This window comes from Blautia sp. Marseille-P2398 (assembly GCF_964240315.1).
GTDB classification, from domain to species: Bacteria; Bacillota; Clostridia; order Lachnospirales; family Lachnospiraceae; genus Blautia_A; species Blautia_A wexlerae.
In genome coordinates this window covers 288,357-346,027 of the sequence record NZ_CAXSTD010000001.1, presented here as the reverse complement: position 1 = coordinate 346,027, position 57,671 = coordinate 288,357, and the positions used below count along the sequence as shown (strand labels likewise).

Below are 57,671 nucleotides of genomic sequence, written 5' to 3'. Positions count from 1 at the left end.
TCATGAACTTGGCGGTGTTCTTGTTTACGGTATTCCGGAGTTCCGTCTTCCGAAACAGAAAGTTGTTAAGAAAGAAATTGAAAAAGTTAAAGAATTAGGTGTTAAATTCGAGACTAATGTTGTTATCGGTAAATCCACAACAATCGATCAGCTGATCGAGGACGAAGGATTTGAAGCTGTATTTATCGGATCAGGTGCCGGACTTCCAATGTTCATGGGTATCCCGGGTGAGAATGCAAGCGGTGTATTCTCTGCCAACGAATATCTTACAAGAAGCAACCTGATGAAAGCTTTTGATGATTCTTATGATACACCGATCGCGGCAGGAAAGAAAGTAGCAGTTGTAGGCGGTGGTAATGTTGCTATGGATGCTGCCAGAACAGCTTTAAGACTTGGTGCTGAAGTACATATCGTATACAGAAGAAGTGAAGCAGAGCTTCCTGCACGAGCAGAGGAAGTTCATCACGCAAAAGAAGAGGGAATCATCTTTGATCTTCTTACTAACCCGAAGGAAATCCTTGTAGATGAGAACGGTCATGTAAAAGGTATGAAGGTTGTCAAGATGGAACTTGGTGAGCCGGATGCTTCCGGAAGACGTCGTCCGGTTGAAATTCCGGGATCTGAATATGACATGGATGTAGATACAGTTATCATGTCTCTTGGTACTTCCCCGAACCCTCTTATCTCTTCTACAACAAAAGGTCTTGAAGTCAATAAGAGAAGATGTATCATTGCTGAAGAAGAAACAGGTAAGACATCTAAAGATGGTGTATATGCCGGCGGTGATGCTGTTACAGGTGCAGCTACTGTTATCCTTGCCATGGGTGCAGGTAAAGCTGGTGCCAAAGGTATCGATGAATATCTTAAAAATAAATAATGTAAATGGTACTTGACAGATTTTGACGTCTGTGGCATGATTACTAGTGTTGATAATCATGAAAAGCTTAGAAGGTGTTTACAGGGATTTATTTTCCGTCAGAGAGAGGAAGCCATCGGCTGGAAGCTGCCTCAGGTTCAGATATTTCCTGAATTTCCCACCGGAGCCGCGTTTCTGAATGACAGTATTTACTGAGTAGGAAATGACGTTACTGCGCGTTAAGCAGACCGAGAGCCTGTAGAAAATGCAGGAAGCAGGGTGGTACCGCGGATATTTTACTCCGTCCCTTTAGTGGGACGGAGTTTTTTGTTTGCCAATTCTGCTATTATAACATGAATTGCGAGAACTGCTTTTGCAACGGAGCGATTTGTGGCTATCAAGTCAGAGTCAGATTTTACGTTACTGTTCATTCTGTTCTCAGTAACGATTTTTCTTCTCTGACATTATGACATAAAGGAGAAAGAGAACATGGATATGAAAGAAAGACTTCAGGAACTGGCTGAAGCAGCCGGAAAACGGATCAGTGAATCCGAAGGTCTGGAAAAACTGAACGAAGTACGTGTGGCATACCTTGGTAAAAAAGGTGAATTGACTGCAATTTTAAAGAGTATGAAAGATGTTGCACCGGAAGAGCGCCCGAAGGTTGGACAGCTTGTAAACGAAACAAGAAGCAAGATAGAAGCACTTCTTGATGAATCTAAACAGAAACTGGAAGAAGCAGCACGTGAAGAGAAGATAAAACAGGAAGTGATTGATGTGACTTTACCTGCAAAGAAAGCTAAAATCGGTCACCGTCACCCGAACACCATCGCCCTGGAAGAAGTAGAACGTATCTTTATTGGTATGGGTTATGAAGTAGTAGAGGGACCGGAGGTAGAGTATGCGGATTACAACTTTACTAAACTGAATATTCCGGAAAATCATCCGGCACGTGATGAACAGGATACTTTCTTTATCAACGATTCTATCCTTCTTCGTTCCCAGACTTCACCGGTTCAGGCACGTACTATGGAGAAAGGAAAGCTGCCGATCCGTATGATCGCACCTGGTCGTGTATTCCGTTCAGATGAAGTAGATGCAACACATTCTCCTTCTTTCCATCAGATCGAAGGTCTTGTTATTGACAAGAACATCACTTTTGCAGATCTTAAGGGAACTTTGCAGGAGTTTGCACAGGAATTATTCGGACCTGAGACAAAAACTAAGTTCAGACCACATCACTTCCCGTTCACAGAGCCAAGCGCAGAGGTGGATGTATCCTGCTTCAAGTGTGGTGGTAAAGGCTGCCGTTTCTGTAAAGGTTCCGGCTGGATTGAAATCCTTGGCTGCGGTATGGTTCATCCGAATGTATTGAGCATGTGCGGAATTGATCCGGAAGAATACACAGGATTCGCATTTGGCGTAGGTCTTGAACGTATTGCACTTCTGAAATATGAGATTGATGACATGAGACTGCTCTATGAGAATGATATCCGTTTCCTGAAACAGTTCTGATGAAATGACTGTCTGAAACAACAGAGCTATGCAGCCAAGAGGAAATTTCTGTCCGGGAAAGCTGCTATAAGTCTGAGCTATAATATAGAAAGAGGATTAACAAAATGAATACTTCATTATCTTGGATTAAAATGTATGTGCCGGATCTTGATGTGACAGCACAGGAATATACAGATGCCATGACACTGACAGGAACAAAAGTGGAAGGCTTTGAAAAACTGGACGCAGATCTGGATAAGATCGTGATCGGTCAGATTGAAAAAATTGAGAAACATCCGGATGCAGATAAACTGATCATCTGCCAGGTGAATATCGGAACAGAGACTGTACAGATCGTTACAGGCGCTCCTAATGTAAAAGAGGGAGATAAGGTTCCTGTTGTTCTTGACGGCGGACGTGTTGCCGGTGGACATGACGGAAAGAAAACACCGGGTGGAATTGAAATCAAAAAAGGAAAACTTCGCGGAATCGATTCCTATGGTATGATGTGTTCCATCGAAGAGCTGGGAAGCACAAGAGAAATGTATCCGGAAGCACCGGAATACGGAATCTATATTTTCCCTGAAGACGCTGTTGTAGGCGAGAGTGCGATCAAGGCACTGGGCCTGGATGATGTTGTCTTTGAATATGAAATCACATCCAATCGTGTTGACTGCTACGGCGTACTGGGAATTGCAAGAGAAGCGGCAGCTACGTTTAATGAGAAATTCTGTCCTCCTGTTGTAGAGTGTAAGGGAAATGATGAAAAAGCTTCTGACTATGTAAAAGTAACGGTAGAAGATTCGAAACTTTGTCCACGTTACTGCGCAAGAGTCGTAAAGAATGTTAAGATCGGACCATCTCCGAAATGGATGCAGAGATGTCTGGCTTCCAATGGAATCCGTCCGATCAATAATCTGGTAGATATTACAAACTATGTAATGGAAGAATTTGGTCAGCCAATGCACGCATATGATCTGGACAGGATTGCAGGAAAAGAAATCGTTGTACGTCGTGCAGAGAATGATGAGAAATTTGTAACGCTGGATGGACAGGAACGTACCATGGATGATCAGGTACTGATGATTTGTGACGGTGAGAAAGCAGTTGGTATTGCCGGTATCATGGGTGGAGAGAATTCTATGATCACAGACGATGTAAAAACTGTTCTTTTCGAGGCTGCATGTTTTGATGGAACAAATATCCGCCTTTCTTCCAAGAGAATCGGTCTGAGAACAGATGCTTCCGGTAAATTCGAAAAAGGTCTTGACCCGAACAATGCGCAGGCAGCTATCGACAGAGCATGCCAGCTGATGGAGGAACTTGGGGCAGGTGAAGTCGTAGGTGGAATGGTAGATATCTGCAATGAAGTAAGAGAACCATCCAGAGTTCCTTTCAAACCGGAGAAGATTAATGCTCTTCTTGGAACTGACCTGACACCGGAAGAAATGCTTGCTTATCTGGCAAAAGTAGAACTGACCTATGACGAAAAAACAAATGAGATCGTAGCTCCTACTTTCCGTCAGGATATCCATTATGTAGCTGATGTTGCAGAAGAAGTTGCAAGATTTTTCGGATATGATAAGATTCCTACTACTCTGCCTACAGGTGAAGCTACAACAGGTAAGCTTCCGTTTAAACTTCGTATTGAAGCAGTGGCACGTGATATTGCGGAATATTGTGGTTTCTCTGAAGGAATGACCTATTCTTTCGAAAGTCCGAAGGTATTTGACAAATTAAGACTTCCGGCTGACAGTAAGCTCCGTCAGGGAATCGTGATCAGCAATCCTCTGGGAGAAGACTACAGTGTCATGAGAACAACTACTTTAAACGGTATGCTCAGTTCTCTGGCTACGAACTATAACAGAAGAAATAAAGATGTACGTCTTTATGAACTTGGTAATGTATATCGTCCGAAAGCACTTCCTCTTACAGAACTTCCGGATGAGCGTATGCACTTTACACTTGGTATGTATGGAAACGGCGATTTCTTTGACATGAAAGGTGTATGTGAAGAGTTCTTTGAGAAAGTAGGAATGAGAGATAAAGTAGATTATGATCCAAACAGCGGAAAAACTTACCTTCATCCCGGAAGACAGGCAAATATGGTTTATGATGGTAAGGTTGTGGGCTATCTGGGAGAGGTTCATCCTCTGGTTGCAGATACTTATGGAATCGGTGATAAGGCATATGTGGCAGTGATTGATATCCTTACGGTTCTTGAATTTGCAAGTTTCAACCATAAATACACAGGAATTGCAAAATATCCTGCAGTAACCCGCGATTTAAGTATGGTCGTTCCGAAAACCGTTCTTGCAGGACAGATTGAACATATTCTGACTCAGAGAGGCGGAAAGATTCTGGAGAGTTATCAGTTATTTGACATTTATGAAGGAAACCAGATTAAAGGAGGATATAAATCCATGGCTTATTCTCTGGTATTCCGTCACCATGACAAGACTCTGGAAGAGAGCGAGATTACAGCTGCAATGAAGAAAATCCTGAATGGCCTGACAGATCTTGGAATCGAGTTGAGAAGTTAATGCTGATTTATGTATTAAGACATGGGATAACTCAGTGGAATAAACTGAAAAAAGTGCAGGGGGCAATGGATATTCCCCTTGCACCGGAAGGAATTGAACTGGCGAAAAGAACAGGAGAAGCATTAAAAGATGTTCCGTTTGATATCTGTTTTACCAGTCCTCTGGCAAGAGCGAGACAGACAGCACATTATGTGCTGGGAAACAGGCAGATTCCTGTTATTGAGGATAAAAGAATCCAGGAAATTGATTTCGGAGTTCTTGAAGGAAGCCGGTTTAAGGATGAACAAGGGAAGATCATCAGCCATGAAATGGAAATTTTCTTTGAAGAGCCACAGAAATTTGAACGTCCTCAAAACGGCGAAAACATTTCTGATATCCTGAAACGCACCAGAGAATTCTGGTTGGAGAAAACGACAGATCCTGCTCTGGCAGACAAAACAATTCTTGTTTCTTCTCATGGATGTGCAGTTCGTGCACTGCTTCAGAATGTCTATCAGGATCCGGAACATTTCTGGCATGGATGTGTGCCTCCAAACTGCAGTATCAATCTGCTTGAAGTAAAAGATGGAAAAGCCAGATTTCTGGAAGAAGATAAAGTTTATTCTGAAATATAACAATTCTGTAAAATAATCCGGTGGAAAACTGTGCTTTGAGTACAGCTTTTCTGCCGGACTTTTAATATATTTTGTTACTGTTTATACACCACTATCCCGAGACATACAAGCCAAAATTCCATTGCCGCAGGCAATCTGGAATGAATTTTGGCTGTTACTGTTCACTGGTAATATCCCGCGAGGTGTTTTTTGTGAGCGAAGGTCACAGAAAACCCGAGATATACCGCGCGAATTTATGCGATTAGCATAAATTCTGTGCATCGCGAAGCGTGTTACTGAGAACGGAGTGAACAGTAACTTTTGGCTACGTTACTGTGAACAGTAACTATATTTTTACTTGTGACAGATATGACGTTGTGATATGATATACGAAAAAGGAAATTGTCTGTAATTTTGTGCAGAATCTGCAAATAATCACAGGAGGTGTATTATGGGCAAAAAAATTATGAATACGGTTCTTTTTCTGGTGGTGCTTGGCGGATGTGTTGCCATGACGCTGCTGACCGGGAATGGTTCATCAGGCACGATGATTTATAACTTTGCATTCCTCGCTGTTATGGCTGTGATCTATCTGGCCGGACTGTTTGGCGGTATGTTTCGGGTAGACAGCATTGGAGAGGCTCTTGCAAGAGGAACGCAGGAGCTTTCCAGTATATTCAAAATACCCGGAAAAGCCAAAAGCGAAGATCTTTCCTGCCTGAAGGGGATGTTTGAACATAAATATCTGGATGACAGAATGGACAGCTTTGTAGATGCCATGGAGAAAAACCAGGAAGGAATCGGAGATGTTGAAGATTACATAAATGAGGACGAGATTGATCTTCATGTACATAAGAAGATTCTGGAAATGGCACCGGATATTTTTACCAGCCTTGGTATTCTTGGTACTTTTATTGGTCTGGTATGGGGGCTTAAGAGTTTTGAGCCATCCAGCTATGAGACAATGACTACCTCTGTATCTGCCCTGGTAGATGGTATCAAAGTAGCATTCCTTACTTCTATCTATGGAATTGCATTTGCACTGATCTACAGTTCCGGAATGAAAAGCGTTTATTCCGGAATGGATGCGAAGCTTCAGGGATTTCTGGAGAGATTTCATCTTTATGTACTTCCGGCGGCTGAGAGCGAGTCAAGAAACCTGATGCTTGCAAGTCAGAAGGTTCAGACAAAAGCCATGAAACAGATGGCAGAGCAGCTTACCTCACAGATGGCAGAGAGTTTTGAGAAAGCAATCAATCCTACTTTCCAGAAGATGACAGAATCTCTGGAGATTCTGACAGAATCTGTAACAAAATGTCAGGAGGATGTGGTTCAGGATATCCTGCGTACTTTTTTGCGGGAGATGAACGGTTCATTTAAAATGCAGTTCACAGATTTCAATGAAGCTCTTGTACAGCTGAAGGAAGCGCAGAAAGAAAATATTGATTATACTACAAGGCTCTATCAGACGATGAGTAATCAGCTGAATACCTCATATGCAAAACAGAGCGAAGCTATGAAAGACCTTGTAAATGAACTGGGACAGGTTCAGGGCCGTTATATGTCTACGGCAACAAGAATCACACAGGATAATCAGGAAATCCAGAAGCTTCAGCAGCAGGATTATCAGCGCATTGCGGATTATCTGCATGAATCCGAGAAATCTTCTGCCAAATTCTGGGTTGCCTGCAATCAGACAATGCAGAAATATGTGGAAGCTGCCGCGCAGGGAATGGAAAAGGTTTCGGCTGCAAATCAGGCAGGAAAAGATGTGCTTGAGGCTAACCGTAAACTGGTAGAACAGTTGGATGTAAAGATGAAAGACTTTGTATCTTATCAGAAGATGACTTACGAGACAATGGAAGAGGTACGCAGACTCTTTGCAGATATTTCTGTTCAGAAAGAAGACAACAATATTTATCTCTCAGGCGGAAAATCAGCTCAGAGTGCGGCACAGAAAGAATCTGTGGAGGAAGTACGCAAACTTCTGGAGGAACAGAGCGAGCGTCAGGAAGCACTTCTGGAGGAGATGAACAAAAATATGAAGAATATTTCCAAAAACCAGAAAGGTAAATTCAGCTTATTCAAATAAGAAAAGGAGAGAAATATGCGCAAAAGAAAGAAATCAGAAGAGGGCGGATTTAATGTCTGGCGGTCTTATTCTGATATGATGGCCGGTGTGCTGCTCCTTTTTATACTGATTATGTGTGTGACTCTTTTTCAGGCTCAGAAAAGTTATAATGAGAGTATTAAGGAGAGAGATGACAAGATAGCTCTTCAGGAGCAGTATACAGCGGAAATTCTGGCACAGCAGAGTGAGCTGGACGAGAAAAACAGCAAGCTGAGTTCCCAGGATGAACAGCTTGACAAGCAGAAAAAGCTTCTTGCAGAACTGGCAGCACAGTTAAAGGAACAGCAGGCCAGCCTTGATGAAAAAACATCTCTTCTTGCCACACAGCAGAAGAAAATTGATAATATTATCGGTGTCAAGGCAGATGTCATTGAAGCATTGCAGAAGGAGTTTTCCAAAAACAATGTAAGTGTTGATATTGATGCTCAGACAGGTGCTCTTACCCTCAATGCAAATGTATTATTTGACTATGATAAGTCAGAACTGACAGATGAGGGCAAACAGGAACTTGCAGATATCCTTCCGATTTACTGTAAGGTGCTTCTTCAGAAAGATTATAAGAAGTATCTGGCTGAGATCATCATTGACGGTTATACAGACACAGACGGAGACTATGATTACAATCTGGAGCTTTCTCAGAAACGTTCTCTCGCAGTTGCACAGTATTTGACGGAAATCAGGGAGAACTTCCTGAGTTCTGATGAGATTTCAGAACTTCAGAATTATCTGACCGTAAATGGTCATGGTTCAGCCAATCCGGTTCTGGATTCCGATGGGAATGTAGATAAGGATGCATCCAGACGAGTGGAAGTAAAGTTTCGTCTGAAAGATGATGAGATGATAAATGAACTTAATCAGATTATGAATACAGATAAGACTTCTGATTCTGAAAAATCCGGCAGCAATTAAACTGCCGGATTTTTCAATTCCGGAGTGTGTTTGAAAAATGCTTTGATGCAGATGCTTTATCTTACAATTCACGAAAGATAACGAGTAATTTTACCAATAACAGTTCACATTTCCGAGAGAAAATGTGGTATGATAAAACAGTACACAGTTTCCTGTAATGGTGATGATGCGCTGTACCCTACATAAGAAAAAAGAAAGAGGAATTATCATGTCTTTGAAAATTGGAAGAAACGATCCATGCTGGTGTGGAAGCGGAAAAAAATATAAAAAATGCCATGAGGCATTTGATGAAAAAATGGAAATAATGAAGCAGAAAGGATATGCAGTGATCGATCATGATCTGATCAAAACACCCGAACAGATCGCGAAAATAAAAGAAAGCTGCAAAATCAATATCGCAGTTCTTGATTATGTGGAAGAGCATATTAAACCAGGTGTATCCACTGAAGAGATTGACAGATGGGTACATGAAGAGACTGTACGGCATGGGGGAATCCCAGCACCGTTAAATTACGAAGGATTTCCAAAGAGCGTGTGTACTTCTGTAAATGAAGTGGTATGCCATGGAATCCCGGATGAAGAGCAGATTCTGAAAGAGGGAGATATTATCAATGTTGATGTATCTACAATATATAATGGTTATTATTCTGACTCGTCCAGAATGTTCTGCATCGGTAAAGTGAGTCCGGAGAAAGAAAAACTTGTCAAGGTCACAAAAGAATGTGTTGAGATTGGTATTTCCCAGGTGAAACCATGGACTCCGATCGGAAATATGGGAAGTGCAGTTCATAAACATGCAGTAGAAAACGGATATTCTGTAGTCAGAGAAATCGGTGGACATGGTGTGGGAGTTGAGTTCCATGAAGACCCATGGGTAAGCTTTGTTTCTGAAGAGAATACAGGTGTCCTGATGGTTCCGGGTATGATGTTTACCATAGAGCCGATGGTAAATATGGGAAGCGATGAAATTTATACGGATGAGATTGACGAGTGGACAGTCCGTACAGAGGACGGACTTCCTTCAGCCCAGTGGGAAGTAACTGTTCTGGTTACGGAAACAGGATGTGAAGTAATCTGCTGGTAAAAAATTTGCAAAAAGTATTGCAATACATCAGGCTATATAGTATAATCACAACTGTTGTGAAAAAAGATGGTCCTCTGTTACAGGATATGTATTAAGAACATCCATATAAGAATAGGAGAAAATACAATGAACGAAATTATCAAAAACATCGAAGCAGCTCAGTTAAAAGCTGAAGTACCGGCATTCAACACAGGTGATACTGTAAGAGTACACGCACTGATCAAAGAAGGAAACCGTGAACGTGTTCAGGTTTTTGAAGGAACAGTTCTCAAGAAACAGGGCGGAAGCAACAGAGCTACATTTACTGTAAGAAAGAGCTCTAACGGAGTAGGCGTTGAGAAAACATGGCCGCTTCATTCCCCACATGTAGTAAAAGTAGAAGTTATCCGTCGTGGTAAAGTACGTCGTGCGAAACTGAACTACTTAAGAGATCGTGTAGGTAAAGCAGCTAAGGTTAAAGAGCTTGTTAAATAATTTCATGAATTAGCAGAAGAAGGGACAATAACTTGTGTATTGTCCCTCTTTTTCCATCTGTCAGGAGATTTGGATGAATATCAGAAAATGGAAAGATAGTCCGGCACTGAAAGAGACCAGAGATATGCTGGAAATAAAACTTGAAGATAAAAAAGTCCGGGGAATCCTTAACTGGATATTTCAGATAGCGGTAGTGCTCATTTTTGGCATTCTGGCGGGAATTGCGCTGTTTCAATCAGTGACTGTACAGGAGAGTACCATGGAGCCCACACTGCAGGTTGGAGAACGCTTTTTTGTAAACAGGGCTGTTTATAAAGTATCCTCACCTGAACGGGGAGATATCATTGTATATAAAACCAGTGGAAGTGATGATGCGGCTCTGCATATCGGCCGCGTGATCGGTCTGCCCGGTGAGACTGTACAGATATCCAACGGAGCAGTATTGATCAACGGAGAAGTATATAATGAAAATAAGAATTTTCCTGAAATCAGTAATGCGGGATTGGCATCCGACGGAGTGTCTTTGGAAAGCGGTGAGTATTTTGTACTTGGCGATAACAGAAATAACAGTGAGGACAGCCGGTATGGTGATATCGGAAATATCAATAAGAAATATATTGTGGGAAAGGTATGGTTTGTCATTTCCCCGAAAGATAAATTTGGATTTTTGAAAGGTTAGGTGTATATGAACGTACAGTGGTACCCTGGTCATATGACCAAGGCAAAGAGACAGATGCAGGAGGACATTAAGCTGATCGATCTGATCATTGAACTTGTGGATGCCCGCGTACCTCTTTCGAGCAGAAACCCGGATATCGATGAACTGGGAAAAAATAAATCCAGACTGATTCTTCTTAATAAATCAGATCTGGCTGACGAGCGCCAGAATGAAGCCTGGAAAACTTATTTTCAGGCAAAGGGATTTTATGTTGTAAAAGTAGATTCCAGAAATGGTTCCGGAATGAAAGCAATCAATAATGTGATCCAGGAAGCATGTAAGGAAAAGATAGAAAGAGACAGACGCCGCGGTATTAAAAACCGTCCGATCCGCGCTATGGTAGTGGGAATCCCGAATGTAGGAAAATCTACATTTATCAATACCTTTGCAGGACGGGCCTGTGCAAAGACCGGAAACAAGCCGGGAGTTACGAAAGGAAAACAGTGGATCCGTCTGAATAAGGGAGTAGAACTTTTGGACACTCCTGGTATTTTGTGGCCGAAATTTGAAGACCAGCAGGTGGGAATCCGTCTGGCATGTGTAGGTTCTATCAAAGATGACATTCTGAATATGGAGGAACTGGCACTCTGGCTGATCGATTATCTGCGCGAAAATTATAAAGGGATTCTGGCAGAGAGATATCAGATCACAGAGGAGGGAACTTCTGTGGAAGTTCTGGAGGCGATTGCCAGAGCCAGAGGGTGTCTGAAAAAGCAGGAAGAGCTGGACTATGCCAAAGCTTCGCTGATACTGTTTGATGATTTCCGTTCTGGAAAAATGGGGCGGATCACATTGGAGTGGGCGCCATTATGAAAACAATAGCTGAGATTAAAGCCGAGTTTGCTGCAGCAGATATGAGCAGCTACCCGGCTTTATATGAAATTTATAAAGAAGATACAAGAAGTGGTGTGCAAAAACTGATCGCACAGTGCCGCAAAAAGGAAGCAGCTCTGGAAGCGGAGAAGCAGCGTATTGAAAATATGAAGGTATATGAGCATAAATATGAACATCTTGGTTATTTATGCGGAATTGATGAAGTGGGAAGAGGCCCTCTTGCAGGCCCGGTTGTGGCATGTGCAGTAATTCTGCCACAGGACAGCCGGATCCTTTATCTGAACGATTCCAAGAAACTCAGTGCTTCCAAAAGAGAAGAACTGTATGATGTGATTATGAGGGAAGCGGTTTCAGTAGGAATCGGTATGCGCAGCCCGGAGCGTATTGATGAGATCAATATCCTTCAGGCTACTTATGAGGCAATGCGGGAGGCGGTAAGTAAACTGGAAGTGGTTCCTCAGCTTCTTCTCAATGATGCAGTCACGATTCCTCAGATCACCATTCCGCAGGTTCCCATTATTAAGGGAGATGCAAAGAGTGTTTCCATTGCAGCAGCAAGTATTGTTGCAAAAGTGACAAGGGACAGAATGATGGAAGAATATGATAAAGTGTTTCCGGAATATGGTTTTGCATCAAATAAGGGATATGGTTCTGCCGATCATATTGCGGCACTGAAAAAATATGGAGAAACCCCGATCCACAGAAAGACCTTTATTACACATTTCATATAAACAGTCGCAAAAGGGTTACTATCCTTCAGTACACAGCAATACACTGAGTGATGCACAGTAACAACAAAAGATGCCTACATATAAATAATATAAAAAGAAATGGATGGAAGAATTTGCATAAAAATACCCGGTCTACCGGAAGTTGTTACGAACGAAAAGCTGCTGATTATCTGAAACAGCAGGGATTATTTATTCTGAGATATAATTACAGATGCAGATTTGGAGAAATCGATCTGATTGCCAGAGATGGAGAATATCTTGTTTTTGTTGAGGTAAAATACAGGAAAGACAATAGTTCCGGTTATTCGCTGGCTGCAGTAAATCCTGCTAAACAGAAAACCATATGTAAGGTGGCAAGGTATTTTCTTACAGTGGAATATCACAATGTGGATATCCCATGCCGTTTCGATGTGGCAGGAATTGACGGGGATGAAATACACTGGGTTAAGAATGCGTTTGAATATATTGCAATCCGCTAATAATTATAGAAACTGCTTTGATGAATAATCTGCCATACAGCAGGAAGGGAATAATGAAATATGAAGATAAAATGGAACAGTGAACAGATTCCAAAGATGAATGTAAAAAACAATAAAGATGTTACATTTCTTACATATCCCGCATATGAAGAAATGAACTGGCTTGTTCATGGATTCAGCACCCGCTTTGGCGGAGTGAGCAGAGGAATCTACAGTTCTATGAACCTGAGTTTTACAAGAGGTGATGAGGAGTCCTGCGTGAAAGAAAATTACAGAAGGATTTCTGATGCTATGGGATTTGATATGAACAGCATCGTTACATCTGATCAGACTCATACCAACAATGTGCGGAAAGTAACAGAGAAAGACCGCGGAAAGGGAATTGTGATCCCGCGTGATTATACAGATACAGATGGAATGATTACAAATGTTCCGGGGCTGGTTCTCGCAACCTTTTATGCGGATTGCGTTCCACTGTATTTTGCTGATCCGGCGAATCATGCGATCGGACTGTCTCATTCGGGATGGAGAGGTACGGTTCAGAAAATCGGTGCAGTTACCATAGAAAAGATGTCTGAAGAGTATGGAAGTAATCCGAAAGATCTGAAAGTGGCCATCGGACCGTCTATCTGTCAGGAGTGTTATGAAGTCAGCGAAGATGTGATTGAAGAATTTGAAAAGGTTTTTGATAAGAAATACCGGAACAAGCTGTTTTACAGAAAAGAAAACGGAAAATATCAGTTAAATCTGTGGATGGCAAACAAGATTATTTTTCTGGAAGCGGGAATCCCGGAAGAAAACATTTCCATGCCAAATCTCTGTACCTGCTGTAATCCTGAGTTTCTCTTTTCTCACAGGGCTTCCCATGGAAAAAGGGGAAATCTTGGGGCTTTTCTTGGCATACGTTCATAAAACCTGAAATTGTTATAAGCACAACAGTGCGAAGTGAGTAATCCTGAATTTGCAGATTAACTGTACAATACGAAAAAGGGGGGAGCTGGTTAACAGCTCCCCCCTTTTCGTATTCATCTGCCGGAAAAACTATCTGGAATTTACTTTTTCCATAAGAGACATGATCTTTTCGTTGCTGGAACGAACCTTCTCAACGGAAACATCATGATTGATGATATCAATGATGCTCGCAAGATATTTGCTCATATTTGCTTCTACATAATATGGTCTTTCGAGAAGTTCCGGAATGCGATAATTCAGGTTGGTTGTGATCACTCTGTCAAGCCAGCCTTTCTCGTAATATTCATCAAATTTATCCAGACCGTCTGTGAACAGACCGTAGGTAGTGCATACAAATACTCTCTTTGCGTTGCGTTCCTTTAACTGTTTGGCAACATCCAGCATACTTCCGCCGGAGGAAATCATGTCATCGATAACTACAACATCTTTGCCTTCTACGGAATCTCCGAGGAATTCATGTGCAACAATAGGATTCTTTCCATTGACGATTGTAGAGTAATCACGACGTTTGTAGAACATACCCATATCTACTCCAAGGATGTTGGAGAAATATACAGCTCTTGACATGGCACCTTCATCAGGGCTGATGATCATCAGATGGTCATTGTCAACACGAAGATCCGGCACACTCTTGATCAGAGCTTTTAAAAACTGATAAGTAGGGAAAAAGTTATCAAAACCATTCAGCGGAATAGAGTTCTGGACACGTGGATCATGGGCATCAAAGGTAATGATATTGGAAACTCCCATATCGCTTAATTCCTTCAGTGCCAGTGCACAGTCCAGAGATTCTCTTTTAGTACGTCTGTGCTGGCGGCCTTCATAAAGGAACGGCATAATTACATTGATACGGTGTGCCTTGCCTGTTGCAGCGGAAATAATTCGTTTAAGATCCTGGAAATGGTTGTCAGGAGACATATGGTTCTCGTGTCCGCATACAGTATAAGATTCGCTGTAATTGGTCACATCAACCATAATATAAAGGTCAGTGCCACGAACGGATTCTTTAATATAACCTTTACCTTCACCGGTTCCGAAACGGGGGCATTCACATTCTACAATAAATGATTCTTCGCTGTATCCCTGAGGAATAACACTAAGCTGTTTGCGTTCAACCAGCTCTTTACGGAATTTAACAAGTTTTCTGTCAACTTCTTCTGCAAGTTCTCTGCATCCAAGAGCTGCAATACGGATAGGTGCAACCGGCATGGATTTTTCCAACAATTCTATGTTTGGCATAATACTCCTCCTAAGTAGTGATTTTATACTCAAAAAATAGATTTCAATATAATATATAACATTTGCCCTAAAATACGTCAAGGAATTTATTGATTTTTTCTTTTACAATTGTTATGATATAAAAGATAGCGGATTCTGGGCGCAGGTATATTTTGTCCGGAATTACTGTCATATGATATCAGGAGTAAATGTCAGAAAGTAACTGTGCCTGCACAGTAAATAAATCAGCGGCTCCTGAATGATCGAGAAACAAAATGTGCCGGAAAAGTTTATCCCACACACAATTTCCGGTTACATTCCAATGGAGTAAAATTCATGAAAAAAAATTTACACATAATATCCAGGGTTCTTCCGGACAGTATCGGAGAAGAACTGGAACTGGAACCGGGAGATGCGCTGCTTTCCATTAACGGCCAGCCGGTAGAGGATGTGTTTGATTATCGTTATCTGATGAATGACGAATTTGTTACGCTCCTTATCCGAAAGAAGAATGGCGAGGAATGGGAACTGGAAGTAGAAAAGGAATATGAAGATGATCTTGGCGTGGAGTTTGAGAACAGTCTTATGGATGAGTACCGCTCCTGTTCCAATCACTGTATTTTCTGTTTTATAGACCAGATGCCGCCCGGTATGAGAGAAACTTTATATTTTAAAGATGACGATTCCAGACTGTCATTCCTGCAGGGAAACTATGTTACCCTTACCAATATGAGTGACTATGATCTGGATCGTATTATCAAGTTTCATCTTTCCCCGATCAATGTATCGTTTCAGACTATGAATCCTAAGCTTCGCTGTAAAATGCTCCATAATCGATTTGCCGGAGATGCCCTTGCAAAAGTTGACAGGCTTTATAAAGGTGATGTGACCATGAACGGGCAGATTGTGCTCTGCAAGGGGATTAATGACAGGGATGAACTGGAATACAGTCTGGAAAAACTGTCGGAATATGCGCCTGTACTGCAGAGTGTTTCAATCGTACCTGTAGGCCTTTCCAGGTATCGAAAAGGTCTGTATCCACTGGAATCTTTTGATAAAGAGGATGCAAGGTATCTGATCAGTCAAGTAGAGCGGTGGCAGAAGATCATGGTGAAGAAGCATGGTATTCATTTTGTACATGCTTCGGATGAATGGTATATTCTTGCAGGATATGAACTTCCTGAGGAGGGCAGATATGACGGATACCTTCAGCTGGAGAATGGTGTTGGTATGATGCGTCTGCTTGAAACAGAGGTAAAAGAGAGACTTGAGCAGCTTGAAGGCGATGACAGAGAGGTAAATGCCACTGTTGCAACAGGACGGCTGGCAGCGCCTTATATAGGTAAAATGATAAAACTGGTACAGAAGAAATTTCCGAATGTCCAGGCTGAAGTATATGCAGTAAAGAATAATTTCTTTGGAGAGAAGATCACAGTTTCCGGTCTGATCACAGCTACTGATCTTATGGATCAGCTTGCACAGAGAAATCTGGGAGAAAAAGTACTGATCCCATGCAATATGCTCAGAAGCGGCGAGGATGTTTTTCTGGATGACCTGACGGTGGAAGATGTCAGACAGGCTCTTAAGACGGAAATTGTAGTGGTAGATGAACCGGGTGCTGACCTGGTAAACTGTCTGATCGAAGCACCAGACCATAAAAAGATAAGAAGGAGACAGATATATGAGCAAACCGGTAGTAGCGATAGTGGGCAGGCCTAATGTAGGTAAATCCACATTGTTTAATGCGCTGGCAGGTGAGAAGATTTCTATTGTAAAAGATACACCCGGCGTTACAAGAGACAGAATTTATGCAGATGTGACATGGCTGGACAAGACATTTACCATGATCGATACAGGCGGTATTGAGCCGGACAGCAGTGACATCATCCTTTCTCAGATGAGAGAGCAGGCACAGATTGCCATTGATACGGCAGATGTTATCATCTTTATCACAGACGTTCATCAGGGACTGGTGGATTCCGATGCGAAGGTGGCAGATATGCTCCGACGCAGCGGCAAACCGGTTGTCCTTGTTGTGAATAAGGTAGACAGTATCCAGAAATTTATGATGGATGTTTATGAGTTCTATAACCTTGGTATCGGTGAACCGATTCCGATTTCTGCGGCAAACCGTATGGGGTTGGGTGATATGCTGGATGAAGTGGCAAAACATTTCCCTGAGGATGCAGATACAGAAGAAGATGATGAAATCCCGAGAATTGCCATTGTGGGAAAACCAAACGTAGGAAAATCGTCACTGGTAAACAAACTTCTGGGAGAAGACCGTGTGATTGTTTCTGATATTGCCGGAACTACAAGAGATGCGGTAGATACCAGAGTAAAATGGCAGGGAAAGGATTATATCTTTATTGATACTGCCGGACTTCGCCGTAAGGGAAAAGTTAAAGAGGAGATTGAGAGATACAGTGTGATCCGTACAGTGACTGCAGTAGAACGTGCAGATATTGTCATTGTAATGATTGATGCATCAGAGGGTGTTACAGAACAGGATGCCAAGATCGCAGGGATTGCCCACGAAAGAGGAAAGGGTGTTATCATTGCAGTAAATAAGTGGGATGCCATTGAAAAGAATGATAAGACTATTTATAAGCACACAAACAGAATCCGCGAGGTTCTGGCATATATGCCATATGCGGAGCTGGTATTTATTTCTGCAAAAACAGGACTCAGGATTTCCAGAATGTTTGAAACGATCGATGCGGTTATCGAAAACCAGACACTGCGAATCCAGACAGGTGTCCTGAATGAAATCCTTTCTGAGGCAGTGGCAATGCAGCAGCCTCCGTCTGACAAGGGAAAACGTTTGAAGATTTACTATATGACGCAGGTGGCTGTCAAACCGCCTACATTTGTTATCTTTGTAAATGACAAAGAACTGATGCATTTCTCTTATACCAGATATCTGGAGAACAAGATCAGGGATGCCTTTGGATTTGCGGGAACATCACTGAAATTCATTATTCGTGAACGAGGTGAAAAAGAATAATCATGGAACGCCTGATTTGTATTGCAATTGGATATGCATGCGGACTTTTTCAGACCGCATACATTTTAGGAAAGATTTATCATATTGATATACGCAAACAGGGAAGCGGAAATCTGGGTTCTACAAATGTACTGCGTACACTTGGCAAAAAGGCCGGGGCATTGAATCTGTTGTGTGACTGTCTGAAGTGTATTGCGGCCATCCTGATCGTAAGGGCAATATTCGGAAATTCTTATGGAGATATTCTGCCGCTGCTGAGCCTTTATGCAGCAGCTGGGTGTATTCTGGGGCATAATTTTCCGTTTTATCTTAATTTTAAGGGCGGGAAGGGCGTAGCTGCATCTGTAGGACTTGTGATTGCTTTTGACTGGCGGATTTTTGTGATCTGTGCAATTGTATTTTTCGGACTGTTTTTCCTGACACACTATGTTTCTCTGTGTTCGGTAAGTGCATATCTGGCTGCATTTATCAGTATGATCGTATTTGGACAGATGGGGTCTTATCATATGGATTCTTATCATATGATCGAGCTTTATATTGTTATGGGACTCTTGACAGTACTGGCATTTTACAGACATAAAAAGAACATAAAACGGCTTCTTGACGGGACAGAAAGTAAAATTTATTTAAGCAAAAAAAATAAATAAAAAGAGGTATTTATATGGCAAAGATAAGTGTGCTTGGTGCGGGAAGCTGGGGAACTGCCCTGTCTATCCTTCTTTACAATAATGGACACGAGGTGATTCTCTGGTCGGCGCTTGGGGAGGAGATAACAACATTAAGAGAAAAGCGGGAACACGTGAGCAAACTTCCGGGAGTAAAGATTCCTGAACCGATTGATATCACAATAGATCTTGAGAGAAGCCTGCGGGATACAGATGTGGCAATTCTGGCAGTTCCTTCGCCTTATACCAGAAGTACCTGCAAGCGTATGGCGCCTTTTGTAAAAAACGGACAGAAAATTGTAAATGTTGCCAAAGGTGTGGAGGAAAAAACTCTTCTTACTTTAAGCGAGATCATTGAACAGGAACTTCCACAGGCAAATGTGTCTGTGCTTTCCGGACCAAGCCATGCAGAAGAGGTTGGAAAAGGACTTCCGACTACCTGTGTGGTAAGTTCTCACCAGAGAGAGACAGCAGAATATCTGCAGGGAATCTTTATGAGCCCTGTTTTCAGAGTTTATACCACGCCGGATATGCTGGGAGTGGAGCTTGGCGCAGCGTTAAAGAATGTGATCGCACTGGCGGCCGGAACCGCAGATGGTCTGGGATACGGCGATAATACCAAAGCAGCCCTGATCACAAGAGGAATTGCAGAAATTTCACGTCTGGGTGTTAAAATGGGAGCACGTATGGAAACCTTTTATGGTCTGTCCGGAATCGGAGATCTGATCGTTACCTGTGCCAGTGTCCACAGCCGTAACCGGAAAGCCGGATATCTGATGGGAAAAGGATATACCATGGAGCAGGCGATGGCTGAAGTGAAAATGATCGTGGAAGGCGTCTATTCCGCAAAAGCAGCAAAAGAACTGGCTGAGAAATATGATGTGGAAATGCCGATCATCACAGAAATAAACAAAGTCCTGTTCGAAGGAAAAAGTGCAGCGGAAGCGGTGATCGATCTTATGGTAAGAGATAAGAAAGTGGAGACGCCGATGCTTCCATGGGAAGACGGACAGAAAACTAACTGAGATGTTATAGAAAAACTGTAACTGTTCAGTACCTCGCGGGATAGCTGACTGCTGAATGGTTACGAAAAACTTTCGAATGCATCATTTACGGAAAATTCTATAGACAGAGATGATAAATATGCAAAAAGCAGATGTTATATAAATACATCTGCTTTTTACATTTGAATGATAAAATATTTTTTAACTACTCTTTATCAGAATGCAATGTCCCTTAAATCCTCGGGAATATGTGAACTGTGGAAATTTTCGTTCAGAGTATCGATCAGATCCATATCCTCCTGTTCGATTGTGAAATCAAAAATATTGCCGTTACTTCTGATGCGGTCAGGATGTACGGATTTCGGGATTACTGATATTCCCTTCTGGGTAGCCCAGCGCAGGCCAATCTGAGCGGGAGTATGGGCATATTTGGTTCCGAGTACACACATAACATCATTATCAAGATATGCACCTCTTGCAAGCGGGGCATATGCCTGTACCTGGATTCCTTTATTCTGGCAATAATCAATCAGCTCTTTCGGATAGCAGAGAGGATGGCATTCAATCTGATTTACAGCAGGTATGATTCCGGAATTGGCTTCCAGTTCTTCCAGATGACGGATTTCAAAATTACTGACACCAATAGAAAGAGCCCGCCCGGATTTCTGGATTTCCTCCAGTACTTTCCAGGTGCTGAGATAACATCCCGGAACCGGCCAGTGGATCAGATACAAATCCACATAATCCAGTTTGAGCCGGTCCAGGCTTCTTTCAAAAGCACCCTGAATGTCTCCCAGACGCTGTGCGGTATTCCATACTTTTGTAGTAATAAAAAGTTCATTTCGCGGTATTCCACAGCTGGCGATTCCCCGTCCTACATTTTCTTCGTTTTTATATACGGAGGCTGTATCAATCAGACGGTATCCTGATTCAACAGCAGAAATAATAGCATTTTCGGCCTCATTTTCCCCGGTGGCTTTGTATACTCCCAGTCCGAGTAAAGGCATCTCTCTGTTTGTATTCAGAAAAACAGTATTATCCAAAACAATTCCTCCAATTCCTATATACACTTTGGGCAAGCTGCTTTGCCCGATAATCTTGTCCAAGTATAACATAAAAATGTGTCAGAAGTACATAAAAATTATTAAGTTTTTGCAAGAACACATTGTTAACAATATAACATAAGGGTTAAAGTATTAACAGTTCTTGTGAAAAAAGCTATTTCAAAGCATATATTTCAAAATTTTTTTAGTGATTATTTATGCTAAATGGCTTGCGGAAACGAAAAAAAAGATGTATAATATCAGTAAATTGATAATTTATTGTCATAAAAAAAGACTGAATTTTATAAATTCAGTGTATTTTTCAATAGAAGGGAGCATTTAACCATGCATTTAATCAAAGATGAAAATGGGAATCTTGTCCAGCACGGACATGGGCACACTCATGAACATACCCATGAAGATGGTATGACTCATACTCATGAGCATACTCATGGCGAAGGTCATGATCATGGACATTCTCATACAGATCATGCCTGTGATACTGCTCATTGCGGATCCTGCAGTGAAGGTGACTGTAAGAATGAGACACTGGCTCTTCTGACATATATGCTTCAGCACAATGAGCATCATGCTCAGGAACTGGATCAGATGGCTGATAACCTTGCCAAGATGGGAATGGATGCAGCATGTAAGACTATTAAGGAAGCTGTTGCAGATTTTCAGAAAGGCAATATGAGACTTGGACTTGCCTTAACACTTGTTAAAGAAGAGATGAAATAGGAGGCGACATCACATGTGTCTGGCAACTGTATATAAAGAAAGTGACGATTCTGTTATTTTTAAAAATGTTTCCCGTATAGATGTGGATGGGAATAAATTGATTCTCCGTGATATTATGGGAGATGAGAGAGTGGTCGAGGGAACTATTTTAATGGTTGACCTTGCCAACAGTATTGTGAAACTGAAATGTGACTGATATTAAGATAGGGACAAAACACCTTTTGACCTTAACATCATTTTTTATTTATAGAAAGAATACTAAGACAGATTTAGGAGGCACCTGGTTTTATGGCACACGTAATTGCTGTCGCAGGAAAAGGCGGCGTGGGAAAAACAACATTATGCGGAATGCTGATCCAGTACCTGTGTGAAAAGGGTAAAGGGCCGATTCTTGCAGTAGATGCTGATGCAAACTCAAACCTCAATGAGGTTCTTGGCGTAAAGGTAGAGACAACTCTTGGCGATGTGCGCGAAGAAATTGCACGTGCAGAGCTTGCAAAAGAGAATCCAATTCCTACCGGAATGTCTAAGGCTGATTACGCGGAAATGCGTTTTGAAGATGCGCTTGTAGAAGATGATGATTTTGATCTTCTTGTCATGGGCAGAACTCAGGGAAAAGGCTGTTACTGTTATGTTAATGGTCTTCTTCAGACTCAGCTTGCAAAATACCAGAATAATTATCCGTATATTGTTGTAGATAATGAAGCCGGAATGGAACATATCAGCAGAGGTGTTCTTCCGAGCATGCAGACTGCCATTCTGGTCAGCGACTGCTCCAGAAGAGGCGTACAGGCAGTAGGCAGGATTGCAGAACTCATTAAAGAATGTGATATGCATCCTGATACAGTCGGTCTGATCATTAACCGAGCTCCGAAAGGAGAATTGAATAAGGGAATTCAGGAAGAGATTGCAAATCAGGGACTGACACTTCTTGGTGTTGTTCCACAGGATGAAACAGTTTATGAATATGACTGTGAGGGACGTCCTACAAGCACACTTCCGGAAGACAACCCTGTCAAGACTGCACTTCGTGCAATCGTTGATAATTTAAAATTATAAGATACACCCCTTGTCGGATGAGAATCCGATGAGGGATGTTTGTGCGCATAGGAAATCTATATATGCAGAGATAAATACAAGTTTACATCTTTATTTTTTAAGTTAAATAACCCATGGGAGGGGATGGGATGGGTTATCACAGTTATCTTTAACGGAGCCAATTCTTCAGATATAGATAACCGGGATTTCCTGCCTGTGGGATTATTAATAAAATAAAAATGTGTATCTTAAAGGAATACACAAACCAGAATTAAAGGAGGTCTATAATGAGTGAATTCAAATTAACTACAGTGGAAGAGTTTGAAGAGGCTACTGCCAGACTTTTGGAGACAGGTGCAAAGGTTGGAGCTGACGCATGGCAGTTCCGTGTAAAAAACCAGACTCCACATTGTAAATTCGGTGAGCAGGGTGTCTGCTGTCGTATCTGTGCTATGGGACCATGTCGTATTACCCCTAAAGCGCCAAGAGGTATCTGTGGATGTGACGTCCATGGTATCGTAGGAAGAAACTTCCTGAAATTTACAGCAGGTGGTGCAGCTACTCACTCTGATCACGGTCGTGAAATCTGCCACACATTATATTGTGCAAAAGACGGCGGAAACTATCAGGTAAAAGATCCTGAGAAACTGATCCGTATCGCAAAAGAATGGGGCGTAGAGACAGAAGGAAAAGATATCTATGATCTGGCTCATGAAATGGCTGAGACAGGATTGATGGAATATGGTAAACCATTTGGATATCAGAGATTCCTTGACAGAATGCCTGCAGGACAGAAAGAGAAACTGATTGAAAATGAAATTGCACCACGTGCGATCGACCGTGAAGTTTCCACTTCTTTACATATGGCTCATATGGGATGTTCTTCTCTTCCGGAAGCTCTTGTAAAACAGTCTATCCGCTGCGGTATGGCTGATGGATGGGGCGGTTCCATGATGGGAACAGAGTTCTCTGATGTTTTATTCGGAACTCCGAAGCCAATTGACACGGAAGCTAACCTTGGTGTAATGGTTGAAGAGAATGTAAACATCGTTGTACACGGACATGATCCGAGTCTTTCCGAGATGATTTGTGAATATGCAGACAGCAAAGAAATGATCGATTATGCAAAATCTGTAGGAGCAAAAGGAATCACTGTTTCCGGTGTATGCTGTACTTCAAACGAAGTAGCTATGCGTCGCGGTGTTCCGATGGCCGGTAACTTCCTGCAGCAGGAGAATGTAGTACTGACAGGTGCCTGCGAAGCAATCGTAGTAGACGTTCAGTGTATCTTCCCTGCATTAGGACCTTTAAGCAAATGCTTCCATACTAAATTTATCACAACTTCTCCGATCGCTCAGATGCCTGATGCTGAATTTATCAGATTCAATGCTGAGACAGCAGGAGAGAATGCAAAAGCAATCGTTAAGATGGCTATTGATAACTTCAAGAACAGAAAACCTGAACTTGTACATATCCCACAGCTGAAACAGAAAGCTACAGTTGGTTATTCCGTAGAAGCAATCGTTAAGGTTCTTGACGGTGTTACAAACTCTCAGGTTGATGAGACAGGAACAACAAAACCATTACTTGAGTGCATCACTTCCGGTGTTATCCGTGGTGCTGTTGCTATGGTTGGATGTAACAATCCTAAGATCCGTCCTGACTATGCACATATTGAACTGATGAAGAAATGTATCGCTAATGATATCGTTGTCATTGCTTCCGGATGTTCTGCACAGGCAGCTGCAAAAGCAGGTCTTATGGACAAATCTGCAAAAGATCTTTGCGGTGCAGGTCTGAAACGTGTCTGTGAACTGGCTGATATCCCACCGGTACTCCACATGGGATCATGCGTAGATATTTCCCGTATGATGATCCTTGCTGCTGAACTTGCAAAAGATGCAGGTCTTCAGATTAATCAGCTTCCTGTAGTTGGATGTGCTCCTGAGTGGATGTCTGAAAAAGCTGTATCCATCGGTAACTATGTAGTAGGTACCGGTATTGATACATTCCTTGGTGTTGATCCATATGTTTCCGGTTCTTCAGAAATGGGAGAGCTTCTTACAGAGGGAACAAGAAAATGGACAGGAGCTGCTTATACAGTAGAAACAGATATTGAGAAATTAGTTGATCTGATGATCGAAAGAATCGAAGAGAAGAGAACAGCATTAGGAATCTAATCTGCTGTGATCTTAAAAATGTAATAAAAGGTGGATGACGTAAAATGAAAATAGCAGTTACAGGAAAAGGCGGCGTAGGCAAAACTACTTTTGCAGCAACGCTGGCCAGGTTGTATGCAGCAGAGGGAAGACCGGTACTTGCAGCAGATGTGGATCCGGATGCGAATCTTGGTCTTGCATTAGGCTTTGATGAAGAAACACTGGATTCTATTGTACCAATTTCCAAAATGCGTAAGCTTGTGGAAGAACGTACAGGTGCGACTGCGGGAAATCAGTTCTATCATCTGAATCCGAAAGTAGACGATATCCCGGAGAAATATGGTAAGGTCTGTAATGGCGTGCGTCTCCTTGTCCTGGGAACTGTCGAGACAGGCGGTGGCGGATGTGTATGTCCGGAGCATGTAATGCTGAAACGTATTATTAACAATCTGGTACTGAGAAGAGAAGATGTAGTAATTCTTGATATGGAAGCCGGCCTGGAACATCTCGGCAGAGGAACCACAGAAGGAGTTGACGCATTTGTCGTAGTGATCGAACCGGGTGCAAGAAGCGTTCAGACATACAAGAATGTGAAGCGTCTGGCAAAGGATCTGGGAGTATCTCAGGTAAAGGTTGTTGCAAACAAAGTACGCAACGAGGATGACGAAAACTTTATCAGAGAGCGGATTCCACAGGAAGATCTTTTAGGAATGATCCATTACAACACAGAGGTAATTGATGCGGACAGACAGGGCAAGTCCCCTTATGATTTCAGCAAAACAGTTACTGATGAGATCATTAAGATAAAAGAAAAAATAGATCGTCAATAATCTCATATATTAGGAGGTAAACAAAAGTGACTTTATTTGAAAGTGTTTTCGCGGGAAACGATGCGGTTTATGGACTGACAGAGGGTGCCATTAACCAGGCAATTGAAAAATACGGCGCTGACAAAGCAGTCAGCTTCCCTGATACAGCATATTCTTTACCATGCTACTATGCAGTAACAGGAACAAAGGTTGGAACTCTTGCAGAGTTAAAAGATGCTCTTGCAGTAGTAAAAACTCTTATGACAAGAGAGAAGAGAACAAATGACGTATTTATGTCAGGTGTTGCTACAGCTCTCTGCGCAGAATTTATCGAAGTTCTGAAATATATCGATGGAGCAGTTCCTTACGAAGCTCCTTGCTACGGACATCTTGCAGATGCAGTGATCCGTGAACTTGGTGTACCGCTTGTAACAGGCGATATCCCTGGTGTAGCAGTTATCCTTGGAAAAGCTCCTTCCGCTCAGGAAGCAGCAGACCTTGTTAAATCCTATCAGTCTCAGGGTATCCTGATCACTCTGGTTGGTGACGTTATTGACCAGTTAGAGGAAGTTGGATACAAGACAGGTGCTAACGTACGTGTTATCCCGCTTGGAAAAGACGTTACAGCAGTTATCCATGTAGTATCTGTAGCACTTCGTGCAGCTCTTATCTTCGGTAACGTAAAACCAGGTGATGCTGCAACTCTGATGGATTACACAATGAAACGTGTACCTGCATTTGTTAATGCATTTGCACCGTTAAATGATGTGATCGTAGCTTGTGGTGCAGGCGCTATCGCTCTTGGATTCCCGGTTATCACAAACCAGGAAGATGTTGCAAGAGTACCGAAGAGCCTGATCTGCCAGAAAGACATCTCCAAATGGAATGCAACTTCTCTGGAAGCACGTGACATCAAAATCAAAATTACAAACATCGATATCCCGGTTGCTTTCGCATCTGCATTCGAAGGTGAGATTATCCGTCGTAAAGACATGCAGGTTGAATTCGATGGTTCCCGTGTAGACTGTGCAGAGCTTGTACATACATGTGATGCAAGTGAAGTAGAAGACCATAAGATTACAGTTGTTGGTCCGGAAGTAGACGACATGGAACTTGGCAGCAAGAACAGCATTGCATATGTTGTTAAAGTTGCAGGTAAAAACATGCAGCCTGACTTTGAACCTGTTATCGAGCGTAAGTTCCATAACTACATCAACTGTATCGAAGGTGTATACCATACAGGACAGAGAGATATGCAGAGAATCCGTATCAGCAAAGATGCATTTGCTGCAGGCTTCAAGATCAAACATATCGGTGAAGTTCTCTATACACAGGTTAAGAATGAATTTGACGCAGTTGTTGATAAATGTGAAGTTACTATTTATACAGATCCTGCTGAGTGTACAAGAATCCGTCATGAAGTTGCTATCCCGATCTTCGAGAAACGTGATGACCGTCTGAATACTCTGACAGACGAATCTGTAGATGTATATTACAGCTGTATCCTCTGCCAGGCATTCTCCCCGTCTCACGTATGTGTTGTTACACCTGAGAGACTTGGACTTTGCGGTGCCGTTTCATGGCTGGATGCAAAAGCTACCCACGAGCTGGATCCAAACGGACCTTGCCAGGTAATTACAAAAGAAAGACCTATTGATGAGAACCTTGGTTCTTATGAAGATGTAGATGAAGCTGTTAAGAAATTATCCCAGGGTGCATTAGAGCACGTTACACTGTACTCTATCATGCAGGATCCTATGACATCATGCGGATGCTTCGAGTGTATCTGCGGTATCGAGCCATTCTCCAATGGTGTTGTTATCGCTAACCGTGAGTATGCAGGCATGACACCTCTTGGAATGACATTCTCAGAAATGGCATCCATGACAGGTGGTGGTGTTCAGACACCTGGTTTCATGGGACATGGTAAACATTTCATCAGCTCCAAGAAGTTCATGAAGGCAGAAGGCGGTATTGAACGTATCGTATGGATGCCAAAAGAACTGAAAGAGTTTGTTGCTGAGCGTCTTAACAACACAGCAAAAGAACTCTACGGAATTGAAAACTTTACAGATATGATCGGTGATGAAACAATCGCTACTGATCCGGAAACACTGGTTGGATTCCTTACAGAAAAAGGCCATCCGGCATTAGCCCTTGATCCGATGATGTAAAGATGGTGGTTTTCCCGGAGGTATTATGTGAGTCATGCGGAGGCTTTTAATAAGCCTCCGGGTTTAAACGCTCAAAAGCGTATAGATAAAAACCATAGTATATTATATTTCAAGGACATACAGAATGTGATCGTGTGAAAGTACAATCGTTCTGTTTCGTAAGGACGGAATGTGGCTGCCGTAATGATTTGCTGATAAAAATATATGCGGAGTGTATGAAGAATCAGCAAAGTTTAGATATGGCAATTTGCCGAATTTTTTTCACTTTGTTATGGAAAATAAAGGAAAGCTGTGAAATTGTTGTTTTTTTAACAAAATATGACAGACTGTACTTGTCAACGGGCAGGATAATGTTGTATACTACACATGACATAGTGTGTAAGTCTGCGAAAAGATACATACACATAGTAATTTTTTTAAGGAGGCCAAAAAAATGCCGTTTAATCAGAAACTTCAGAAATTCAATGCAAAGATTAATACAGTCACCATTGGCAGCGGAGATAAGACTGTAACAATCGGCGGAGACTCTACTTATCCATTTTATTCTTTTGATGCACCATCAGAAAACACACCTAAGATCGGTGTGGAGATCTCTGATATGGGTCTTGAGAATGTTGTATCCGAAGGTATCAAAGCATACTACGACGGAGCTTCCACAATCGGAGAAATGGCTAAAAAAGCAGCAGCTATGGAAGGTGCTGATTTTGTAGCGCTTATCCTTGAAGGCGGAGATCCGAACGGTGTAAACAAATCTGTTGATGAACTTATTGCAGTTGTAAAAGACGTTGCAGATTCCATTGATGCACCATTAGTAGTAGAAGGATGCAAGAACGTAGAAAAAGACGCTGAACTTCTTCCGAAAGTAGCTGAAGCTCTTCAGGGAAGAAATGTATTGATCCTTTCTGAAAAAGAAGAAAACTACAAAGCAATCGGTGCTGCAGCAGGACTTGCTTACGATCAGATCGTAGGTGCAGAATCTGCCGTAGATATCAACCTTGCTAAACAGCTTAACGTTGTAACTACTCAGTTAGGCGTTAACGCACAGAAGATCGTTATGAATATCGGCAGTGCTGCTGCCGGATATGGATATGAGTACGTTGTATCTACAATGGATCGTATCAAAGGTGCAGCTTTATCTCAGAATGATAACATGCTGCAGATGCCTATCATTACACCGGTATCCGCTGAGACATGGGGCGTAAAGGAAGCTACAGCTTCTGAAGCTGACATGCCTGAATGGGGACCGGAAGAAGAGCGTGGAATCGATATGGAAGTTATGACAGCTGCTGCTGACCTTGCAGCCGGATCTGATGCAGTCATCTTAAGACATCCGGAAGCTGTTGCAACTATTTCCAGAATGATCAAAGCACTTGCGTAATTGAATAGGAGGAACAAATAAAATGGCACTGAATGGTATTCAGATCTTTAAATTAACACCAAAGAAAAACTGTAAGGAATGCGGATGCCCAACATGTATGGCTTTCTCTATGAAAGTTGCTCAGGGCGCTATGAAAATCGAACAATGTCCGCATATGTCTGATGAAGCTTTAGCATCTCTTTCCGAGGCAACTGCTCCGCCAATGAAGACAATCAAAATTGGTACTGGTGCAGAAGAGCACACTCTGGGTGGAGAAACAGTATTATTCAGACATGAAAAAACATTTGTAAGCAAGCCAAGATATGCAGTAGCTCTGTGCACATGTATGGATGATGCTACAGTAGAGGCGAAACTTGCAGAAATCCCGAAGGTAGATTATGACCGTATCGGTGAAAGAATGTATGCTGAACTTGTATATGTAAACTGTGGCGAAGGTGCAGATGCAGCTAAATATACTGCACTTGTAGAAAAAGCTGCAGGTCTTGGCAGAACTTTAGTTCTTGAATGTAAAGATCCTGAAATCGCAAAAGCAGCTCTTGCAGTATGCAAAGACAGCAAACCGGTCTTAAACGGTGCAGATGCTTCCAACTATGAAGCAATGAACGCAGTTGCTACAGAAGCAGGTGTTGTTCTCGGTGTATCCGGTAAAGACTTAAATGAATTATATGATACAACAGCAGCTCTTGAAAAACTCGGAAACAAGAACCTTGTTCTTGATACAACAGGCGCTGACATCAAAGAAACCTTTGCAAACACTGTACAGGTTCGTCGTGCAGCTCTGAAAGATCAGGACAGAACATTTGGTTATCCATCTATCGTAAACCTTGTTAAGATCGCAAAAGGTGACCTTCACTTACAGGCAGCTTTAGCATCTATGTTTACAATGAAATATGGTTCCATCATCGTTATGGAGCAGATGACATATGCAGAAGCTCTTCCATTATATGGTCTGCGTCAGAACGTTTTCACTGATCCGCAGAAACCAATGAAAGTTGAGCCAGGCATCTATCCATTAAATGGTGCTGATGAGAATGCAGTAGTAGTTACTACTGTAGACTTCGCTCTTACATATTTCGTAGTATCCGGCGAGCTGGAGCGTTCCGGTGTTCCGCTTAACCTGGTAATCAATGATGCAGGCGGACTTTCCGTACTGACATCCTGGGCAGCTGGTAAATTCTCCGGCAACAGCATTTCCGCTTACATCAAAGAAAATGTTGAGCCTAAGGTAAAATCCAGAAAGCTTATTATCCCAGGTAAGGTAGCAGTTCTTAAGGGTGACCTTGAAGCAAAACTTCCTGGATGGGAAATCATCGTTGGACCAAGAGAAGCTGTACAGCTTGTTAAATTCTTAAAAGATATGCAGGCTGACGGTCAGATCTGATCGGAATGACATGCCGGACCGGTCATCTGACCGGTCTGGCTCTTAATAAGAAGCATACAGGTTTTATTCCTGTGTAAATAAATAAAAAGGAGAACACGGTTATGGCAAAATTTGTAACAATCGGAGAAAGACTTTCCACTACTGCACCTGCAGTAAACAAAGCATTTACAGAAAGAGATCCAGAGCCGATCATCAAAAGAGCAAAACAGCAGCTTGACGCTGGTGCTACTTACCTTGATGTAAACATCGGACCTGCTGAGAACGATGGAGAAGATCTGATGAAATGGGCAGTACAGCTCCTTCAGTCAGAGTTTGACAATGTTCCGCTTGCACTGGATACAACAAACAAGAAAGCTATTGAAGCTGGTATCTCTGTATATAACAGAGCAAAAGGAAAACCGATCGTTAACTCTGCTGATGCTGGTGACAGAATCACAAACATCGACCTTGCAGCAGCAAACGATGCCATCTGTATCGCACTTTGCTCTTCCGGTATGGTAGCAGCAGACAATGATGAACGTATGATGCACTGCCAGAACATGCTTGAAAGAGGTATGTCTCTTGGTATGGAAGCTGAAGATCTGTGGTTTGACCCGTTATTCCTGGTTGTAAAAGGAATGCAGGACAAACAGATGGAAGTTCTTGAAGCAATCAAAATGTTCTCTGATATGGGACTGAACTCCACAGGTGGTCTTTCCAATAACAGTAACGGTATGCCGAAACATATCCGTCCGATCATGGACTCTGCTCTTGTAGCAATGGCTATGATGAACGGTCTTACATCTGCAATCGTTAATCCTAACGACCTTCGTCTGATGGAAACTATTAAATCCTGTGATGTATTCAAAGGCAATACACTGTATGCAGATTCCTACCTGGAAATCTAATCAGTATAGCTGAGAAATCTAATAAAATATTCGACCGACATAAATGAATACATAATTATGGGGGCTGAAGGCTTCGGTCTTCGGTCCCTGTTTTATTACAGGCTATTACGACTATGAGAAAGGTGGTTGCCGAATGTTTAAGGTAACATTTTCATTCGAAGATGGCAGTATGGTAGAAACTTTTGCCAATGCGGGGGATAATTTACTGGAGGTTGCACGAAGTGCCAATGTGGCTATTGATGCACCATGTTCCGGAAACGGAGCCTGCGGAAAATGTCGTGTCCAGTTAAAGAGCGGAGAACTGGAAAGCAAAAAGACATTACATATTTCTGACGAAGAATATCAGGCGGGATGGCGTCTGTCTTGCTGCAGCAAGATCAGTGCGGACGTCAATGTGCTGGTACCTGATATTGCATCTGCCTATAAGAGCAGAATGAAAGTAGCTGATTTAAGTTCGAAAGAGGAAATAGCCATTTTTGAAAATGCCAAGAGTGATATACAGCTGGCAGGCATTGAACTGAAAAATAGTCTGGAGGTTGTGGATGTGCTGATGGACGTTCCCTCTCTGGATGATACTATGCCGGACAATGAGAGACTGACACGTGCATTGCGGAAATATTTAAATATCAACAGAGTACGGATACCATATGTAGTCCTGAAAAAACTCCCTGATGTACTGAGAGAGAACAATTTTGCAGTGAAATGTGTGATCCGCGCTACTTCTGACGATATGTATGTCTATGATATATTTGGCAAAGACGAGGATGTGGTCATCGGAGGTCTGGCAATTGATATCGGTACAACTACAGTTTCTGCTGTACTGATTAATATGGAAAATGGAGAAATTCTGGCAAAAAGTTCTGCCGGAAACGGACAGATCCGTTTTGGTGCAGATGTAATAAACCGAATCGTGGAATCACAGAAACCCGGAGGTCAGAAAAAATTGCAGGATGCGGTGATCAAGGAGACTATCAATCCAATGATCCACGAAATGTGCAAGAGTGCAAAATTTCCCAAAGACCATATCTACAGGATGTGTGTGGCATCCAATACAACTATGAATCATCTGTTTGCAGGAATCAATGCGGATCCGTTGCGTACAGAGCCTTATATCCCTGCATTCTTTAAGACCAATTCCCTTTTTGCTTCCGATGTGGGAGTTGATATCAATAAAGATGCTCATATTATTATGGCGCCGAATATCGGAAGCTATGTAGGCGGCGATATCACAGCCGGAACTCTGGTCAGCCAGATTTGGAACAGGCCCGAATTCTCACTGTTTATCGACCTTGGTACAAATGGAGAGCTTGTATTTGGAAACTCAGACTTTATGATGAGCTGTGCATGTTCAGCAGGTCCTGCCTTTGAGGGTGGTGACATCAGCTGTGGTATGCGTGCCACAGACGGAGCCATCGAAGCATGTACCATTGACAAAGAGACTATGGAGCCTACCTACAAGATCGTAGGTGATCCGGGAACGAAACCTGTAGGTTTATGTGGATCCGGTATCATCGATGTGATCAGTGAACTTTATATCTGCGGAATCATCAACCCCAAGGGTAAATTTATCCGTGAAGGAAAGAGAATCAAACATGACAAATACGGTATGGGCAGCTATATCCTTGCATTTGAGGAAGAGGCAGGTTCTGTAAAGGATGTTGAGATTACAGAAGTTGATATTGACAACTTCATCCGTGCCAAAGGTGCCATCTTCTCAGCAATCCGTACAATGCTTACTTCTCTGGACTTCGATGTGAGCATGATCGATGATGTGTATGTTGCAGGCGGTATCGGAAGCGGTATCAACATGCAGAATGCAGTCAACATCGGTATGTTCCCGGATATCCCGATCGAGAAATTCCACTACATTGGTAACTCTTCTCTGACAGGTGCGTATCTGATGCTTCTGTCAACACCGGCAGAGAAGAAGACTTATGAACTTGCTGCAAATATGACATATATGGAACTTTCTACAGTACCGATCTATATGGATGAATTTGTAGGTGCATGTTTTATTCCTCATACAGATACAAGTATGTTCCCGACTGTAATGGAAGAGGTTCAGAACCGCTGATGAATTTCAGTAATTTCTATATGAGAAATTATGAATATCTAGAGAAATAAAATAACAGGACAGATCTTTGGATCCCTTTGATCTGTCTTGTTTATGGAGATTTATATGGCATTTAGTTTAAATGACTTAAATTATGAAAAAGACAGTAAGGAAAGAATGCCGTGGGAGCATTACACTCAGGAGTTTGCAGCTGCAGACCCGAAGGAGATCGCTTCCAGATTGTCTATTCCTTACGATGAAGAAACCCAAAAACTGACTTTAACTTTTCTTGGAACACAGTATCAGATTACATGGCCGGATTTTGAAGTAACACATACTCCGGATGATAAAGGTTTTTATCCACTGGAGAACATGATCTATGCAAGGATCCTGACGATTCGTTTTCTTTTAAACGGTGTGAAGTCTGAGAGTTCCGGAAAATTTAAGACATACCGGGAGATGCCATGGGGAGAAGTATATTTAAGACAGTTTGACGGCAGATGTATCAAACGTCTGGCATTTTCCTATGGTAACCGTCCGGGAGATTTCAGGGCGATCATGGAGCATATCAGTGCCATACCTGTAAAGCATGGAGATATTGCCTATGAAGTAGAAATTTTTCCGGAATATAAAATACAGATGATCCTCTGGGAGGGCGATGAGGAATTTCCGCCGTCTTCACAGATTCTCTTTTCTGACAACTTCCCTGTTTCTTTCCAGGCAGAGGATATGGCAGTTATGGGAGATGTGATTATTGGTTCTCTGAAAGCATACCTGAAATGCGTTCAGAAATGACAAATGATATCAGGATTATAGAGATTGCAGAATAATCTGCGGATATCAGAGTCAGATAAGTAAATATAAACAGAAAGAAAGAGGGAGAAAAAATGGGATTTTCAACAAGTACATGTACAGAATTCGTTGAAGTTCTGGCATCTAAGGCTCCGGTTCCGGGCGGCGGCGGTGCGTCTGCATTAGTTGGTGCAGTAGGAACTGCTCTTGGAAATATGGTAGGAAGCCTTACTGTAGGAAAAAAGAAATATGCGGATGTTGAAGACGAAATGTACGAATTAAAAGCAAAATGCGATCAGTTACAGAAGGATTTCCTCCGTCTGATCGAGCGTGATGCAGAAGTATTCGAGCCATTATCAAAGGCATATGGAATGCCAAAGGAAACAGAAGAAGAGAAAGCTGAGAAAGCCAGAGTCATGGAGATCGTATTAAAAGATGCCTGCTCTGTACCAATGGAGATCATGGAGAAATGCTGTGAAGCAATTGAACTGATCGTAGAATTCGGTGCAAAAGGCTCTAAGCTTGCCATCAGTGATGCAGGCGTTGGTGCAGCTTTCTGTAAAGCAGCATTACAGGGTGCCAGCCTGAACGTATACATCAACACAAAATCCATGGCTGACAGAGAGTATGCAGAAGAATTAAACAGAAAAGCAGATGCCATGCTTGAGAAATATACAAAGATCGCAGATGACACATTCAACAGCGTACTTGGCAGACTGAAATAATAGTAAATAAAATAGAAATTTCTGTATTGTTTTCCGTCTCTTTTAATAAAGTGTAACATTATTTATTGAGATGTATTTTTTTACAGAGTGCATATGATTTATGAGGCGGTTATGCTGAAATCATTCAGATACAGTATAGAATAATAACGTATAATTTCGGAGGGAACGACAAATGGCTAAGCAGTTATTAGGTAAAGAAGTAACAGCAGCATTAAACGAGAAAATCAAAGCAAACGTAGCAGAGCTTCAGGGAAAAGGAGTAAATCCTACCCTCTGCATCATCCGTGTTGGTGAAAACCCAAGCGATATCTCCTATGAAAGAGGAGCAACAAAACGCTGTGAAACTTTAGGCGTTGCATGTGAGAAAATTTTACTTCCGGAAGATGTTTCCCAGGAAGAACTTCTTGCAACAATCGATAAAGTAAACAAAGATGACAGCATTCACGGCGTATTATTATTCCGTCCGCTTCCAAAACATCTGGATCAGGCAGTGATCGAGAATGCACTTGCTCCTGAAAAAGACGTTGACTGTATGACAGACCTTTCCATGTCCGGTGTATTCACAGGCAAGAAGATTGGTTTCCCGCCATGTACACCACAGGCTTGTATGGAAATCCTTGATCATTACGGAATCGACTGCACAGGCAAAAAGGCAGTAGTAATCGGAAGAAGCCTTGTTGTTGGTAAACCTGCAGCAATGATGCTGGTTAAAAAGAACGCAACTGTTACGATCTGCCACACAAGAACTGTAGATATGCCGTCTGTAGCACGTGAAGCAGATATCATTATTGTAGCAGCAGGCCGCGCCGGTGTTGTTGGTGCCGAATATGTAAAAGAAGGCCAGACAATCATCGATGTAGGTATCAACGTAAATGCAGAAGGCAAACTCTGCGGTGATGTTGATTACGCAGCAGTAGAGCCTATCGTAGATGCTATTACACCTGTACCTGGCGGTGTTGGAAGTGTAACAACTTCTGTACTGGTTGGTCATGTGGTAGAAGCTGCAATGAGAAAGGTAAACGCATAAGATGAAAAAAGTGCCGGGAAAATATTTCTGGCTGCTTATGACAATAACAGGTGCCCTGATGTTCGGGGCACCTGCTTTGGTAAGTGCCAGTGAAGGGATAGCGTCCACTGATACAGAAAACAGCGCAGCAGACAATGCTGCAGATACCCCAGATGACGACACGATAGCTAAAACAACTGATAGTGCAGAAAAAAACAGTCAGGAAACTGATCATTCAGGAGAGGGACAGATCTCCAAACCTAAATATCTCGAAAATGCAGAAAATAACGGAGAAGAAATTATCTCCGATGAAGACCCGACAGATAATACTTATGGATACTACACGATTATGGGTGGAACAACTGTTTCCGTCGATGAAATGTGTTCATTATACAACAGTCAGGGATGCACTTACCCATCTGAAGAACTCAGTGGCGGCGGAGCATCTGATATAGATACCTTTTGCAATATTATTGTAGAGGAGGCAAATGCCGAGAATGTACGTGGTGAAGTAGTTTTTGCGCAGGCAATGCTGGAAACCGGATGGCTGAGTTTCGGTGGTGATGCGGGAATCGACCAGTTCAATTTCGCAGGTCTTGGAACAACCGGAGGTGGAGTCAAAGGAATCGCATTTCCGGATGTAAGAACAGGAATACGTGCTCAGGTTCAGCATCTCAAAGCCTACGCCTCCACAGATTCCCTGAATCAGGAATGTGTAGATGAACGCTTCGATTACGTGACAAGAGAGACGGCGCCTTACGTGGAATGGCTGGGAATCCAGGAAAATCCTTATGGCGGCGGCTGGGCAGCAGGAAAAGATTATGGAAGTAAATTAAGAAAAATACTGGCAGATTTGAAATCAGGGACATAAAGACAGAGTTTTGCGCCTTATTTGTATTATTTTTCTGAACTGCTGTAAATGATTTTTAAATTCTTAAATAAAGAAAGGATGTTGAGTAAAATGAAAAGAAAATTGATGATTTGTGCAATGGCTTTGTGTATCTGTGCAGGATTGACCGGTAACACTGGAGAGGTCAGCGTATGGGCATCCGAAGGATCATCTTCGGATGCTGTCCGGATAGGCGCTCTGAAAGGTCCGACAGCAATGGGAATGGCGCAGCTTCTTGATGAAGACGGATACGATTTTACGATTGCTGCATCTCCGGATGAGATTGTTCCGATGGTAGTACAGGACAAGCTTGATATTGCAGCTGTTCCGGCAAATCTGGCAGCAACGTTGTATCAGAAGACAGATAAGGATGTCAGTGTTCTGGCGGTCAATACGTTGGGTGTTCTCTATCTTGTGGAGAATGGAGACAGTGTAAAATCTGTGGAGGATCTTAAGGGAAAGACTATTTATGCCAGTGGGAAGGGTGCAACTCCGGAATATGCCCTGAACTCTGTTCTTAAAGCGAATGGAATCGACCCTGAAAAAGATGTGACTGTTGAATTTAAATCTGAGCACGCAGAGGTAGTTTCCGCACTTGTGCAGGATCAGACAGCAGTCGGACTTCTTCCGCAGCCTTTTGTAACTACAGCGCTGATGAAAAACGATAAGCTGAAGGTTGCCCTGGATCTGAACAAACTGTGGGAAGATTCCATGGATGACGGAAGTAAACTTGTGACAGGAGTTGTGATCGCAAACAATGAGTTTGTTCAGGATCATGCAGATAAAGTAAATGATTTTATGGATGCTTATAAAGAATCTGTAGATTTTGTCAACAGTGACACAGAAGTTGCGGCCCAGATCATAGGAGATCATGATATTATTGCAAAAGAAGTTGCACAGAAAGCAATCCCTGACTGCAGTATTGTGTTTATTGAAGGTGATGAGATGAAAACCATGCTTTCAGGATATCTGGCAACTCTGGATGATCAGAATCCTGAGATTATAGGAGGACAGTTGCCGGATGATGCATTCTATTACACACGATAGAGCAAAAACTGACAATGGAACGAAATATACAGGAATTCGCATATTAGCAGTGTTTTTCTGGATCGCAATCTGGCAGTTTGCGAGTATGTATCTGAAACAGGAGATCCTTCTGGCATCTCCTGTTTCTGTTGTCCGAAAGCTTTTTGAACTGATTTTCAGCGGAAATTTCTGGCAGTCTGTCGGATTTAGTTTTGTACGCATTGTGACAGGATTTCTTCTGGCTGTGTTTCTGGGAATCTTTCTGGCAGTGTTGGCATATTGGTCAAAAACAGTGGAAATCCTGACGGCACCTGTGATCGCAGTGGTCAAATCTACACCTGTGGCATCTTTTATTATTTTGTGCCTGATATGGATTCCTTCGAAAAATCTGTCAGTTTTTATTTCCTTTCTTATGGTTCTGCCGGTGATATATACAAATATCCTTGAGGGAATACGACAGACGGACAGGAAGATACTGGAAATGGCAAAAGTATTTCGTGTGAATCTCAGAAGACAGATCAGGTATATTTATGTATCGCAGGTACTGCCTTATTTTCTCTCAGCATGCAGGCTTTCTCTTGGAATGTGCTGGAAGGCAGGAGTGGCAGCAGAGGTTATCGGAGTACCTTCAGGTTCTATTGGTGAGAAACTGTATAATGCAAAAATATATCTGAATACTCCGGATCTTTTTGCGTGGACAATTGTGATAATTGTGATCAGTTTTGTATTTGAAAAGTGTTTTCTTGGAATTGTAAGCAGAGTAGTTTATATGATAGAACATAGATAACGGAAATTTTGATTTATGATAATCCTCTTAAATGCATTATTTATGAGGTCTGTTACAGGCGGAGAAGAGATATGGATATAAAGGTAGATCATATTAGTAAAGCATACGGAGAACAGCAGGTACTGCAAGACTTGTCCTGTGTTTTTCCGGAAGGGAAAACCACTTGTATCAGAGGAAGATCCGGATGTGGCAAAACAACACTGATACGGCTTCTTCTGAGACTGGATGTTCCGGATAAGGGGAAAATAGAAGGGGTAAGTGACAGGAAACTCAGTGCAGTATTTCAGGAAGATCGTCTGTGTGAAAATCTGAGCGCTGCTTCTAATATAAGACTGGTATGTACAGAAACAATAACAGACAGAGAACTGGAGGAGGCGTATAAAGCAGTTGCGCTTACTGAGATATGGCAGAAACCGGTTCGTGAACTGAGTGGAGGAATGCGCAGGAGAGTATCTATCCTGAGGGCATTGCTGGCTGAATCAGACTGTGTGATCATGGATGAACCTCTCAGAGGTCTTGATGAAAAAACCAGAGCAAAAACAATTGATTATATTTTGAAAAAGACGGAGGGAAAGACGTTGATCTTTGTTACTCATGAAGAAAAAGAAGCAGTTTGGTTAAAGGCTGACAGAACAGTAGATATATTGACAAAGCATTAAAATTAATGAAAAACTAAATTTCGGTTATAGATTATAGCGTGTCTGAAAAATCATTTCTACAATCTTCAAACACGCTATAACTCCAAAAGAGGAAAAACTTATGATTACATTAAATGATTATCTGTATTCAGGAGATACGGTTTTAAAAATTTTACAGAAATATACCCGGGATCTGAGAAAAGAAGCGAAACTTACTCATAATGAGATTGATATGATGCATGTGAATTTCCTGATTCAGATCACAGAGCTTTTAGAACACAATGATTTCCTTACGGCCCAGTCCCAGAAGATCCGGGAATTTTATAAATATATGGCTCATGAATATCCGTTTCTTGCGTTTACATTTAAAGGAAGGATCAAATCGCTGATCCGGGCAGAAGAGAAATTTAACGGCTATATTGTGGAATATATTTACGATTATTATACAAAACATGGAATCTATCCTCCTGTGTCGGAACTGAAAAATAAACTCAGTTGTTTTCGGGATTTTATTGCATACAGAATTGTGTTGTGTATGCCCAAGTGTCATCTGAAACCAGGAGAAGATCAGGAAACGGCGTCGATCCGCTATCTTTATGAGATTGCCAATGTTCTTCCCGGGTTCCTGGAAGAACGAGGGTTTACGGTGGAGTCTGCCTATGGAGTAAAGAAAAGTACGTCGCCGCTTCTTAATGAAGATGTGAAGATGTATTACCGGGATTATATCTGTGGAACCAGCGGGGAAGGATATCAGTCATTACATATCACAGTTTATGATAACAGTTCCCGTTCTTTCATGGAGGTGCAGCTACGTACCCAGAAAATGGATGACACTGCGGAAATTGGTCCGGCGAATCATCTGGGATATGAGAAGAAACAGCAGGATGAGCGTGCAAGACGTGATGCTATTCCAGAAGGCGAGTGCGTTTATTTCGATGAAGCCTATGAACGGGGCATGCGTCTTTTGCAGCTGGAACTGGCAGATCTGGATGTAAATATGTTTTCCGCAGTAGATAACAGTCTGATCAATGATGGGTGCGGATTGTTCAGGGGAAGACTGATCTTACCTTATGAACATTTGTCAAGATTTCAGAATGATGTGATCGATTGAATAAAACACCTATCTTTTGATGTATAAAAATACAGGGAAATGACAAAAATTGATAAAATATGTAAATTTTTAGTTATATTTTAGGCATTCTATGGTACACTGGTATAGTATATCAAAAATGGGAGGAAAACTCGAAATGAGCAAAAAAGAAGGAAAAGGGTTAAAGTCTTTTAACAAGGGATTTCAAGTGCCTGACACCTACATTATTATCTTTTTAGTAGTTGTTGTCGCAGCACTTCTGACTTTCCTTGTACCAAAGGGATTTTACGAAACACAGGATATTTCGTACATGATCAATGGTGTTGAGAAAACCCGTACAGTAATCAAAGACGGAAGTTTCCAGTATCTGACAGACGATGCAGGAAATGTAGTAACAGAAGGAGTAGCACTCTTTAGTGGAGATGGTGGAACAGGATTCTTCAACTATATGTATAACGGAATCGTAAATAGTTCTGCAATCGAGATTATCGCATTCCTTATGGTAGTAGGTGGTGCATTCGGTATCATGATCCGTACAGGTGCGATTGAATCCGGATTGATCGGATTGATCCGTAAGGCAAAGGGAGCAGAAAAACTGCTGATTCCGATACTTTTCGTACTGTTTTCTCTTGGTGGAGCAGTTTTTGGAATGGGAGAAGAAGCACTTCCGTTTACTATGATTCTTTGTCCGTTGTTTGTAGCAGTTGGATATGATTCAGTTATCGCAGTTCTTGTTACTTATGTTGCAACACAGATTGGTTTCGGTTCATCCTGGATGAATCCATTCTCTGTAGGTATTGCACAGGGTATTGCAGGTATTGATGTATTCTCCGGAGCAGGATTCCGTATGGTAATGTGGGTAGTATTTACAGTTCTTGGCTGTGGAATGACTATGTTCTATGCATCAAAGATCAAAAAGACTCCGACAATCTCAATCGCATATAAGACCGATGCATATTTCCGTGAGCAGAATGAAAAAACAGGAATTGACGAAGGACATTCATTTGGTCTTGGACACATTTTAGTTCTTCTGACACTGGCTGCTACAGTAGTATGGGTAGTTTGGGGAGTTATGACTCAAGGATACTACATGCCAGAGATTGCTACTCAGTTCTTCATTATGGGAATTGTTTCCGGTGTGATTGGAGTTATCTTTAAACTGAACGATATGAAAATGAATGATATCGCAACATCATTCAAAGATGGAGCAAAAGACCTGATCGGTGCTGCACTTGTTGTTGCTATGGCACAGGGCATCATGCAGGTTCTTGGTGGATCTGATCCGACAACACCTACGGTTATTAATACAATTATGTATAATATTTCAAATGCACTGTCTGGAGTTTCCGGAGCAGTTGCAGCAGTACTTATGTATCTGTTCCAGTCCGTATTCAACTTCTTCGTTGTATCCGGAACCGGACAGGCTGCGATTACAATGCCAATCATGGCTCCACTGTCAGACCTGTTAGGTGTTTCACGTCAGACAGCTGTAGTTGCATTCCAGCTTGGTGATGCATTTACAAACCTGATTGTTCCTACATCAGGATGCCTGATCGGATCTCTTGCAATTGCAAAGATTGAGTGGTCTAACTGGATTAAATTCATGTGGAAATTCCTTGGTGTATTAATGATTGGTGCAATTATTACAATTCTTATTGCAGTTGGAACTGGATTCTAAAACATACATTTGATAATTGAGAGTGATTTATGATGAAATTAATTCAGAATATTGATGTCTATGCCCCACAGCATCTGGGGAAAAAAGATGTACTTATAATCAATGATAAGATTGTCAAGATTAAAGATGCAGGCTCTATATGCGCAGACGGATTTCTTTCTGAGGCAGAAATGATCAATGGAGAGGGGTTACTTTTAACTCCGGGATTCATTGACTGTCATGTTCATGTACTTGGAGGCGGTGGCGAAGGTGGATTCGCCAATCGTACTCCGGAAGCAACGATGGAAGGACTTACGAAGTTTGGAGTAACAACAGTTGTTGGCTGCCTTGGAACGGATGGAATCGGTCGTGATATGTGTGCACTGGTTGCAAAGACAAAAGGATTGAATGAGCAGGGAATGTCTGCATACTGTTATACAGGCAGTTATCAGATTCCGGTTCATACGTTGACGGACAGTATTGTCAAAGATATTATGATGATTCAGGAAATCATTGGAACCGGAGAAATCGCGATTTCTGATCATCGTTCTTCACAGCCGACTTTTGAGGAATTTGCGCGTGTCGTTGCGGATACAAGACTTGGCGGTGTTCTTTCTGGGAAAGCAGGTATTGTAAATGTTCATCTTGGCGACAGTCCGAGATGCTTAGATCTTATTGAACGAGTGGTAGATGAGACAGAGATACCGGCTTCTCAAATACTGCCAACACATATCAATCGAAATGAGATGCTTTTTGGCAAGTCGATTGAGTATGCGCTGAAAGGCGGAGCAGTAGACTTTACCGGAAATGAAGATATTGACTATTGGGAAACTATCTGTGATGAGGTACGTGTATGTAATGGTATCAAACGGATGCTGGATGCAGGAGTAAATCCTGACCGTATGACAATTTCTTCTGATGGACAGGGAAGCCTTCCGATGTACAGTAGTGATGGTGAATTCCTTGGAATGGGCGTTGGACAGTCCAGCTGCCTTCTGAAGGAAGTAAAGGAATGTGTATTTAAAACAGAAATTCCTTTAGAAATAGCTATTTCTACAATTACATCTAATCCGGCAGATATTCTTCGGCTCAAAGGAAAAGGTAAGGTTGAAGAAGGCTATGATGCGGATCTTTGTATTCTTGACCAGGAACTTCAGCTTGTTGAAGTAATTGCAAAAGGGAATACAGTTTATACAAAATAAAGTATATTGATGTTAAAAGCACTAGTCATTCAGTTGGCTGGTGCTTTTTGCAATATTAAATTCACTTTAATAAGCACTTTATGATATAATGGGCTCGTAGTCTTTTAAAGACATAAGAACGGGTATAAGGAGAATATAGTATTGATTAATCAGACAGCGAAGAAGATTTTGAAAGCTCTGTCTTTTGATGGTGTGGAAGTAGAAGCATTTCGTCATATGGCGGATTTAAAACGATTGGATCCGATGAAGATTTTTTATAAAAAAATAGATGAGAAAATATATAACGGGAGTCATGCAGTCCCGATTCGTATTTTCTTTCCAACTGAAAAAAGTTTTCGTGAGAGTGAAGAAAAGAAACATAATATTCAAGATAAAAAGATGCTTTTGTTTATACATGGCGGCGGCTGGGTTACAGAGAGTATCGATAATTATGAAAGAATTTGTGCCCGGCTTGCTAATGCAACCGGACAATATGTAGTTGCAGTTGAATACCGACTGGCACCGGAAGATAAATTCCCGGCAGGTCTGGAAGATTGTTATGCCGTTGCGAAAACATTATATTCCGGAGATTTTATGCTCAACATAAAACCCGAAAATATTACATTGATCGGAGATAGTGCTGGAGGGAATCTTTGTGCAGCATTATCTTTGATGGCTAGAGATCGTGGAGAATTTATGCCAAAAAGACAGATACTGATCTATCCGGCTACATATAATGATTATACAGAAAATTCACCATTTCCATCTGTTAAGGAAAATGGAACAGATTATCTTTTGACAGCTGGGAAGATGCAGGATTATATTGATCTTTATGCGAGAAATAAAGAGGATAAGAAGAATCCTTATTTTGCACCATACATAGCAGAAGATTTAGCGAATCAACCTGATACATTGATTCTTACATGTGAATTTGATCCACTTCGAGATGAAGGGGAAGCATATGGGAAGCGCTTAAAAGAGGCTGGAAATTATGTGGAGATACATCGGATCAAAGATGCATTACATGGATATTTTGCATTGGGGATCAAGCAGCTTCATGTACAGGAAAGTTTCACCTATATCAATGAATTTCTGAAAGAGGAAACACTGTGAGTAAGAAAAAAGCACGTTGGAGAAAACTAGATAATGCAGCAAAATTATATTCTGCTGCCAGTAATAAAAAAGATACGAGAGTGTTTCGTTTTTACTGCGAATTGAAAGAAGAAGTAAATCCTGACGTTTTGCAGGAAGCATTGAATCAGACAATAGAAACATTTCCTACGTTTTTAATGGTGCTTCGCAAAGGATTATTCTGGCATTATCTTGAGCCATGTAATTTACGACCGATTGTAAAGGAAGAGTACAAAGAGCCTTGTAGTAGACTCTATATAAAGGATAAGAAGACACTGCTTTTTGAAGTAACCTATTATAAAAAACGAATCAACTTCGAAGTATTCCATGTATTGACAGATGGCACAGGAGCGACAGAATTTTTAAAAGAACTGGTAAAAAATTATCTCTATCTTATTCACAAAGTAAATGGATTAGAACCAGTTTCATTGTTACCAGAAGATATGACGGTACAAGATCAAGAAGTTGATAGTTTTTTGAAATATTATTCAAAAGATCAGAAACGACCGGAAAAAAGAAAACTACATGCTTTCCAGATACGGAAAAGAAAGAAAGATGGAAATCATCTGCACGTCCATGAATCTGTTGTTTCAGTTCAGGCAGTATTGAAGCGGAGCAGGGAACTCGGAGTATCTATGACAGTCTTTTTGACAGCATTATTTATGATGGCAATAAATGAAGAAATGTCTAAAATGCAAAAGAAAAAGCCGGTCGTGTTAATGGTTCCGGTTAACTTAAGAAAGTTTTTCCCGTCTTTATCGATGCTGAATTTTTTTAATTGGATTGAGCCGGGATATAATTTTACTACACAAGATCAAAGTTTTGAGGCAATACTGAAATATACGAAAGAATTTTTTGAGACAGAACTGACAAAAGAAAAGATGTCAGCACATATCAGCGAGTTGCTTGCTTTGGAACTGCATCCGATTCTGAGGCTTGCACCTTTGGAACTGAAAAATCTATGTATTCAGGCCGGGGCAAAATATTCAGAGAAGAACACGACAGCAATCTTCTCTAATATGAGTGCGGTTAAAATACATGCGAGTTATGTACCTTATATCGAACGATTTGGTGTGTACACAAACACTCCTAAGTTTGAATTGTGTTTGTGTTCTTTTCAGGATAAATTATCATTTGCATTTACATCCAGATACGACACAGTGAACATTGAACGTAATTTTTATCGCTTGTTAAAAGAACAGGGAATTGCATCTGAAAAAGTAAAACCTGAATTTCCAAAGACAGATGAGCCAAGCGAACAGGAAATGAAAGTCTATAAAATTTATAGCTTTCTGTGTATTGCAATTGTTGCAGCAATGCTTGTTACGGAGTATAATTTCCATCCTAGAATTCGCTGGACCTTATTCACAGCCGGAGGCGTTGTGACAATGTGGATTGCCTCATCGATTGGATTTTTTAAACGCTATAATCTGCTGAAAAATGCGATGTGGCAGCTTTTTATCGGTACTATTATCTGCTTTATATGGGATGCACTGACCGGTTGGCACAGTTGGTCTGTAGATTTTGTGCTGCCGATCATGAGTGTATCTACACTTGCAGCGATGTTTGTAATCGCTAAGGTGCGGAAATGTCCTGTGCGAGAGTATCTTATTTACGAAATTATGGCTGCCGGATACGGATTGATTCTTCCGGGAATCTTACTCTTATGCAAAGTGGTGAAAAGTCCAACAGTAAGTATGTTTGGAGCGTTAATATGTTTCCTGTTTCTTGTAGCAGTGATATTGTTTAAAGGAAGAGAATTTAAAGAAGAGATGCAGAAAAATCTGCATGTATAAAATAGTGTTGATGAAACATTAGAGCGTGTCTGAAAATGCTGAACTGAATAATTTCACTTTGTCAGAAAGCATTGTTAGAAGTAGCAAAATAAAGGAGTATTTAATTATGAAGTATGAAACAATAGACAGAATTAGAAAATTTACAGAAGATCGAAACTGGGATCAGTTTCATTCGCCGGCAAATCTTGCAAAATCAATCGTGATTGAGGCAGCAGAGTTATTAGAGTGTTTTCAGTGGTCTGATGAAGAATATGATCTGCAACATGTCAAGGAGGAATTGGCGGATGTTTTGGTTTATAGTCAGAATCTGTTAGACAAACTGGAACTGGATGCAGATGAAATCATAAATATGAAGATGTCGCAGAATGAAGCAAAGTATCCGGTAGATAAGGCAAAAGGGAGTGCGGCCAAGTACGATCAGCTATAATAGTGGAAAAGGAAGAGGCGTTATAAGAACAATGATAAAAATACTATTTATATGCCACGGCACTCTTTGAAAGCTTCGCCCAAAAGCCAGTAAAATCACAGTCTGAAGGGCATAGGCGGTTAGAAAATAACCCCAAAATAACCCACGGTATTTTGTGCAGATATGTCTGGGATGCAATATGATGGAATGGTTACAAGAAAAATTTGTAGGAATATAAAGATATGGAATTAAGATTATTACGCTATTTTTTAACAGTAGCAAAAGAACAGAGCTTTACAAAAGCAGCAGAACAATTGCATATTACCCAGCCAACGCTATCCAGACAAATGGCGGCATTTGAAGAGGACCTGGGAATAACATTATTTATTCGAAATGGGAAGAAAATATCGCTCACTGATGAAGGAATTTTATTAAAAAGGCGTGCTTTGGAGATTCTTAATCTTGAGGAAAGGACGCTTGAGGAATTGAAAGGAAAAGAAGAGGTTGTAGAGAGCACGATAACCATTGGATGCGGTGAATTTGCAGCAGTGGAGACATTGGCGAAGATATGTAAAACATATAAAGAAAAATATCCGCTGGTTCAGATTGTATTGCATACTGCAACAGCAGATGCAGTGTATGAGATGATGAACAAAGGACTTGTAGATATTGCATTATTCATGGAGCCGGTGGACACCGAAGGGCTGGATTATATCCGGATCACAGATTGCGATCACTGGTGTGTCGGAATGCGGCCGGATGATCCGCTGGCAGAAAAAGAGTTTATAAAAAAAGAAGATCTTATTGGAAAGCCCTTGATCCTGCCGGAAAGAATGAACGTTCAAAGTGAACTTGCCAACTGGTTTGGGAAAGACTTTTCAAAATTACAGATTGCTTTTACGAGTAATCTTGGAACGAATGCCGGAGTTATGGCGGCAAATGGACTGGGGTATCCAATTTCAATTGAGGGTGCTGCAAAGTATTGGCGAGAGGATATTCTTGTACAGCGAAGAATTTCTCCTGAAATCAAGACCAGTACGGTGATTGCCTGGCGACGGAATATCCCATATTCTTTGGCAGTCCGTAAAATGATCGAGGAGATTAATGCTTTTCAGGCATAAAACAAAATTCAATATAAGCATTAGACATAATGAAGCGATAGAGCTTAAAATAGATGTGTAAGATGAATGTAAATCTTATACATCTATTTTTTTGTGAAAAATACGTATAGAAAGGGGCTTTTTATTATGAGTAAAAAATTAGTGGCATTTTTCAGTGCAAGCGGAACAACAAAAAAAGTAGCACAGATGATCGCAGAGGAAGCAAAAGCGGATTTGTTTGAGATTGAGCCGAAAGTTCCATATACAAAGCCTGATCTTGACTGGATGAATAAAAAATCCAGAAGCAGTGTGGAAATGAGTGATAAAAAATATAGACCGGCGATTATGAAAAAAGAGATGGATATGAGTTCTTATGACGAGATCCTTCTGGGATTCCCAATCTGGTGGTATGTGGCTCCGACAATCATCAATACATTTTTAGAAGCTTACGATTTCAGTGGTAAAAAGATTGTGCTTTTTGCAACATCCGGAGGAAGTGGATTTGGAAACACTGTGAAAGAATTGCAGTCATCTGCACCAGACGCAGTTATTACAGAAGGCAGACTGTTAAATTGTGGAACAAAACAGGAAATCAGTGAATGGGTAAACTCTTTATAAACAACAGCGTTATGGAGGTATACAGAATATGCGAAAAATAGTACAGACAGCAGGGAGAAATACACTTGGTGAATTCGCACCGGAATTTGCACATTTTAACGATGATGTACTTTTCGGCGAAAACTGGAATAATCAGGACATCGACGTAAAAACAAGAAGCATTATTACAGTGGTTGCTCTGATGGCTTCCGGAATTACGGATTCTTCTTTAAGATATCATCTTCAAAATGCAAAAAATCATGGTGTGACACAAAAAGAGATTGCTGCAGTGATCACACATGCCGCATTCTATGCAGGTTGGCCAAAAGCATGGGCTGTTTTCAATCTTGCAAAGGAAGTGTGGGAAACAGGCGAAGGAGATTTGCCATACGAAGAGGAAGCGATGCGGGCGCATGCAAAAGAGATGGTATTTCCAATTGGTGCACCAAACGATGGCTTTGCACAGTATTTTTCGGGCAGGAGTTTTCTTGCACCGATTTCTACTTCTCAGGTTGGAATTTTCAATGTGACATTCGAACCAGGATGCAGAAATAACTGGCATATCCATCATGCAAAAAGTGGAGGCGGACAGATTCTGGTATGCGTTGCCGGAAGAGGATATTATCAGGTAGAAGGTAAAGAAGCTGTAGAAATGAAGCCAGGCGACTGCATTAATATTCCGGCAGAAGTAAAACACTGGCATGGCGCAGCACCGGATGAATGGTTTTCACATCTGGCAATAGAAGTTCCGGGCGAAAATAGTTCCAATGAATGGCTTGAACCGGTAAGTGATGAAGAATATAGAAAACTAAAATAGGAAGGTTGAAAAAACTATATTTATAAGACAATTTGAAAGTTGTAAAGTGGTGTAAAGATTAATGATCTTTGTATTGGCATCGAAAATATATTTATTTCTCCGCGGCTTTTCTTCCAGGATGGGAGAGTGCCGCGGAGAATTTTTTGCGAAGAAAGAATTGCTATAGCTTTTGTAATTCCGGGAAAACCTTTATCTAAGAAAAAAATACAATATTAACATGAATATCATGAATATAATATTGGAGGCTGTGAATATTCCCAAATACTTCCCTCTCAGACTCCTGTTTTCTTTTGCAATATATTTGAAACTTATCAGGCTTGCCATGGATGCAATCAGAGTGCCGAGACCTCCAATATTGGTTCCGACAATTAAAGCCCGGTAATTATCTGTAAAGCCGGATAAAAGAAGCGCAGCGGGAACATTGCTCATAATCTGACTGGCAAGAACAGCAGTAAGTGTTTCCCTTCCTGCCATGATTCTTTCCAGAAAACTGCTGAATTGCGGAATCCTTCCAAGGTTGCCGATAAAAATAAATAATGCGATAAAGGTGGCAAGCAGGGAGTAATCCACCCTGCTTATATTTTCCCTGTTTCTTAGCAGTATATATATAAGAACCAATACAAGAGGAATCTGGTATGGAATGATACGTGCAACAGTGAGCAGGCAGATTGTAAATAAGATCAGGTAAGCGGCCAGGTATTCCATGTTAAGTTCTTTTCTGTCAGAGAATCCCAAAAGAGTTTTATCTTTTTCGGAACCGCATACGTGAGGTGCTTTGGCAGCGGCTACCTGTATCCATATCAGAAGAAGGATAAGTGCTGTGGCGGAATAGGGAAGCATCAGGGTTATTAATTCTGCCGCGGACATCCCTGCTCTGGCATATAGATAAAGGTTCTGCGGATTTCCGATTGGTGTAAGCATGCTTCCGAGATTAGCAGCGATTGTCTGCATGGCTACTATTTTAAGAAGCCAGTAATTGCCCAGTTCCTTTGGCAGTTTATGCACAATGATCAGTGCAAGAGGAACAAAAGTAATCAATGCCACATCATTGGTGATCACCATTGACAGGAAGAAACATAAGAGTACCAACAGCCTGATCGCACCCACAGTTCCCGATGTTCCCATCAGCAATTTTTTGGCAAGTATATCAAAAACACCAACAGCCTTCAAACCAGCTACAATTGCCATCAAACAGAAGAGGAGCCCGAGAGTCCTGAAATCGATATAAGTAAAATAAGCCTTATCCGGTCTGACCCAGAACATAGAAAGAAGCGCCAGGATCACTGCAATTGACAAAACGGTTTCTTTCCTGAAAAAAACATATAATTTTTGTAACATAATATTTCCTTTCCGGTCTGATACGACCGCGTATAAGTATATCACAGAAACATCCAGAAAAAAAGAATATCATTTTGTATTGTGGATTGTGTTTGCGATTACCGCCTCATTCTTGTATAATGAAAGGAGAACTGAAAAAATCTGTACTGCAGTCGTTGAAAGAGTTTCAGGCAAGGGCAAAAGCACAGGAGCAGGAAAATAAAGAAGTAGAAAAATCCAAAGCACATAAGAAGGGGGATGTAGAATTATGATAAATCTGGCAATGAACTTTGATACAGACGAATGTTCAGTAACGGCAATGTTTGATAAAGGAAACAGAAATGACACAATGGAAGCAATCGACCATATCATTCCATTTCTAAAAGGGGATGCGGATATGATCGTGCTTGTCTGCAATACCCTAAGAAAGCTGTTCTGCATGAGTGATGAAGGCTATGAGACTTTTCTTATGGACTTGGAAGATTATAAATCGGAACTGGAAGAGAGGGAATGAATTCAAGCCAGAGTGCAGTATAGCAGGTGAAAGATGAGAAGCGAAGGAAAAAGTGTCAGCATTGAGAAGTGTTAACAGGTATATATTGGAAGAATTCAGCCAGGGGAACTCTGGCTGATATAAAAACACATCTGCAGAAACAGTGACTGAAGAAATTTTGAGTAGTGGAATTGGGAAGAAGTATTTAGATACTATAATAAAGAGATTAGCTGGCTTGTATACTGACAGAGAGGACATAGTAAACAGATTTGCGTTATTATCAGGGATTGTAGGGAGATTCCGAAGAGCTTTTGTTCAGATGATGAAACAATAGGATTGGTACAGGAAATATATGGAACAAAAGTTAATAAAGGGATTTGTTGCGTTTTCTGCTATAATAATCTGCCAGCAAAGAATGTGTTGTCTGAATATGTTTGTGATTATAAGAAACGAGCAGGGTTATTTCAAAGATCTGCAGATTTAGAGTAGTTCTTTTTTTCTGAGAGAAAAATTAAAAATCGTTTTTGGTTCTTCTGGAGAGTGATTATAGCGTTTGGGAAACATCCGGAGAAACCATTACCTCAGGGTGTCGGTAAAGTTCTTTATCAAAGAGGGCTTTGAGATGCCCTTTCTTTTTTTATCCAAATCTTTCCTCTTGTTTACATATATAAACCTAAGAAAAAACTTGACGTTTAAATATTACAAGTGTAATATTTAAGAAAATACGAAAAAAGGAGAAATAAAACTATATGAGAAAAACGAAAAGAAAAAAACACACGAAGATTATTACAAAAATAGTTTTATTTAGCGGTATATTGATTGGTGGTGGAATCGGTATTGTAACAATAATGAATCGTAATGTTCCTGAAAAAAGACTAATGGAATATATGAAATATATTGAAAAAGGGGAATATGAGCAAATGTATGCCATGCTGGATCAGAAAAAAAGCAGCATGAACAGTAAGGAAGAATTTATAGAACGAAATTCTAAAATATATGAAGGCATTGAGATGTCTGATCTGTCCATAACCGATATTACAGCAAAAAGAAAAGAAAACGGAAATGCGGCAGTTTCCTATACAACAAATATGCAGACTGCTGCAGGAAATGTAGAATTTACCAACAATGCGGTATTTTCACATAACTGGACAGGATATCATTTAATCTGGCAGGATCAGTTGATTTTTCCAGAGTTATCTGCAACGGATAAAGTTCAGGTAACGTTAGAAGAGGCAAAAAGAGGAAATATTTTAGACAGAAATGGTCGCCAGCTGGCTGGAGAGGGAACTGCATCTTCGGTAGGAATTGTTCCGGGCAGAATGGAGAACAGGGAAGATACAATAAAAAAACTGGCAGAGTATCTTGGAATTGGAGCAGACGAAATTGAGGATAAGTTAAAAGCCGATTGGGTAAAAGCAGATTCTTTTGTACCAGTAGCAACAATTCCTAAAATACAAGAGGTCGATCTTCTGACAGTGAATCCGGATGAAACTGTTCTGGAAGAAAAAGAAAAGCAGGACACATTATTGAAGATTCCAGGTATTATGTTATCTGATGTAAAAGTACGAACTTATTATCTAAAAGAAGCTGCCTCTCATCTGGTAGGGTATGTACAGGCGGTTACAGCCGAGGATTTGCAGGAACATAAAGGGGAAGGGTATCGTACAAACAGTGTGATTGGAAAGACGGGACTGGAAACGCTTTATGAAAAAGAACTAAAAGGGACAGATGGGTGTGAGATCTGTATTGTAGATGCAAATGGAAATAAAAAAAGTGTCATTGCATATGAGCCTAAAAAAGATGGAGAAGATATCCATACTACGATTGATGGCGATCTTCAAAGTACTCTTTATGAACAATTTAAAGAAGACAGAGGATGTTCTGTAGCCTTGAATCCTTATACAGGGGAAGTACTGGCGTTGGTAAGTACGCCATCTTATGATAATAATGATTTTGTACGTGGAATGGACAATAGCCAGTGGAGTGCATTAAATGAAAATGAAGACAGGCCTTTATACAACCGCTTTCGCCAGACATGGTGTCCAGGCTCAACTTTTAAACCTGTAATTGCTGCAATTGGATTAAAAGTGGGGGCATTTACTGCAAATGACGATTTTGGAAATGAGGGTCTGGCATGGCAGAAAGATTCCTCGTGGGGAGATTATACAGTGACTACACTTCATGATTATGCACCTGTGATCTTGAAAAATGCGCTTATTTATTCAGATAATATTTATTTTGCAAAAGCAGCATTAAAAATCGGTGCGGATCAACTGATGCAATCTCTAAATCAAATAGGATTTAATCAGGAACTTCCATTTGATATTAAAATGTCAGAGTCTCAGTATTCTAATACGGACAAGATAGAAACAGAAATCCAGCTTGCTGACAGTGGGTATGGACAGGGACAGATTCTGGTAAATCCTTTGCATCTTGCAAGCATTTATACGGCTTTTCTAAATGATGGAAATATGATAAAGCCATATCTTCACGCGGATGGAAGCACTTCCAGTGAAATCTGGATAAAAGATGCTTTTTCACCACAGATTGTTTTGGAGGTTATGGAGGGGCTAGAGGGTGTAGTGAATAACCCGGAAGGAACTGGTTATGGAGCATGCCGGGAAGACATTAGATTAGCAGGAAAAACCGGAACAGCGGAACTGAAAGCTACAAAAGAAGATACATCTGGAACAGAAATTGGCTGGTTTACAGTTTTTACTACAGATAGAGATACAGAGAATCCTATTTTGCTCATCAGTATGGTAGAGAATGTGAAAGATATTGGAGGAAGCGGTTATGTGGTGGAAAAGGATAAGGCGATACTGGATGAATATCTCGGTAATGAATAATTTTTACCTTTAAATATTACAAATGTAAGAGGAAAATGATATGAAAAAAATTTGGAAAATATTTTGGGGAGTTATTTTTCTTGCTGTCTGTAGTGGATGTGGCATAAAGAAAGAGCAGAAAAAGACAATTGAAGATACGAAAGAAAAAATTTACAGAGAGTGTGAAATGCTGGCAGAAGACTATCAGAGCATATATGAGAATGCTGCGAAAGAAAATGCACTATATGAGCTGAGTACAATACAAAAAAGTATGGATTATTTTGGAAAATATGGATATGCAGTAATTGATTCCTACAATCAGCTGGATATGGTTCAAAGTATTAAAGTAGATGATTTTTTGAAAAAAGCAGAAAAAGAGAAGAATGGAAAAACTACTATATTTCAAGTTATAGCAGGAGATCATTTTATTCGGTATGATCTGAAAACCAAACAGGGGAAAATAGACGTTGAAGTAAGCTCTTTTAAATGGAAAGAGGATACTTGGCAGGAAACATATTATCATGAGTTTAGAGCTAATTCATGGAAATATACAGAAAACGGGTATTTCTTTATGGAAGAATATCATCCGGCTGGATATGATGGACCGTCTGGATATCGGGCCTTTCGGGTAGTGCCGTTAAATAAAAAATGCAGGGAGCTGAATCGAAAATATATACTTCCTTTTGGATATACACTTAATAAATTGTTTACTTCTAATTGGAGTGAAAAAAATTATGATGGAATAAATTTTTATGATGTTTTTGACCGTTTACTTTCAATGGAAGAAAAAACTGATGAATTTAAGGAAGGAAAGACTTATGAAATCCCAAAAGAATCATTTGAAGCGATATTTCAAAAATATTTTAATATAAGCGCAGAGATACTGCAGACAGGAACGGTATTTCACACGGAAACACAGACATATCGGTATCGAACCAGAGGAATCGTATATGATTTTGCTCCCACACCATATATTCCATATCCGGAAGTTGTTTCCTACATAGAAAATCAAGATGGAACAATAACACTGGAAGTAAATGCGGTATGGCCACAAAAAGAATTAGATCAGGCGTTTTGTCATAGCGTAACCATTCGGCTGTTAGATAAAGATAGATTTCAATATGTATCCAATTATGTATCAAGGTCAGAAATAGAGGTTACCTGGTATACGGAAAGATTATCAGACGAAAAGTGGGAGGAATGTTATGGAGATAATTGATATGAGTACAAAAAGAAAACTGAAAAAGATGGTGAGTGTTTTATTTATTTTGGGATGCTTTTTCATAGGAAATACAAAATGTAAAGGGGCTGATTTAGAATATATTTCACAGGAAACTGCGAATTATGCTGTACAAGAAAGAGGATATGATTTGCCAGTAGATGAAGTCGTGAAAGAAGAAGCTATTGAAGATTGTAAGAATGTTATGAATCAGATGAAAGCCATTTATCAAAAGGCGGATAAAGGAACTTCATCGAATGTAGTAGTTTCTGAGACAGTAATGGAAGAAATGCAGGAAGTATTAAAGGAAAAAAATGTCCCTGTTATTACATCAGCGCCGTATTCAAATATGGCTAATTATTCTAAAATGGAAGAATTTCTTTTCAGGGCAGAACAGGATCTGACAGGAGATATCGTCTTATATAGGATTAACAGGGATGGTGGGATAGAAAGACTCAAATTCAATTATGATGGGACAGATATGTATTTGCTGGCTGTGAAAGCTGTTTGGGGTATGAACGACAATCCATCTATTGTATATGTTTCGTATACAAGGATAGAAGAATGGAAATATACAGAAAAAGGCTGGTTTGGTTATACGCTATGCGTTCCAAAGTATCCGGAAGTATCAGAAGCGGTTGATGGCAGTTCTATGATAAGAATTAAACCTTTAAGTGATGAATGCCGGGAAGTTTCGAAGAAGTGTGTGTATTTGCTTGGATATCAGGGGAATAATCTTTTATGTTCTGATTGGGATAGATCTGATATGGAAGGGTTAGATTATAATGGTTTATATGAATATTTATATCGAATGAAATACGGGGAGAGATATGAGTTTTCAGGTAACTCAAGTGGAATTCCGGCAGAAGAGTTTGAAAATCTGATAATGGAGTTTTTGCCGATAACAGCGGAGCAAATTAAAAAATGGGCAGTATTTGATTCGGAACATCAAACTTATGACTGGGAACGATTAGGTTGTTTAAATTATAGCCCTACTTATTTTGGAACATCTTTACCGGAGGTCGTTGAAATAAGAGATATCGGAGAGGGAAACAATGTGCTGGTTGTTGATGCTGTATGTGATACATTTATATGTAATGATACCGTTATTACAAGTGAGCTGACTGTTAAGTTCAACGATGATAAGAGTTTTAAATATATGGGGAATAAAATTCTGAATAATGGTACGAAAGAAGTTCCCAAATATCAATATAGAATAAAAAGAAAGAACTGATAACAACTATCAGCCCTTTCATATTTGTTAATTCCATATATGTAATTTTTTTAAGATATCAGAAGTGATTTCAAATGCTTTTTTGCCAGTTGCATTAGAATCACTTTGGATATTGGTTGCAAAATAATAGCTGTTATCGGAAGTTTCTACATATCCGATAAACCAGCCGTTGATATCCTGTCCGTTGACACGACCGGTTCCAGTTTTTCCGTAGAAATTACCATTAGGTGTACTGGCAATTTTTATAGCATTTTTAACAGAAAATACATTTTGGGAATTTAGATGGAATTCATTTGTGTTAAATTTTTTCAATAATGTTACTTGCTCTAAAGGCGAGATTTTTAATGAAAAATCGGACCAGTATAAATCCAGATTTGAACTGGTTGTCTGGTTTCCATATTCTATTTTATTCAAAAATCCCTGGACTCTGTTAATTCCGAGCTGCGAATCAATTGCCTGGAAATACCAGTTAACGGAATTTTGCATAGCAGAGTTTAAATCCTGATCAGCTTCCCAGGATGGAAAAGGAAAGGCATCACCATTCCATGTCATGGAAGAGTGTTCTGGTGTGATGATTCCGGATTCCAACCCTAATAATGCATCGTATATTTTGTAGGTAGACTCTGGCGGAATACGTTTGGTGGCTTCTTCAAGATCGTATATTTTCCAGGAATCCAAATTATTGTCATACAAAACAAATGATCCATCATATGTTCCAAATGTTTCGGATATATCTAACAGGGAGATATTTTTGTCTGTATCACTAAAATGATATACGCTTTGAGTAGAGGCATCAATGGATAAAATGGGTGTACATCCAATAAAAACAGCACTAATGACCAGATAAATTATCAATGCTCTCATTTTTTGATAAAGAGTTTCTTTCCTAAAAACGGCGATGTTGAGAATACGTCGTTTCATCTGCCTGAAATTTCCGGACATTCCAACTGCCAGTGGAGAGGAAAAAGAGGATATTTTTTCTGCAAAATTAATCAGTGTAGTTCCATAAGCTTGGTATTCATCAGCAGAAATCATCTGCAATACAGCAGAATCACAGGCTATTTCACGGTCACAGAGAATTTCTTTTAAAGTGTACCAAACAAAAGGGTTAAACCAGTAGAGTATATTACTTATGACCATGAGGAAGCCAATAAATGTATCTTTGTGACGGTAATGCTGTAATTCGTGTAGCAGCATAAAACGCATATCATCAGGATTCAGTTCGGAAATTAAATGGATGGGAATGTAAATTCTGGGATGTATTATTCCGATTAAAACTGGTGATTTTAAAAATGCAGTACTGTAGACTGATACTGGGTGAGAGATTTTAAGTTCCTTTAAACAATTGTAATAAATAGTTTTTACCTGCTGATTTTGAAGCGGGAGAGCAGATCTTTTTATGGAACGTACATAGTTTAATGAATGAAGGGTGAGGACTGACATAATCATAACACCCGTTATCCATATTAGAAAGAGTATGGTATTCAAGCCTCCAGAAAATTGACTACTGATGGAAACTGAAAAATCATTCACCTGGTTTAACAAAATATTTTGTGTATTACTGGTA

The 57,671-nt window shown here is 40.8% G+C and carries 52 protein-coding genes and 1 other annotated feature (2 of these 53 cut by a window edge); of the genes, 48 read left to right on the top strand and 4 right to left on the bottom strand.

What is annotated here, in order from left to right; all coding sequences use genetic code 11:
- From gltA to pgeF, 13 genes are all read left to right on the top strand, one after another.
- Nucleotides 1-877, top strand: the 3' portion of a protein-coding gene (gene gltA / locus ACESZG_RS01650; RefSeq protein WP_022379996.1) for an NADPH-dependent glutamate synthase. 518 nt of this gene lie to the left of the window's left edge; 877 of the gene's 1,395 nt are visible here — the last part of the coding sequence; its start codon lies beyond the left edge, outside the window; it ends in the stop codon at nt 875-877.
- A 59-nt stretch (nt 878-936) separates the two neighbouring features.
- Nucleotides 937-1,168 (top strand) — a binding site (T-box leader).
- A gap of 183 nt (nt 1,169-1,351) precedes the next feature.
- The gene (gene pheS / locus ACESZG_RS01645; RefSeq protein WP_161233327.1) at nt 1,352-2,371 is read left to right on the top strand and encodes a phenylalanine--tRNA ligase subunit alpha; all 1,020 of its coding nucleotides are present in this window, start codon (nt 1,352-1,354) and stop codon (nt 2,369-2,371) included.
- Between the two features lie 104 nt (nt 2,372-2,475).
- Entirely contained in the window at nt 2,476-4,893 is a 2,418-nt protein-coding gene (gene pheT, locus ACESZG_RS01640; protein WP_161233322.1) for a phenylalanine--tRNA ligase subunit beta, read from the top strand.
- The gene (locus tag ACESZG_RS01635) at nt 4,893-5,507 is read left to right on the top strand and encodes a histidine phosphatase family protein (protein ID WP_368210889.1); all 615 of its coding nucleotides are present in this window, start codon (nt 4,893-4,895) and stop codon (nt 5,505-5,507) included. The genes pheT and ACESZG_RS01635 overlap by 1 nt, the downstream gene beginning before the upstream one ends.
- A gap of 430 nt (nt 5,508-5,937) precedes the next feature.
- The gene (locus ACESZG_RS01630) at nt 5,938-7,578 is read left to right on the top strand and encodes a MotA/TolQ/ExbB proton channel family protein (RefSeq protein WP_008703914.1); all 1,641 of its coding nucleotides are present in this window, start codon (nt 5,938-5,940) and stop codon (nt 7,576-7,578) included.
- A gap of 15 nt (nt 7,579-7,593) precedes the next feature.
- Nucleotides 7,594-8,526 (top strand): OmpA family protein, encoded by a 933-nt coding sequence (locus ACESZG_RS01625; protein ID WP_055052420.1) that lies wholly within the window; start codon nt 7,594-7,596, stop codon nt 8,524-8,526.
- Nucleotides 8,527-8,734: 208 nt separating this feature from the next.
- Nucleotides 8,735-9,610 (top strand): methionyl aminopeptidase, encoded by an 876-nt coding sequence (locus tag ACESZG_RS01620; protein WP_008703912.1) that lies wholly within the window; start codon nt 8,735-8,737, stop codon nt 9,608-9,610.
- A 126-nt stretch (nt 9,611-9,736) separates the two neighbouring features.
- A complete protein-coding gene (gene rplS / locus ACESZG_RS01615) occupies nt 9,737-10,084 on the top strand; it encodes a 50S ribosomal protein L19 (protein ID WP_008703911.1) in 348 nt (115 codons plus the stop codon).
- A gap of 73 nt (nt 10,085-10,157) precedes the next feature.
- Nucleotides 10,158-10,763, top strand: coding sequence for a signal peptidase I (lepB, locus tag ACESZG_RS01610; RefSeq protein WP_008703909.1), 606 nt, complete (start codon nt 10,158-10,160; stop codon nt 10,761-10,763).
- Nucleotides 10,764-10,769: 6 nt separating this feature from the next.
- Entirely contained in the window at nt 10,770-11,615 is an 846-nt protein-coding gene (gene ylqF / locus ACESZG_RS01605) for a ribosome biogenesis GTPase YlqF (protein WP_020994042.1), read from the top strand.
- Entirely contained in the window at nt 11,612-12,367 is a 756-nt protein-coding gene (locus ACESZG_RS01600; RefSeq protein WP_008703905.1) for a ribonuclease HII, read from the top strand. Before ylqF ends, ACESZG_RS01600 begins: the two co-directional genes overlap by 4 nt.
- A gap of 113 nt (nt 12,368-12,480) precedes the next feature.
- Nucleotides 12,481-12,846, top strand: coding sequence for a YraN family protein (locus ACESZG_RS01595; RefSeq protein WP_243152650.1), 366 nt, complete (start codon nt 12,481-12,483; stop codon nt 12,844-12,846).
- Nucleotides 12,847-12,906: 60 nt separating this feature from the next.
- Nucleotides 12,907-13,758: a peptidoglycan editing factor PgeF gene (gene pgeF / locus ACESZG_RS01590; protein WP_008703902.1), complete on the top strand. Its 852-nt coding sequence runs from the start codon at nt 12,907-12,909 to the stop codon at nt 13,756-13,758.
- Between the two features lie 129 nt (nt 13,759-13,887).
- Here the strand turns inward: pgeF and ACESZG_RS01585 are convergent, their stop codons facing one another.
- Entirely contained in the window at nt 13,888-15,057 is a 1,170-nt protein-coding gene (locus tag ACESZG_RS01585) for a ribose-phosphate pyrophosphokinase (protein ID WP_020994041.1), read from the bottom strand.
- Nucleotides 15,058-15,372: 315 nt separating this feature from the next.
- Between ACESZG_RS01585 and ACESZG_RS01580 the strand changes: the two genes are divergently transcribed.
- From ACESZG_RS01580 to ACESZG_RS01565, 4 genes are read left to right on the top strand one after another with little or no spacing between them, the layout of a single operon-like run.
- Complete coding sequence (locus ACESZG_RS01580) at nt 15,373-16,755, top strand: DUF512 domain-containing protein (RefSeq protein WP_173698006.1); 1,383 nt, start codon at nt 15,373-15,375, stop codon at nt 16,753-16,755.
- The gene (gene der / locus ACESZG_RS01575; RefSeq protein ID WP_025577071.1) at nt 16,718-18,043 is read left to right on the top strand and encodes a ribosome biogenesis GTPase Der; all 1,326 of its coding nucleotides are present in this window, start codon (nt 16,718-16,720) and stop codon (nt 18,041-18,043) included. The genes ACESZG_RS01580 and der overlap by 38 nt, the downstream gene beginning before the upstream one ends.
- Before the next feature lie 2 nt (nt 18,044-18,045).
- On the top strand, nt 18,046-18,690 hold the full coding sequence (gene plsY, locus ACESZG_RS01570) for a glycerol-3-phosphate 1-O-acyltransferase PlsY (protein ID WP_029676806.1): 645 nt from the start codon (nt 18,046-18,048) through the stop codon (nt 18,688-18,690).
- Nucleotides 18,691-18,704: 14 nt separating this feature from the next.
- A complete protein-coding gene (locus tag ACESZG_RS01565) occupies nt 18,705-19,733 on the top strand; it encodes an NAD(P)H-dependent glycerol-3-phosphate dehydrogenase (protein ID WP_025577069.1) in 1,029 nt (342 codons plus the stop codon).
- Nucleotides 19,734-19,927: 194 nt separating this feature from the next.
- Here ACESZG_RS01565 and ACESZG_RS01560 read toward each other — a convergent pair whose 3' ends face one another.
- Nucleotides 19,928-20,755 (bottom strand): aldo/keto reductase, encoded by an 828-nt coding sequence (locus ACESZG_RS01560; RefSeq protein ID WP_096788350.1) that lies wholly within the window; start codon nt 20,753-20,755, stop codon nt 19,928-19,930.
- A 345-nt stretch (nt 20,756-21,100) separates the two neighbouring features.
- Between ACESZG_RS01560 and ACESZG_RS01555 the strand changes: the two genes are divergently transcribed.
- From ACESZG_RS01555 to ACESZG_RS01430, 26 genes are all read left to right on the top strand, one after another.
- Nucleotides 21,101-21,496 (top strand): hypothetical protein, encoded by a 396-nt coding sequence (locus ACESZG_RS01555; protein WP_008703892.1) that lies wholly within the window; start codon nt 21,101-21,103, stop codon nt 21,494-21,496.
- A 13-nt stretch (nt 21,497-21,509) separates the two neighbouring features.
- On the top strand, nt 21,510-21,692 hold the full coding sequence (locus ACESZG_RS01550) for a CooT family nickel-binding protein (RefSeq protein ID WP_008703891.1): 183 nt from the start codon (nt 21,510-21,512) through the stop codon (nt 21,690-21,692).
- A gap of 92 nt (nt 21,693-21,784) precedes the next feature.
- A complete protein-coding gene (locus tag ACESZG_RS01545) occupies nt 21,785-22,555 on the top strand; it encodes an AAA family ATPase (RefSeq protein ID WP_008703890.1) in 771 nt (256 codons plus the stop codon).
- A gap of 266 nt (nt 22,556-22,821) precedes the next feature.
- Nucleotides 22,822-24,714, top strand: a complete 1,893-nt coding sequence (cooS, locus tag ACESZG_RS01540) for an anaerobic carbon-monoxide dehydrogenase catalytic subunit (protein WP_008703889.1) — start codon at nt 22,822-22,824, stop codon at nt 24,712-24,714.
- Between the two features lie 44 nt (nt 24,715-24,758).
- Nucleotides 24,759-25,523, top strand: coding sequence for an AAA family ATPase (locus ACESZG_RS01535; RefSeq protein WP_008703888.1), 765 nt, complete (start codon nt 24,759-24,761; stop codon nt 25,521-25,523).
- 26 nt (nt 25,524-25,549) lie between these two features.
- Entirely contained in the window at nt 25,550-27,676 is a 2,127-nt protein-coding gene (gene acsB, locus ACESZG_RS01530) for an acetyl-CoA decarbonylase/synthase complex subunit alpha/beta (protein WP_008703886.1), read from the top strand.
- A 433-nt stretch (nt 27,677-28,109) separates the two neighbouring features.
- The gene (gene acsD / locus ACESZG_RS01525; protein ID WP_008703883.1) at nt 28,110-29,054 is read left to right on the top strand and encodes an acetyl-CoA decarbonylase/synthase complex subunit delta; all 945 of its coding nucleotides are present in this window, start codon (nt 28,110-28,112) and stop codon (nt 29,052-29,054) included.
- A 22-nt stretch (nt 29,055-29,076) separates the two neighbouring features.
- Nucleotides 29,077-30,435, top strand: coding sequence for an acetyl-CoA decarbonylase/synthase complex subunit gamma (gene acsC / locus ACESZG_RS01520; RefSeq protein WP_008703881.1), 1,359 nt, complete (start codon nt 29,077-29,079; stop codon nt 30,433-30,435).
- Nucleotides 30,436-30,536: 101 nt separating this feature from the next.
- Nucleotides 30,537-31,322: a carbon monoxide dehydrogenase/acetyl-CoA synthase methytransferase subunit gene (gene acsE / locus ACESZG_RS01515; protein WP_008703879.1), complete on the top strand. Its 786-nt coding sequence runs from the start codon at nt 30,537-30,539 to the stop codon at nt 31,320-31,322.
- Between the two features lie 133 nt (nt 31,323-31,455).
- Nucleotides 31,456-33,396 carry a corrinoid activation/regeneration protein AcsV gene (acsV, locus tag ACESZG_RS01510; protein ID WP_118339538.1) on the top strand — a complete coding sequence of 647 codons (1,941 nt, stop codon included), beginning with the start codon at nt 31,456-31,458 and terminating at the stop codon, nt 33,394-33,396.
- 105 nt (nt 33,397-33,501) lie between these two features.
- Entirely contained in the window at nt 33,502-34,170 is a 669-nt protein-coding gene (locus ACESZG_RS01505) for a DUF3786 domain-containing protein (protein WP_120062536.1), read from the top strand.
- A gap of 92 nt (nt 34,171-34,262) precedes the next feature.
- A complete protein-coding gene (locus ACESZG_RS01500) occupies nt 34,263-34,892 on the top strand; it encodes a cyclodeaminase/cyclohydrolase family protein (RefSeq protein ID WP_008703872.1) in 630 nt (209 codons plus the stop codon).
- A 172-nt stretch (nt 34,893-35,064) separates the two neighbouring features.
- The gene (locus ACESZG_RS01495; RefSeq protein WP_008703871.1) at nt 35,065-35,919 is read left to right on the top strand and encodes a bifunctional 5,10-methylenetetrahydrofolate dehydrogenase/5,10-methenyltetrahydrofolate cyclohydrolase; all 855 of its coding nucleotides are present in this window, start codon (nt 35,065-35,067) and stop codon (nt 35,917-35,919) included.
- A 1-nt stretch (nt 35,920) separates the two neighbouring features.
- Nucleotides 35,921-36,769 (top strand): glucosaminidase domain-containing protein, encoded by an 849-nt coding sequence (locus tag ACESZG_RS01490; protein WP_055057457.1) that lies wholly within the window; start codon nt 35,921-35,923, stop codon nt 36,767-36,769.
- A 90-nt stretch (nt 36,770-36,859) separates the two neighbouring features.
- On the top strand, nt 36,860-37,834 hold the full coding sequence (locus tag ACESZG_RS01485) for an ABC transporter substrate-binding protein (protein WP_243148357.1): 975 nt from the start codon (nt 36,860-36,862) through the stop codon (nt 37,832-37,834).
- Nucleotides 37,812-38,600 carry an ABC transporter permease gene (locus ACESZG_RS01480; protein WP_118409462.1) on the top strand — a complete coding sequence of 263 codons (789 nt, stop codon included), beginning with the start codon at nt 37,812-37,814 and terminating at the stop codon, nt 38,598-38,600. Before ACESZG_RS01485 ends, ACESZG_RS01480 begins: the two co-directional genes overlap by 23 nt.
- Before the next feature lie 71 nt (nt 38,601-38,671).
- Nucleotides 38,672-39,259, top strand: coding sequence for an ATP-binding cassette domain-containing protein (locus ACESZG_RS01475; RefSeq protein ID WP_055057455.1), 588 nt, complete (start codon nt 38,672-38,674; stop codon nt 39,257-39,259).
- Nucleotides 39,260-39,359: 100 nt separating this feature from the next.
- Nucleotides 39,360-40,349 carry a guanosine polyphosphate pyrophosphohydrolase gene (locus ACESZG_RS01470; protein WP_118409446.1) on the top strand — a complete coding sequence of 330 codons (990 nt, stop codon included), beginning with the start codon at nt 39,360-39,362 and terminating at the stop codon, nt 40,347-40,349.
- A 136-nt stretch (nt 40,350-40,485) separates the two neighbouring features.
- Nucleotides 40,486-42,006, top strand: coding sequence for a putative basic amino acid antiporter YfcC (yfcC, locus tag ACESZG_RS01465; protein WP_173704523.1), 1,521 nt, complete (start codon nt 40,486-40,488; stop codon nt 42,004-42,006).
- Nucleotides 42,007-42,038: 32 nt separating this feature from the next.
- A complete protein-coding gene (gene iadA / locus ACESZG_RS01460) occupies nt 42,039-43,187 on the top strand; it encodes a beta-aspartyl-peptidase (RefSeq protein ID WP_044952676.1) in 1,149 nt (382 codons plus the stop codon).
- Between the two features lie 141 nt (nt 43,188-43,328).
- Complete coding sequence (locus ACESZG_RS01455; RefSeq protein WP_179979036.1) at nt 43,329-44,279, top strand: alpha/beta hydrolase; 951 nt, start codon at nt 43,329-43,331, stop codon at nt 44,277-44,279.
- Nucleotides 44,276-46,093 carry a DUF6320 domain-containing protein gene (locus ACESZG_RS01450; protein WP_173704522.1) on the top strand — a complete coding sequence of 606 codons (1,818 nt, stop codon included), beginning with the start codon at nt 44,276-44,278 and terminating at the stop codon, nt 46,091-46,093. The genes ACESZG_RS01455 and ACESZG_RS01450 overlap by 4 nt, the downstream gene beginning before the upstream one ends.
- 106 nt (nt 46,094-46,199) lie before the next feature.
- On the top strand, nt 46,200-46,520 hold the full coding sequence (locus tag ACESZG_RS01445; protein WP_008703857.1) for a nucleotide pyrophosphohydrolase: 321 nt from the start codon (nt 46,200-46,202) through the stop codon (nt 46,518-46,520).
- A gap of 221 nt (nt 46,521-46,741) precedes the next feature.
- Complete coding sequence (locus ACESZG_RS01440; protein ID WP_008703856.1) at nt 46,742-47,620, top strand: LysR family transcriptional regulator; 879 nt, start codon at nt 46,742-46,744, stop codon at nt 47,618-47,620.
- A 126-nt stretch (nt 47,621-47,746) separates the two neighbouring features.
- Nucleotides 47,747-48,217 (top strand): flavodoxin, encoded by a 471-nt coding sequence (locus ACESZG_RS01435; RefSeq protein WP_118593236.1) that lies wholly within the window; start codon nt 47,747-47,749, stop codon nt 48,215-48,217.
- Between the two features lie 28 nt (nt 48,218-48,245).
- Nucleotides 48,246-49,013, top strand: a complete 768-nt coding sequence (locus ACESZG_RS01430) for a carboxymuconolactone decarboxylase family protein (protein ID WP_119250628.1) — start codon at nt 48,246-48,248, stop codon at nt 49,011-49,013.
- A 189-nt stretch (nt 49,014-49,202) separates the two neighbouring features.
- Here the strand turns inward: ACESZG_RS01430 and ACESZG_RS01425 are convergent, their stop codons facing one another.
- Nucleotides 49,203-50,351: an SLC13 family permease gene (locus ACESZG_RS01425; protein ID WP_055153005.1), complete on the bottom strand. Its 1,149-nt coding sequence runs from the start codon at nt 50,349-50,351 to the stop codon at nt 49,203-49,205.
- A gap of 119 nt (nt 50,352-50,470) precedes the next feature.
- On the opposite strand from ACESZG_RS01425, the gene ACESZG_RS01420 reads away from it, so the two are divergent.
- The 5 genes from ACESZG_RS01420 (at nt 50,471) to ACESZG_RS01400 (ending at nt 56,104) form a co-directional block, all read left to right on the top strand.
- Nucleotides 50,471-50,602: a hypothetical protein gene (locus tag ACESZG_RS01420; protein ID WP_008703848.1), complete on the top strand. Its 132-nt coding sequence runs from the start codon at nt 50,471-50,473 to the stop codon at nt 50,600-50,602.
- A complete protein-coding gene (locus ACESZG_RS01415; RefSeq protein ID WP_368262107.1) occupies nt 50,599-50,844 on the top strand; it encodes a transposon-transfer assisting family protein in 246 nt (81 codons plus the stop codon). Before ACESZG_RS01420 ends, ACESZG_RS01415 begins: the two co-directional genes overlap by 4 nt.
- Nucleotides 50,845-51,572: 728 nt before the next feature.
- Nucleotides 51,573-53,672: a penicillin-binding transpeptidase domain-containing protein gene (locus ACESZG_RS01410; protein ID WP_373217404.1), complete on the top strand. Its 2,100-nt coding sequence runs from the start codon at nt 51,573-51,575 to the stop codon at nt 53,670-53,672.
- 40 nt (nt 53,673-53,712) lie between these two features.
- Nucleotides 53,713-54,870: a DUF6070 family protein gene (locus ACESZG_RS01405; protein WP_055052404.1), complete on the top strand. Its 1,158-nt coding sequence runs from the start codon at nt 53,713-53,715 to the stop codon at nt 54,868-54,870.
- On the top strand, nt 54,857-56,104 hold the full coding sequence (locus ACESZG_RS01400; RefSeq protein WP_373217402.1) for a DUF6070 family protein: 1,248 nt from the start codon (nt 54,857-54,859) through the stop codon (nt 56,102-56,104). Before ACESZG_RS01405 ends, ACESZG_RS01400 begins: the two co-directional genes overlap by 14 nt.
- A 27-nt stretch (nt 56,105-56,131) precedes the next feature.
- Here the strand turns inward: ACESZG_RS01400 and ACESZG_RS01395 are convergent, their stop codons facing one another.
- Nucleotides 56,132-57,671, bottom strand: partial view of a BlaR1 family beta-lactam sensor/signal transducer gene (locus ACESZG_RS01395; RefSeq protein WP_373217400.1) — the 3' portion only. 257 nt of this gene lie beyond the right edge of the window; the window shows 1,540 of its 1,797 coding nt (coding positions 258-1,797); its start codon lies beyond the right edge, outside the window; its stop codon occupies nt 56,132-56,134.

What these genes read in the sequence shown, in the direction of transcription:
- ACESZG_RS01440 (WP_008703856.1), top strand. Translation starts at nt 46,742, where the DNA reads ATGGAATTAAGATTATTACGCTATTTTTTAACAGTAGCAAAAGAACAG.
- ACESZG_RS01505 (WP_120062536.1), top strand. Translation starts at nt 33,502, where the DNA reads ATGGCATTTAGTTTAAATGACTTAAATTATGAAAAAGACAGTAAGGAA.
- acsD (WP_008703883.1), top strand. Translation starts at nt 28,110, where the DNA reads ATGCCGTTTAATCAGAAACTTCAGAAATTCAATGCAAAGATTAATACA.
- ACESZG_RS01620 (WP_008703912.1), top strand. Translation starts at nt 8,735, where the DNA reads ATGTCTTTGAAAATTGGAAGAAACGATCCATGCTGGTGTGGAAGCGGA.
- ACESZG_RS01545 (WP_008703890.1), top strand. Translation starts at nt 21,785, where the DNA reads ATGGCACACGTAATTGCTGTCGCAGGAAAAGGCGGCGTGGGAAAAACA.
- ACESZG_RS01555 (WP_008703892.1), top strand. Translation starts at nt 21,101, where the DNA reads ATGCATTTAATCAAAGATGAAAATGGGAATCTTGTCCAGCACGGACAT.
- ACESZG_RS01485 (WP_243148357.1), top strand. Translation starts at nt 36,860, where the DNA reads ATGAAAAGAAAATTGATGATTTGTGCAATGGCTTTGTGTATCTGTGCA.
- plsY (WP_029676806.1), top strand. Translation starts at nt 18,046, where the DNA reads ATGGAACGCCTGATTTGTATTGCAATTGGATATGCATGCGGACTTTTT.
- ACESZG_RS01445 (WP_008703857.1), top strand. Translation starts at nt 46,200, where the DNA reads ATGAAGTATGAAACAATAGACAGAATTAGAAAATTTACAGAAGATCGA.
- ACESZG_RS01580 (WP_173698006.1), top strand. Translation starts at nt 15,373, where the DNA reads ATGAAAAAAAATTTACACATAATATCCAGGGTTCTTCCGGACAGTATC.
- ACESZG_RS01495 (WP_008703871.1), top strand. Translation starts at nt 35,065, where the DNA reads ATGGCTAAGCAGTTATTAGGTAAAGAAGTAACAGCAGCATTAAACGAG.
- ACESZG_RS01435 (WP_118593236.1), top strand. Translation starts at nt 47,747, where the DNA reads ATGAGTAAAAAATTAGTGGCATTTTTCAGTGCAAGCGGAACAACAAAA.
- ACESZG_RS01585 (WP_020994041.1), bottom strand. Translation starts at nt 15,057, where the DNA reads ATGCCAAACATAGAATTGTTGGAAAAATCCATGCCGGTTGCACCTATC.
- ACESZG_RS01420 (WP_008703848.1), top strand. Translation starts at nt 50,471, where the DNA reads ATGAAAGGAGAACTGAAAAAATCTGTACTGCAGTCGTTGAAAGAGTTT.
- ACESZG_RS01405 (WP_055052404.1), top strand. Translation starts at nt 53,713, where the DNA reads ATGAAAAAAATTTGGAAAATATTTTGGGGAGTTATTTTTCTTGCTGTC.
- iadA (WP_044952676.1), top strand. Translation starts at nt 42,039, where the DNA reads ATGAAATTAATTCAGAATATTGATGTCTATGCCCCACAGCATCTGGGG.
- lepB (WP_008703909.1), top strand. Translation starts at nt 10,158, where the DNA reads ATGAATATCAGAAAATGGAAAGATAGTCCGGCACTGAAAGAGACCAGA.
- ACESZG_RS01400 (WP_373217402.1), top strand. Translation starts at nt 54,857, where the DNA reads ATGGAGATAATTGATATGAGTACAAAAAGAAAACTGAAAAAGATGGTG.
- ACESZG_RS01470 (WP_118409446.1), top strand. Translation starts at nt 39,360, where the DNA reads ATGATTACATTAAATGATTATCTGTATTCAGGAGATACGGTTTTAAAA.
- pheS (WP_161233327.1), top strand. Translation starts at nt 1,352, where the DNA reads ATGAAAGAAAGACTTCAGGAACTGGCTGAAGCAGCCGGAAAACGGATC.
- ACESZG_RS01490 (WP_055057457.1), top strand. Translation starts at nt 35,921, where the DNA reads ATGAAAAAAGTGCCGGGAAAATATTTCTGGCTGCTTATGACAATAACA.
- der (WP_025577071.1), top strand. Translation starts at nt 16,718, where the DNA reads ATGAGCAAACCGGTAGTAGCGATAGTGGGCAGGCCTAATGTAGGTAAA.
- yfcC (WP_173704523.1), top strand. Translation starts at nt 40,486, where the DNA reads ATGAGCAAAAAAGAAGGAAAAGGGTTAAAGTCTTTTAACAAGGGATTT.
- ACESZG_RS01425 (WP_055153005.1), bottom strand. Translation starts at nt 50,351, where the DNA reads ATGTTACAAAAATTATATGTTTTTTTCAGGAAAGAAACCGTTTTGTCA.
- rplS (WP_008703911.1), top strand. Translation starts at nt 9,737, where the DNA reads ATGAACGAAATTATCAAAAACATCGAAGCAGCTCAGTTAAAAGCTGAA.
- cooS (WP_008703889.1), top strand. Translation starts at nt 22,822, where the DNA reads ATGAGTGAATTCAAATTAACTACAGTGGAAGAGTTTGAAGAGGCTACT.
- ACESZG_RS01630 (WP_008703914.1), top strand. Translation starts at nt 5,938, where the DNA reads ATGGGCAAAAAAATTATGAATACGGTTCTTTTTCTGGTGGTGCTTGGC.
- ACESZG_RS01535 (WP_008703888.1), top strand. Translation starts at nt 24,759, where the DNA reads ATGAAAATAGCAGTTACAGGAAAAGGCGGCGTAGGCAAAACTACTTTT.
- acsE (WP_008703879.1), top strand. Translation starts at nt 30,537, where the DNA reads ATGGCAAAATTTGTAACAATCGGAGAAAGACTTTCCACTACTGCACCT.
- ACESZG_RS01565 (WP_025577069.1), top strand. Translation starts at nt 18,705, where the DNA reads ATGGCAAAGATAAGTGTGCTTGGTGCGGGAAGCTGGGGAACTGCCCTG.
- acsC (WP_008703881.1), top strand. Translation starts at nt 29,077, where the DNA reads ATGGCACTGAATGGTATTCAGATCTTTAAATTAACACCAAAGAAAAAC.
- pgeF (WP_008703902.1), top strand. Translation starts at nt 12,907, where the DNA reads ATGAAGATAAAATGGAACAGTGAACAGATTCCAAAGATGAATGTAAAA.
- pheT (WP_161233322.1), top strand. Translation starts at nt 2,476, where the DNA reads ATGAATACTTCATTATCTTGGATTAAAATGTATGTGCCGGATCTTGAT.
- ACESZG_RS01625 (WP_055052420.1), top strand. Translation starts at nt 7,594, where the DNA reads ATGCGCAAAAGAAAGAAATCAGAAGAGGGCGGATTTAATGTCTGGCGG.
- ACESZG_RS01430 (WP_119250628.1), top strand. Translation starts at nt 48,246, where the DNA reads ATGCGAAAAATAGTACAGACAGCAGGGAGAAATACACTTGGTGAATTC.
- ACESZG_RS01635 (WP_368210889.1), top strand. Translation starts at nt 4,893, where the DNA reads ATGCTGATTTATGTATTAAGACATGGGATAACTCAGTGGAATAAACTG.
- ACESZG_RS01475 (WP_055057455.1), top strand. Translation starts at nt 38,672, where the DNA reads ATGGATATAAAGGTAGATCATATTAGTAAAGCATACGGAGAACAGCAG.
- ACESZG_RS01600 (WP_008703905.1), top strand. Translation starts at nt 11,612, where the DNA reads ATGAAAACAATAGCTGAGATTAAAGCCGAGTTTGCTGCAGCAGATATG.
- ACESZG_RS01480 (WP_118409462.1), top strand. Translation starts at nt 37,812, where the DNA reads ATGCATTCTATTACACACGATAGAGCAAAAACTGACAATGGAACGAAA.
- ACESZG_RS01500 (WP_008703872.1), top strand. Translation starts at nt 34,263, where the DNA reads ATGGGATTTTCAACAAGTACATGTACAGAATTCGTTGAAGTTCTGGCA.
- ACESZG_RS01415 (WP_368262107.1), top strand. Translation starts at nt 50,599, where the DNA reads ATGATAAATCTGGCAATGAACTTTGATACAGACGAATGTTCAGTAACG.
- ACESZG_RS01550 (WP_008703891.1), top strand. Translation starts at nt 21,510, where the DNA reads ATGTGTCTGGCAACTGTATATAAAGAAAGTGACGATTCTGTTATTTTT.
- ACESZG_RS01410 (WP_373217404.1), top strand. Translation starts at nt 51,573, where the DNA reads ATGAGAAAAACGAAAAGAAAAAAACACACGAAGATTATTACAAAAATA.
- acsV (WP_118339538.1), top strand. Translation starts at nt 31,456, where the DNA reads ATGTTTAAGGTAACATTTTCATTCGAAGATGGCAGTATGGTAGAAACT.
- ylqF (WP_020994042.1), top strand. Translation starts at nt 10,770, where the DNA reads ATGAACGTACAGTGGTACCCTGGTCATATGACCAAGGCAAAGAGACAG.